Genomic DNA, 57,671 nt, shown 5'->3' with positions numbered 1-57,671 from the left:
CGGAGTGCAGCACGAACATTGTGTTCATCTCGGCGCCGCCGAATCCTTTGTACGCCTTGCACACACGCTCACCCGTGCCGCCTGTTGCCGGACACGCCGCGTGCTGCTGTGGGGCCACGGGATGGGCGGCTTTGTGGGCACAGCGCTGCTTGAAGCGCACGGCTCGCCCCACCTCTATCAGCACGACGATATCCGGTCCATCTCATGATTCCCGATCTCGGCATACCGCACATCGCCTTCCATCTTCCCCAACGCATCCACGACGTGCGGAGCTGGGGAAAGCGAACCCGCCAGAAGACCACCACCGTGGTGAACCTGAAGCGGGCCGGGATGCGTTACTACCGCAGTGCCGATGGGCAGAGCGCAATCGGACTCGCGGCCAGCGCGATCCAGCGTCTCCTGGTCGCATCCGGTATCTCACCTGGTGAAGTCGACTGCATCGTCTACGTGCATACGCTCCAGGGCAGCATTGCGCCGCCGCCGCAGTCGCTACCCGGCCTGCTCTGTGACCGGTTCGGTTTCATCAACGCCGAGGCCTTCTCGTTCGCGCAGCAGCATTGCGCATCCGCCCTTGGCGCACTGCGTGTGATTCGCGCGATGTTCATCGCCCGGCCCCATCTGAAACGGGTTCTGCTTGTCGGTGCCGACGTCATGTCGATTGAATCGGAAAGGATAATGAAAGATGAGGGAATTCTGAGTGACGGCGCATTCGCTGTCATCGTTGAGCGCGGCGCTGCCGTGAACCGCCTGCTTGCGGTCGCGACGCACGCCAGCGGCCTGGGCTGGCGAGGGGTGCTGGCGAATGACGAACCGCGCCTGGCAGCGCAGAACTTCTTCAGGGCGCGAAGCCTGATCAGGCAGACAGTCCAGCAGGCGCATTTCACACTGGACGACATCCAGCGCATCCTGCCTCACCATCTGGACCTGCCTGCGTGGCGCCGCCTGCTCGATTCGCTTCACATCCCGCAGGACCGACTGTTCGCGGAGAATTTTGCCCGCATCGGTCACGTCACCGTCAGCGATGCCTTCATCAATCTCGCCCAGTGTCAAGGCCTGGTGCCGGGCAGGCCGCTCCTGCTCTTTGCTCGGGGCGTCGGAGGGTTTTCAGCAGCAGCGTTGCTGGTCCGTTAGGCCGACTCGGCCCCCGCTTGGTCCGCTTGCCCCAACTGCACCATTGGTATGGTTGTAATCCCTTACATGAATCACCGGACAGCAATCTGCAGACTATAATAAATTTGAATGCACTCGGGCGGGTGCATAGTACGTGTCCAGTTACCGGTGCCGCGACCTGCGGCAATCGTAGGCGGGCCTGTGATTGGTCCCTCACTCCCGAAAACGTGTGTCGCATGAACCGCACCGCCGTTGAGCACGGGCTTCGTTCTCATGTGGCACTGGACTTCCAGACTCTGTGGCGCAGCGCCGGGGTAGCGAACATGAAACACGTCTCTCGACGCCGTTCGACCGAGCGCCAGCGCAGGCCGTCACTCACATCTGATCGTCTGCAAACTGACCTACCGGTCATGCGTCTTGCACGTGCTACTGACATTCCTTCCCTCGTCGAGTCTTTCGGCCATGCGGCTGGGAAACTCGGCTTCCCGCATTACGTGATCAGCCGCGTCACGCGGAGCCGTTCGAGCTACACCCGGCAAACAGCGCTCGAGATGATTGGCTCACACTATCCGCAAGAGTGGGTGCGGCACTACCAGAGTCGGGATTACGCGGCCACCGACCCCGTTCATCGGGCTGCGTTCCTCCAGTCGGCTCCCTACCGGTGGCATGACATCATCGGGTTGAACAAAGCCGAGCGTCGTCTACTCGACGAAGCAAGAGAGGCTGGACTACCCGCGGGAATCAGTATCCCGGCCCACCAGTCCGATGGCAGTATCCTGCTGTTCAACCTGTCCGGCTCTCCGCGTTCCGTCAACAATGCAAGCAACTCTCGGCTGGCATACCTGATCAGCGCGCAGTTTCACTTCGAACTGCATCGCCTCGCACTGATACCTTCAAGAAGAGCGGCACACCTGCTTACACCGCGTCAGCTCGAATGTCTGACCTGGGTCGCCCGGGGGAAAACCTCGGCCGAGATTGGCGAGATCCTTGGGTGCTCCCGCTATACCGTTGACTACCACATCGAAGCAGCAATGGAGGCTCTCAACATCCGCAGCAGGACGGCCGCTGCAGTCCACGCGACCGTACAGGGCATCATAAAACCCTAAATCTGTTTTCCTGCAATTCCACCGCACGTCCTACACGTCGCCGTATAAGCGGCGTGCATCACTGCACGCTCGCGGGTACTCGCCGACACCCTCCCAAAGCTCTGAGTTTCTGGAGCACAGACACGCTGATAGCGTCGTGTCAACGGCTAACACCAGGAGGAGCCCATGTCATACATCGTTGCCGGCAGGCTTGATGACCTGCCATCGGATATCCGTCACCATCTCGGGACCTTCCGCCACAAGGTCTTTATCCAGCGCCTGAACTGGGAAATACCCGGCGTGTCCCACGATGCGGCGAGCGAATGGGACAAATTCGACGGAGACGCTACGGTTCATCTGGTCGCACTGTCCGCAGACTACGAGGTGTGCGGATGTGCGCGGCTCATGCCCACCACAGGACCCTATCTGCTCCGTGACGTCTTTCCGAAACTTGCAGGCCCAGGTTCCCTGCCGTCATTACCTTCGATATGGGAGATGTCGCGATTCGCAGGATCTGGACTGCCGGACCATCGAGCCGGCTCAACGTCGGGCATGTCGTTGTTCCCTTACGCCATGGCGCTCGCCCTCTCGTTCGGCGCGACACGCGTGATCGGCGTGGTCTCGCACTCCGTTGCACGTCTGTACCGACGGTTCGGGCTCGATCTGCGCGATATCGGCGTTGGCACGACGCCGGGCTGCGCCAATATCGTTGCGTGCTCAATCGATCTGGACCCTGCCGCGTTCCACAAACTCCAGTGCGATCCTGTCACGCTGCTGAACTCGATCACCTGCTTCGGACAGCTCCCGCTCGCGGATCCTGGCACGCCGGGTCATTCGCATCCGACTGAAGCGAGCGCGCCCGCGGCGACGTGCCCCTCGCAGTTTGGGACAACAGAACGGTACACACGCAAGCGACAGTCTAGACGACCGGCGCCTGACATCAGCGCATGCCTGCAGGGCGGCAATGGTGCCGGTTGTCAGTCTCCTTCACCCAGTCCGGCCTGATAGCTGACGCATAGGCCTGCCCGCTGCGCGAAGCATCTCCATTCCGCTGTGAACTCAAGCCCAGGCGCTCGTCGATCGCGTGCGCGACGGTCGCAGACTTCGGAGGATGATCGCGATCGCACTCCGCCCAGAACGTACGCATCGCATCGAACAGGACGGACAGTATCAACGTCACGTAGGGCAGTTTCACGACGATGCCCTCCTCTGGCCGGTCGCTTGCGGACTTGCCCCGATGCTCCTGGAACTCGTTCACGGGCATCATGATCCGCAGGGAATCGAGTTCACGCTGCAGGCGATTTTCAAACGAGTAGTGAACAGTCGCCGAATGCGCAAGCGCCTTGCGCAGCTCGCAGAGCTGCCGGTCCTTCATCTCCATGCATCTGGTTAGCCGACGGACTTCGGCTTCGGCCCGCTGCAAACGCTGATCAGGAGCAGCGGTTGTCGATAGCATGAGTGGGGCGCTCTGCATGCCAGTGATTGTCCCTGCATTGAGTTCTTTCATGGTGTTCCCTGCCTCAAATGCGCATGCTTGTATCGTTCCGGCCGCGCCCGTTCCCGCTGTCCAGCGCGAACGGGAAGGCACCGGGAGTCTCCGTCGCAGGTCAGTCGTGACGGTTAGTCGTGACGGTTAATCGCGGCGGAATCATCGGACTTCAGCCACGTATCCTTTTTCGGTTTTCTCAGACGAAATAACAACTACGAAAAAAGACAGGGTGTGCCATATCGGAGTCAGCATGGACATGCAGGCGTATCGACAGTTTTGAAACGCAGGAAGGTCGCCCCCTCGTTGTTAATCTGGAGGCGAGAACGTGAAACCTTACACGGATATTTCAATTACTAACCGGATTGTTGCAAGGTACGCAACGGTCATCTGGATAATCGTACTTTTCTGATTACTCGGAATTTGGTAGGTGGTTTTACGCGATGGCTCGGCAGCGCCGTGGATCACAGCAACATCAATTTTTCAGCATAAAAAAAAACCGCCTGGTCCTGCCTCATGGCAAGACCGGCGGTCTTCAACATCTCGACAATCAGTCGCTAACCTTACTTCTTGAAGTTAGCCACGCCTTCCGTGATTTCCTTGTGGGCAGCTTCCACGCCCTGCCAGCCTTCAACCTTCACCCACTTGCCCTTCTCCAGCGCCTTGTAGTGCTCGAAGAAATGCTTGATCTGGTCCTTCAGATACTCGGGCACGTCGTCCACCGTCTTCATATGCGCCGTCATCGGGCAGATTTTGTCGTGAGCGACCGCCACCAGCTTCGCGTCGACACCCGATTCGTCCGTCATCTGCAACATGCCCAATGCACGTGCGCGCACCACCGAACCTGCCAGCAGCGGGAACGGCGTGATCACCAGCACGTCCACCGGATCGCCGTCGCCTGAAAGCGTCTGCGGAATGAACCCGTAGTTCGCCGGGTAGCGCATGCCCGTCCCAATGAAGCGGTCGACCACGAGCAGGCCCATGTCCTTGTCCGCTTCATACTTCACCGGATCGCTCTGCGCCGGGATCTCGATGATCACGTTGAAGTCTTGCGGAAGATCCTTGCCTGCGGGTACGTTGTTAAAGCTCATATGCACTCTCTTCAAAGTGGAAATTCGGTGTCGGAGATAAACGCATTCGGCACGCGCTCACGTTAGATTTTGCTGCATTGCGACAATAGACGTGAAGTGCGAATGTCCAGACTGCAACGCGGCGTCGAGGCGCGGCGTTCGCCCATGAAGCAGCGCAATTACGTCATTATAGCCAATCGAGGGGTACGCTCCGTTGTCAGCGCCGAGCCTGGAAAACGGCGCAAAATAGCTCTCGGCGTCACAACCGCAAGCACGAATGGAGACAAACGAAGGCAAATGAAGCGCCGCGCAATGAAGTCACGCGACGGCACCCCCTAACAACAGCCACGGAGACAGGAGTCAGGCATGGAAGAGGCAAGGCATTTCATCGGCAACCAGTGGGTAGCGACAGCAAGCCACGAGACCATTCCCGTCATCGATCCTTCCGACGGTCAGGTCTTCGCGCAACTCGGGCGCGGCAATGCAGCCGATATCGACCGCGCCGTCCAGGCCGCGCGCCGCGCTTACGAAGGTCCGTGGGGCCAGGCGAGCGCGGCCGATCGCGGGCGAGTGCTGTACCGCCTTTCGATGATCATCGCCGCCCATCAGGACGAACTGGCGCATCTCGAAGCACGCGACACCGGCAAACCCCTGAAGCAAGCTCATACGGACGCCGCTGGCATCGCCCGCTATTTCGAGTTCTACGCAGGCGCCGCCGACAAACTCCACGGCGAAACGCTGCCCTATCAAAACGGCTTCACCGTCCTCACCATCCGCGAACCGCATGGCGTGACCGGGCATGTCGTGCCGTGGAATTACCCGCTGCAAATCTTCGGGCGCAGCGTCGGCGCGGCGCTCGCCGCTGGCAACGCGTGCGTGGTCAAGCCGGCGGAGGACGCGTGCTTGTCGATACTGCGCATTGCCGAACTCGCCGCCGAAGCAGGCTTGCCGGAAGGCGCGCTGAATATAGTCACGGGGTATGGCTACGAAGCGGGCGCGGCGCTCGCGCGGCATCCCGGCATCGATCACATCTCGTTCACGGGATCCCCGGCAACGGGTGCGGCGGTGGTCAAGATGGCTGCCGACAACCACGTTCCCGTGACGCTCGAACTGGGCGGCAAGTCGCCGCAGATCGTTTTCGCCGATGCTGACTTCGACGCCGCCCTGCCCGTGCTCGTCTCGGCGATCGTGCAGAACGCGGGGCAGACCTGCTCGGCGGGCAGCCGCGTGCTGATTGAACGATCGGCGTATGAACCGTTGCTCGAGCGCCTGAGCGAGGCGTTCAGCGCGTTGAAAGTCGGTCCGAGCAAGCTCGATCTGGATTGCGGTCCGCTCATCAGCGCGAAGCAGCAGCAACGCGTGTGGGATTTTCTCTCCGATGCCCAACACGACGGCATCGCGATGGCGGCCCACGGTGAAGTGATTGCCGAAGCGCCCGAAGCGGGCTTTTACCAGGCACCGACACTCCTGCGCGACGTCCCGCCGGCGCATCGTCTTGCTCGCGAAGAAGTGTTCGGTCCGGTGCTCTGCGCGATGCCCTTCGATGACGAAGCCGACGCGCTGAAGCTTGCCAACGGCACGGACTTCGGGCTGGTTGCGGGCATCTGGACACGCGATGGCGGCCGGCAGATGCGCATTGCCCGCAAGGTGCGTTCGGGACAGGTGTTCATCAACAACTACGGGGCGGGTGGCGGCGTAGAGCTACCGTTTGGCGGCGTCAAACATTCGGGCCACGGCCGCGAAAAAGGCTTCGAAGCGCTGTATGGATTCACGGTGCTTAAAACCATCGCTATCAAGCATGGCTAAGCGCAAATACTTTGCATGGGACCAGAGTAAGCGCTGAAGCGCCAACTCTGGTCGACAAGGGAGACGACATGAGACTACAAGGCAAGACCGCGATTGTGACGGGCGGCGGATCGGGATTCGGGGAAGGGATCGCGAAGACATTTGCGCGCGAAGGCGCGAACGTCGTGGTGAACGATATCAACGGCGCGGCGGCCGAGCGCGTGGCAAGCGAGATTGCCGTGAGCGGCGGCAAGGCGATCGCGGTACCCGGGGATGTGACCAGGCAAGCCGACTGGCAAACGCTCTTCGATGCCACCATCGAAGACTTCGGCAGTGTGCAGGTCGTGGTGAACAACGCGGGCACGACGCATCGGAATAAGCCGGTAATGGAAGTCAGCGAAGCGGAATTCGACCGCGTTTATGCGGTGAATGTGAAGAGCCTGTACTTCAGCGTCACGCAATTCGTGCCGTACTTCCGCAAGGTCGGCGGCGGGTCGTTCATCAACGTGGCATCGACGGCAGGCGTGCGGCCGCGGCCCGGTCTGGTTTGGTACAACGGCAGCAAGGCAGCGGTGATTATCGCGAGCAAGGCATTGGCTGTTGAGCTCGGGCCGGACCGGATACGCGTCAATTGCATCAACCCGGTGATGGGCGAAACGGGTTTGCTATCGGAGTTCATGGGCATGGAAGACACGCCCGCAAACCGTCAGAAGTTCCTCGCGACGATCCCGCTGGGACGGCTTTCGACGCCGCAGGATATTGCGAACGCGGCGCTCTATCTTGCCTCCGATGACGCCGAATTCATCACCGGTGTCGCGCTGGAAGTGGACGGCGGACGCTGCGTCTGACGCGCTTGACAGAGGCGCATCCGGCGGATGCGCCTCTGTCGGTGTTTTCCCCAAATAGAACAAACGGTCGCCGGTTATAGCGAGCGGCTAGAATCCGACAGCACGTTTTTCCATCGATAAAAATAGTCAGGAGACAAAATGGCCAGTACAGCGGGTGACTTGCATCGACCGGGCGCGGGCGCGCCGCCCTCCGCGTTCGAAGCGGCGACGTATCGCAAGGTGGCGTGGCGGCTCTCGCCGTTGCTGCTGATCTGCTATGTGGTGGCGTATCTGGATCGTGTGAACGTGGGCTTCGCGAAGCTGCAGATGTCGACGGATCTTGGTTTGAGCGATGCGGTTTATGGCTTCGGCGCAGGCATCTTTTTCTTCGGTTATTTCATCTTCGAGATTCCCAGCAACGTCATCCTGCACAAGGTCGGCGCACGCGTATGGATCGCGCGGATCATGATCACGTGGGGCATCATTTCCGCCCTCACGATGTTCATCACCACGCCCACCATGTTCTACGTGATGCGCTTCATTCTCGGTGTGGCCGAAGCGGGATTTTTCCCCGGCATCATTCTCTATCTCACGTACTGGTTTCCGGCTGAACGGCGCGGGCGTATGACGACATTGTTCATGACCGCGATCGCGTTATCGGGGTTGATCGGCGGGCCCGTGTCGGGCTGGATCATGAAGAACTTCGATGGCGTCAACGGCTGGCACGCGTGGCAATGGCTGTTCTTGCTGGAAGGCGTTCCATCGATTGTGGTCGGGATCGTCGTGTTCATTTTCATGGACGACCGGATTGCCAAGGCCAAGTGGCTCACCGTTGAGGAGCGTGAGTTGCTGGAGAGGAATATTGCCAAGGACAACGTCGAGAAAGTCGATATGCCCGTGCGCGAGGTGCTGAAAAGCGGGCGAGTCTGGTTGATGAGCCTGACGTACTTCTCGTTCGTGATGGGGCTTTATGGCGTGAGCTTCTGGCTGCCGACCATTATCAAGGCGACCGGCGTGACGGATGCACTGACCATCGGCTTGTTGTCCGCGATTCCGTTTGGTGCAGCGGTGATTGGCATGCTGCTCGTTGCGCGCAGTGCCGATAAAAGAGGCGAACGGAGGTGGCATATCGCCATTCCTGCAGCTGTGGGGGCGTTGGGGCTGGTGGTGTCGGTTGTGTGGTCGACGAATACGACAATGGCAATGCTGGGCCTCACCTTGGCTACGATGGGCATTCTCACTACGCTGCCGCTGTTCTGGAGCTTGCCTACGGCGTTTCTCGCTGGAACGGGTGCCGCGGCAGGGATTGCAATGATCAACTCGCTTGGGAATCTGGCGGGGTTCTTGAGTCCGTATCTTGTGGGATGGTTGAAGCAAGTGACCGCGTCGAATGCCAGCGGCATGTATATGCTCGCCGCGTTCATGGTGCTGGGTGGGTTGCTCGCGCTGAGCGTGCCCAAGCGGGTGGTGAACCGGTAGGCTTGTTCCTGGCATGGTCAGGCACCGAACGCACTCGCGTTCGGCGCCCCTTGAGCGAGGACAGCGTGCGACGGATTAACTAGTCAAATTCAGCCTGTCTTTAGCTATCCAACTTGTACCGTTCTTTAAAAGCCGTCAGCCAAAACATTAAAAAATGAAACTTCCGTCACGAAACAAAATCGGGAATTCGTGACGAAATGCTGCTCGCCGCGACCCAAGACCCTACCAGAAGCGCCATCACGCTCCACCCTCACGCCTGACGCACCGCCACAAGGCGCGTCACACGTCCTCGCACCAAGGCAGTGCATCCGCATTAACCCCTACATTCCCCTTGGCGCCTTTTCCAGCGTCAAACCCGCTATCCATCAGCAGAAACAACCGATTGGCATACCCCTTGCAGTGTCCTGCCCACTGACTCTCCGTCAGCGATATAAAAAATCCACCAGACACCGCCTCAAACAAACATATCGGCAAGGGGAATTACATGAAACGACGCAGTCTCCTGAAGTTCGGCTCCATGTCGGGCGCGCTCGCGATTGCGGGCCAATTGCCCATTTCAAAAGCGCAAGCCGCCGATACGGGACCGATCAAAGTAGGCGTCCTGCATTCACTTTCCGGAACCATGGCGATTTCGGAAACATCGCTGAAAGACACTGCGCTGATGACCATCGCCCAAATCAATGCAAGCGGCGGTGTGCTCGGCCGTCAACTCGAACCGGTGGTGGTCGATCCGGCATCGAACTGGCCGCTCTTCGCCGAAAAAGCCCGCCAACTGATCTCGCAAGACAAAGTGGCAGTAACGTTCGGCTGCTGGACATCAGTGTCGCGCAAATCGGTGCTGCCGGTGTTCGAGGAACTCAACGGCCTGCTCTTCTACCCGGTGCAGTACGAAGGCGAAGAAATGTCGCGCAACGTGTTCTACACGGGCGCGGCTCCTAACCAGCAAGCCATTCCCGCCACCGAATACCTGATGAGCAAGGAAGGCGGCGGCGCCAAGCGCTTCTTCCTGCTCGGCACCGACTACGTGTATCCGCGCACGACGAACAAGATCCTGCGCGCATTCCTGCACTCCAAGGGCGTGAAGGACGACGACATTCAAGAGGTTTACACCCCGTTCGGCCACGCGGACTATCAAACCATCGTGGCAAACATCAAGACGTTCTCGCAAGGTGGCAAGACCTGCGTAATCTCGACGGTGAACGGCGACTCCAACGTGCCGTTCTATAAGGAACTCGGCAATCGAGGCCTGAAGGCCACCGATGTGCCTGTCGTCGCGTTCTCGGTGGGCGAAGAGGAACTGCGCGGTATCGATACAAAACCGCTGGTCGGCAACCTCGCCGCATGGAACTACTTCATGTCGCTGAAGAACCCGGAGAACACGAAGTTCAAGGCCATGTTCGCCGACTGGGTGAAGAAGAACAACCTGCCGGGCGGCGACAAGCGCGTGACGAACGACCCGATGGAAGCGACCTTCGTTGGCATCCACATGTGGAAGCAAGCAGCGGAAAAAGCGAAGAGCGTCGATGTCGATAAAGTGCGCGTGGCCATGGTCGGCCAGAAGTTTGCGGCGCCGTCGGGCTTTACGCTCGAGATGGACGGCAACCACCATCTGCACAAGCCGGTAATGATCGGTGAAGTACGTGCCGACGGCCAGTTCAACGTCGTGTGGCGCACCAAGACTGCTATTCGCGCGCAACCGTGGAGCCCGTACATTCCAGGCAACGAAAGCAAGCCGGACGTGGTCAGCTCGATTCCCGACTTTCTGCGCCGCCGTCGCGTAGCTTAAGTGCCGGTATTACGTCTCGGTAAGTACGAACGTTGAAACATCGAACCGCCGCGCTCGAAGCACAAGAACAAGAGCGGCGGTTCGTACGAGTCCAGCGCGGCATACGCAACACGCCGCCCCGCACTCCGCTCTACCTGACAGGCCCTTCATGACTGATTCGATTCTTCGCTTCGCTCGCCGTGGCCTCTGCGCAATCCTGATTGCCTGCATGCCGCTCGCCGCGTTTGCGGCCCTGACGGCGGACGATCTCGCACCGCTCGCGGCCGATGACTTCGATGCCAAGTCCGCCGCCATCGACAAACTCATCGCGAACGCCGATGCCCCTTCGATCGCCGTGCTGAACGCGCTCTCCGACGGCTCGCTTGTCGCCACCGATGCCGGCAAGGTATTAATCCAAACCGACGATGGCAACAAGGACCCGCTCACGAACAAGACCGTAGAGGCGCCCGATGCGCAACCGGTCACGCTGAACAATCTGCTGCGCTCAAAGGTATCGGGTGCGTTGTCGGGCTTGCAACTGGCGTCGCCGGATATTGCCGTGCGCCGGGCGGCTATCGACGAATTGTTGAAGAACGCCGATCCGTCGATCAAACCTCTCGTCGATAAAGCCCGCGCGAAGGAGACCGACCCGACGCTCAAGAAGCGTCTCGATACGCTCTGGGCCACAACGGCTCTTCACGATACCGACGCCAACAAGCGTCTCGAAGCCGTGCAGCTGGTCGCCGCCCGTCACGACCTGGATATGAACGAACTCTTGCGCCCGATCGTCGTGAAGAACGCGGACGGCACCTTCGCCGAGCCCGATGCGCGCGTACGTGCGGCGGCGCAAGCGGGTATTGAAGAACTGAATTCGATTCAGCGGCGCGGCGAGATTGTCGGCACGATCTTCGCGGGCCTTTCGCTCGGCAGCGTGCTATTGCTCGCCGCACTGGGCCTCGCGATCACGTACGGTTTGATCGGCGTGATCAACATGGCGCATGGCGAGTTCCTGATGATCGGCGCATACGCCACGTACGTGGTTCAGAACCTCGTCCAGCACTACGCACCCGGCGCGTTCAACTGGTATCCGCTGTTCGCAGTGCCGGTGTCGTTTGCTGCGGCGGCGGTGGTCGGTATCGTGCTTGAGCGGCTGGTCTTGAAACATCTCTACGGCCGTCCGCTCGAAACGCTCCTGACCACCTTCGGTATCAGCCTGATCCTGATCCAGGCAACCCGCACCATCTTCGGCGCGCAGAACGTGCAGGTGACGAACCCGTCGTGGATGAGCGGCGGCGTCTCCATCATGCAGAACCTGATCCTGCCGTACAACCGCCTGACTATTCTCGGCTTCTCGCTGGTCGTCGTGCTGCTCGCATGGGTCGTGCTCACCAAGACACGCCTCGGCCTGTTCGTGCGCGCCGTCACGCAAAACCGCCGGATGGCGGCATGCGTCGGCGTGAAGACAGCTCGTGTGGATTCCTATGCATTTGCATTCGGCGCAGGAATCGCGGGGCTCGGTGGTTGCGCGCTCTCGCAGATCGGCAATATCGGGCCGGATCTGGGGCAAAGCTACATCATCGATTCATTCATGACGGTCGTGCTCGGCGGGGTCGGACAACTGGCGGGAACGGTGATCGGCGGCTTTGGGCTCGGGCTTGTCAGCAAGACGATAGAACCCTTCTGGGGCGCAGTGCTCGCGAAGATCGCGGTGCTCGTACTGATCGTGTTGTTCATCCAGAAACGTCCTCAGGGCATGTTCGCCCTGAAGGGCCGCAGCGCAGAGGTTTGAGATGAATACACCAAACGTCTCCGCGAATCTCGACGTCTCGCCACAACCCGATGCACAGGCCAGGCGCGAAGGTTTTGCGCTAGGCCTGCCGCCGCGCGCCGCCCTGCTTCCCCGCGGTGGCTGGATTGCGCTGATCGCCTTCATCGTCGCGATGGGTATCTATGTGCCGGTCGCGGCGCTCGTGTTGCCGGAGTCGAGCACGTTGCACCTGAGCGCCTATTCCATGACGCTCGTCGGCAAGCTCATGTGCTATGCAATAGGCGCATTGGCGCTCGATCTCGTCTGGGGTTATTGCGGGATCCTGAGCCTCGGGCATGCGCTGTTCTTCGCGCTCGGCGGTTATGCGATGGGCATGTACCTCATGCGTTCCATCGGCCGTGAAGGCAACTATCAAAGCGACCTGCCCGACTTCATGGTGTTCCTCGACTGGCACAAGCTTCCCTGGTTCTGGCAAGGCACTGAGCACCTCTGGTATGCGCTGTTGCTGGTGATCCTGGTGCCGGGCGTGCTCGCCTGGGTGTTCGGCTTCTTCACGTTCCGCTCTCGCGTAAAAGGCGTGTACCTGTCGATCATCACGCAAGCCATGACCTTCGCCGCGATGCTGCTGTTCTATCGCAACGAAACCGGTTTCGGCGGCAACAACGGCTTTACGGATTTCAAGCGCATCGCGGGCTTTCCGATCACGCATCCCGGCACGCGCACCGTGCTGTTCCTGATCACACTGGGCGTGCTGATTCTGGCGTTTATCGCGGCACGGGCGATTGTGACGTCGAAGCTTGGGCGCGTGGTCACGGGCGTTCGCGATGGCGAAGCGCGGCTGATGTTTCTCGGCTATAGCCCGCTGTCGTACAAGCTCTTTATCTGGATCGTGTCGGCTGTTTTGTGCGGCATTGCCGGTGCGTTGTATGTGCCGCAAGTGGGGATCATCAACCCGAACGAGATGTCGCCGGGGAACTCCATCGAAATGGCAATCTGGGTCGCCGTGGGGGGGCGCGGAACCTTGATCGGGCCGATCATCGGCGCGTTCGCGGTGAACGGCGCGAAGAGCTTTTTTACGGCGAACTTCCCTGAATACTGGCTGTTCTTCCTGGGCCTGATCTTCACGCTCGTGCCCTTGCTGTTGCCCAACGGAATCATGGGCCTCATCGACGTGGCCCTGCGCAAGAAGAAGGCAGGAGGACATTCACATTGACTACCTTTTCGATGTCATTGGATAACGCGTACAACGCCTTGATCGTAGACCTGCCGCCGCTGCCTGAAATGAACGAGAAGAGCGAGCGCAATCAGAACGGCATCACCGGCTTGGGCCACGTATTGGAACCGGGCGAGATCGATGTCTCGCACGGCACGATCCTGTATCTCGAGGACGTGATGGTGAGCTTCGATGGTTTCCGCGCGCTGAACAAGCTGACGCTGTCCATTGATGTAGGGGAACTGCGCTGCGTGATCGGACCCAACGGCGCGGGCAAGACCACGATGATGGACGTCATCACCGGCAAGACGCGTCCGGATTCGGGCAAGGTTTTTCTCGGCCAGACGTTTGACCTGACGCGCATGTCGGAGCCGGTGATCGCGCGCACGGGTATTGGCCGGAAGTTCCAGAAGCCGACCGTGTTCGAGAACCATCCGGTGTGGGAAAACCTCGAACTCGCAATGAAAACCGACAAGGGCTGGCTCGCGTCGCTCAGGTCGAAACTGGATCGCGAGGCCCAGGCGCGCATTGAGGAAACGCTGGAGCTGATTCATCTGGAAGCCGATGCCACGCGTTACGCCGGCGAGTTGTCGCACGGGCAGAAGCAGCGCCTGGAGATTGGCATGTTGCTGATGCAGCAGCCCGCGCTCCTCTTACTCGACGAACCCGCCGCCGGCATGACGGATCACGAGACCATGCAGCTCGCGGAGTTGCTGAACAAGCTGCGCGGCACGTGCTCGATGATGGTCGTCGAGCACGACATGGAATTTGTCGCGGCGCTCTCCGGGGACACGGGACGCGTGACCGTGATGGCCGAAGGCAGCGTACTCGCGCACGGCACGCTCGACGAAGTGAAGCGCAACGAGAAAGTGATCGAGTCGTACCTCGGCCGCTGATTTGATCACCACGGAAGCCCCAAGAAAATGCTCGAAGTCGATTCCCTCAACCAGTTCTACGGTGGCAGCCACATCCTGCGCGATGTGAAGATGACCGTGCCCGATGGAAAACTGACGGTTTTACTCGGCCGCAACGGCGTGGGCAAGACCACGTTGCTGCGCTGTCTGATGGGCGTCGTGCCGACCAAAAGCGGCACGATCTCATGGCGCGGCGCGAAGATTTCGTCCATGCCTACATATAAGCGCGTATCGAGCGGCCTCGCCTACGTACCGCAAGGCCGCGACATCTTCGGCCGGCTCACCGTCGAAGAAAATTTGCTGGTGGGCGCGGCGAGCCGCAAGGCGCCATCGAAGGTACCGGACCGGATCTACGAACTCTTCCCCGTACTCAAGGAGATGAAAAGCCGGCGCGGCGGCGATCTGTCAGGCGGTCAGCAACAGCAGCTTGCAATAGGCCGTGCGCTGATGAGCGAACCGCAATTGCTCATTCTCGATGAACCCACCGAGGGCATTCAGCCCTCCATCATCCAGGATATCGGGCGCACATTGCGTCAACTGGTCGATGAAATGGGCATGACGGTATTGCTCGTCGAACAGTATTACGACTTCGCCCGCGAGCTTGCGGACCGGTACTGGGTAATGAGCCGCGGAGAGATCGTAGCGGGCGGCGAAGGCGCGGACATGGAAGCGCATGGCGTGCGGGAGTTGATCGCGGTCTGACGCTCGCCGTACTATTGGCGACTCGCTCCGATCCTGAAAGCCTCATGCATCACGAACCTATCGCCGCGCTGTTGCCATCGACTGCCCCCGACTCCGACGAGTGGCACGGCAAGCTCGAACTCGGCTTCACGCATCAGCCTTCCGGGCGGACGGCGCTCACGCACCGGAAACACATGGGGCCCTTGCGTATGCAACGCCCCCTGTACCCCGAGGGCGAGACCATCTGCCACGCTGTTATCGTGCATCCGCCAGGCGGCGTGGCGGGCGGTGACCGGCTGGCAATCGATATCGACCTGGCCGGGCAAACGCACGCCGTCATCACTACGCCCGGCGCGACCAAGTGGTACAAGGCGAACGGCAAGCTCGCCACGCAGCGAATCGATATCCGCGTCGGCGCGAACGCAAAGCTCGACTGGCTGCCGCAGAACAACATCGTGTTCGAGTCATCAAACGTGGCGCTGGATTTCACGCTGACGATGGACGAGACGGCGACGGCCATCGGCTGGGACGCGATGCAATTGGGCCGGCAGGCAGCGGGCGAACGATGGTCGGACGGCCGGCTGACCGCCACGGCGCGGATCAAGGACAGCAAGGGCCGTTTGCGCTGGTTCGAACGTGCGCTATTGAGCGCCAACGATCCCTTGCGCCTCGCGCCGCAGGGTCTTGCAGGCTTTCCCGCCTACGGCACGCTCTGGGCGATCGGCCCGGCCTGCGACGACGCGCTGGCGGAATCCCTGACAGCACGCCTCCCGTTCGATGACACCCTCCGCGCCGCCGCCTCCTGCGTCGCACCGGGCGTACTGATCGTCCGCGCCGCCAGCCATTCAATGGAGCCGCTTCAACTCGCAATGACTCAATGCTGGACGACGTTGCGCCCGTTGATTCATGGCGTCGATGCCCAACCGCTCAGGCTGTGGACCACGTAGCCAGGGTTATTCTCGCCAAAACCCGCACCACAAAAGAGCACAATTAAGCCCATATTTTGTGCATCGTGTCGGCGAGCGTCCCGCTCATGCCCGTCCAGCAAAGGCGCAAGAGCAATGGCACGACTCTCGCTTAACCCTCTTTCCGACGAGTGCGTCCATCAATGAGACGCACCGCGCCACATCGCGATCCAAGGAAAGAGAATCAAATGACCAACACGCTTCGCCGCCGCGCAGTTCGCACCGCAGTTTCCGCCCTTCTCGCCATCCCGGCTCTTGCTTTAGTCCCGCTCACCGCTCACGCCGACGCGCTCGACAACATCACGAAAGCCGGTGTCCTGAAAGTTGCCGTGCCGGAGGATTACCCGCCGTTCGGCGCCGTTGGCGCCGATATGAAGCCGCAGGGTTATGACATCGATACAGCCGCGCTGCTCGCCAAGTCACTCGGGGTCAAACTCGAACTCGTGCCGGTCAACAGCGCGAATCGCGTCCCGTACCTGACGACGAACAAAGTGGACCTGGTGATCTCGTCGCTGGGCAAGACGCCGGATCGCGAGAAGGTGATGGACTTCTCCGTAGCCTACGCGCCGTACTTCCAGGGCGTGTTCGGCCCCGCCGATATCAAGGTCACCGGCCCCGCCGATCTGACCGGCAAGACGGTCGGCGCAACGCGCGGCGCACTCGAAGAAATCGCGCTCACGCAAATGGCGCCGAACGCGACCATCAAGCGTTTCGAAGACAACAACGCCACCATCCAGGCGTTCCTTTCTGGCCAGGTTCAACTGATCGCAGCGGGCAATCTCGTCGCCGCAACGATCCTTGCGAACAATCCGCCGCGCCGTCCGGAACCGAAGTTCGTGATCAAGAACTCACCTTGTTTCATTGGCATGAACAAGAACGAACCACGCTTGCTGGCCAAGGTCGATGCCACCATCGACCAGGCGAAGAAGGACGGCTCACTCAACGCCATATCGAAGAAGTGGTTCAAGGCACCGCTGCCGGCCGATCTTTGATCCAGCTCGCGAATCGACACTATCCAGGCTTAAATAACAAGGCGCCGCTTTAATGGCTTATCAACTCCAGTTCGGCGATCTCGGACAGTACGCCGGCATGTTCGCGAGCGGCGCGGCAGTAACCCTTGGGCTGACTGCCGTGTCAACCGTGCTTGGCCTCGCGGTCGGCATACTTGGCGCAGCAGGCAAAGGCAGCAAGTTCCCCGCGGTGCGCTCGTTCGTTGGCGGTTACGTGGAGGCGATCCGCAATACGCCGTTCATCGTGCAATTGTTCTTCGTGTTTTTCGGGCTGCCCGCGCTCGGTATTCATATCGATGAATACGTGGCCGCAGTGCTCGCCATGACACTCAATCTCGGGGCGTATTCGGTGGAGATCATCCGCTCGGGTATCGCGGCCGTGCCGAAGGGGCATCTTGAAGCGGCGGCGTCGCTTGCGATGACACGCGGCGAGACTTTCAGGCACGTGGTCTTGCCGCAAGCTATCGCCAAGGTGTTCCCGGCGCTCACCAGCCAGATCGTGATCACCATGCTCGGTTCGGCGGTGGTGTCGCAAATATCCGTGGCCGACCTGACCTACGCCGCGAGCTACATCCAGTCGCGCAATTTCCGCGCGTTCGAAACGTATTTCCTGATCACGGCCGCTTATCTCGTGATGGCGATCCTCTTGCGCTTCTTGCTCAACGAAGCAGGCAGGCGCCTGTTCGCCCGCAATCTGCGAGGTGCCCGATGATTGAGTTCACGTTTGAGCAAATTCTCACCAACCTGCTGCTGGCGGCGCGCTGGACCATCGTGCTGTCGATTGTTTCGTTCGTGGCTGGCGGGATCGTCGGCTTCGTGCTGCTCATCATGCGCGTGTCCAGTTCGCGGGTGTTGCGCACTATCGTGAAGGCCTATATTGAGGTCTTCCAGGGGACGCCGCTGCTGATGCAACTGTTCCTGGTGTTCTTCGGTTTGCCGCTGCTCGGCGTAGAAGTTGAACCGTGGATTGCGGCAACGGTGGGCCTCACGCTATTCACCAGCGCTTATCTCGCCGAGATCTGGCGCGGCTGCGTTGAAGCCGTTCCGAAAGGCCAATGGGAAGCATCCTCCAGCCTCGCGATGAATTACTTCGAGCAATTGCGCCATGTGATTCTTCCGCAAGCCATGCGCATTGCCATCGGGCCGACGGTCGGCTTCGGCGTGCAGGCCGTGAAGGACACGGCGCTGGTCTCGATCATCGGCTTCACCGAACTCACCAAAGCCGGCACGATGATTTCGAACGCGACCTTCAGGCCGTTCGTGGTCTACGGCCTCGTCGCGGTGATCTATTTCGTGATTTGTTATCCGCTTACCCGCTACGCGCGCACGCTCGAAAGGAAATGGAATGCCGCTCGTTGAAACGCAAAACTTGAAGAAGCAGTTCGGCGCGAACCAGGTCCTGAAGGGCATCGATTTTTCGGTGGAATCGGGACAGGTGGTGGCAATCATTGGTCGCAGCGGCTCGGGTAAGAGCACCCTGCTGCGGACCTTGAACGGGCTGGAAAGCATCGACGAAGGGTCGATAGAAATCGACGGCGAACACATGGACGCGCGCCATGCCGATCTGCGCGCGTTGCGCCTCAAAGTCGGCATGGTGTTCCAGCAGTACAACCTGTTCCCGCATCTCACCGCCGGGCAGAACGTGATGCTCGCGCAGACCGTGGTGAAGAAGGTCCACAAGGCGAAGGCGCGCGCGACCGCTGAACAAGTGCTTGAACGCGTCGGCCTCGCCGATAAATTCAACGCCTATCCCGAACAACTGTCGGGTGGACAGCAGCAACGCGTGGCTATTGCCCGGGCGCTCGCGATGAAACCCACGGTCCTGCTCTGCGATGAAATCACCTCCGCGCTCGATCCTGAACTCGTGGGCGAAGTCTTGGCGGTGGTGGAAAGCCTCGCCGCCGACGGCATGACGCTCATCATGGTCACGCACGAGATGCGCTTTGCGCGGCGTGTGTCGAACAAGGTCGTGTTCATGCACCAGGGGCGCGTGTGGGAAAGCGGCACGCCGGAGGAGATCTTCGAGCGGCCTACGACGATCGAATTGCGCAAGTTCATCCAATAAGTCATCCAATGAAATCGTAGGGTTGCAATGCTAGGATTTCTTTTAACTTCGGCACTTCATACAGGACACGCTCCGAACCCATGAAGCTCACCCACCGCGAAAAAGACAAGCTGCTGATCTTCACCGCCGCCCTGCTCGCCGAACGCCGACGCGCGCGCGGGCTCAAGTTGAACTATCCGGAAGCTATCGCGTTCATCTCGGCGGCACTGATGGAAGCGGCGCGCGACGGCCGTACGGTCGCCGACGTGATGCACTACGGCACCACGCTGCTCACCCGCGAGGACGTGATGGACGGCGTGCCGGAAATGATCCCGGACATCCAGATAGAAGCCACCTTCCCCGATGGCACCAAGCTTGTGACCGTCCATCATCCGATTCCCTGAACTTGCAGCACTTCTACAAAAGGAGCCGCGCATGATTCCCGGCGAATATCTGATCGACGATGGTGAGCACGAGCTCAACGCGGGACGCGAAACGGTGTCCGTGACGGTATCGAATACGGGTGACCGGCCCGTGCAGGTCGGCTCGCATTTTCATTTCTATGAAGTCAACACGGCGCTCACCTTCGAGCGCGACAAGGCCAGGGGCTTTCGGCTGAACATTGCGTCAGGTACGGCCGTGCGCTTCGAGCCCGGCCAGGAGCGCACGGTTGAACTCGTGGCGCTCTCCGGCGATCGCAAGGTGTACGGCTTCAATGGCCTCGTCATGGGTCCGCTTTGATCTCAACCTCAGGAATATCGAAATGACGCTACGCATCGGACGCCGCGCCTACGCGGAGATGTTCGGCCCGACCACCGGCGACCGCGTGCGTCTCGCCGATACCGACCTCCTGATCGAAGTCGAACGCGACTTCACGACCTACGGCGAAGAAGTGAAATTCGGCGGCGGCAAGGTGATTCGCGACGGCATGGGCCAGTCGCAGCGCTCGCATGCCGACGTGGTGGACACGGTCGTGACGAACGCGCTGATCCTCGATCACTGGGGCATCGTGAAGGCGGATATCGGCATCAAGAACGGGCGCGTGTTTGCAATCGGCAAGGCGGGCAATCCGGATATCCAGCCGGGCGTGACCATTGCGATCGGCGCGGCGACCGAGGTGATTGCCGGTGAAGGGATGATCGTGACGGCGGGCGGTATTGACTCGCATATTCACTTCATCAGCCCGCAGCAGATTGACGAAGCACTGGCCTCCGGCGTCACGACCATGCTCGGCGGCGGCACCGGTCCCGCAACGGGCACGAATGCGACCACCTGCACGCCGGGGCCGTGGCATCTCGAACGCATGCTGCAAGCCGCCGATGGCTGGCCGGTGAACCTCGGCTTTCTCGGCAAAGGCAATGTGAGCTTGCCGGCGCCCGCGATTGAACAGATCAAGGCCGGCGCGATCGGGCTCAAGCTGCATGAAGACTGGGGCACGACGCCGGCGGCTATCGATAACTGCCTGTCGGTTGCCGACGATACCGACACGCAAGTCGCCATTCACACGGACACGCTGAACGAAGCGGGTTTTGTGGAGTCCACGGTGGCCGCGTTCAAGGGCCGCACGATCCACACGTATCACACCGAAGGCGCCGGCGGCGGCCACGCGCCGGACATCATCAAGGTCTGCGGCGAGTCGAACGTGCTGCCTTCATCGACGAATCCCACGCGGCCGTACACCATCAACACGCTCGACGAACACCTCGACATGCTGATGGTCTGCCATCACCTCGATCCCTCGATTGCTGAAGACATTGCGTTCGCCGAGTCGCGGATTCGACGTGAGACGATTGCTGCCGAAGACATCCTTCATGACTTGGGCGCGCTGTCCATGTTGTCTTCCGATTCGCAGGCGATGGGGCGTGTTGGCGAGGTTGTCATGCGCACCTGGCAGACCGCGCACAAGATGAAAACGCAGCGCGGCGCGTTGCCGGAAGACTCGTCGCGTAACGACAATTTCCGCGCGAAACGCTACGTCGCCAAGTACACGATCAACCCGGCCATCACGCATGGGATCGCGCATGAAGTCGGTTCCATCGAACCGGGCAAGTGGGCCGATCTCGTCTTCTGGGAACCGGCGTTCTTTGGCGTGAAACCTGCAATGATTTTGAAAGGCGGCATGATCGCGGTCGCGCAGATGGGGGACCCGAACGCATCGATTCCGACGCCGCAGCCGGTGCACTATCGCGAGATGTTCGCCACCCGCGGCGGCGCGTTGGGGAAGACTTCGCTGACGTTTGTCTCGCAGATGGCGCTGGACGACGGTATTGGCGAACGGTATGGCTTACGTAAGCAAGTGGTCGCGGTGAAGAACTGCCGGAACATATCGAAGGCCGACATGGTTCACAATGCGTACAGGCCGTCCATTACCGTCGATCCGGAAACGTATCAGGTTGTAGCCGACGGCCAGTTGCTCACCTGCGAGCCGGCCACTGTCCTGCCGATGGCGCAGCGCTACTTCCTGTTCTGATACTGATCCTGATCCCGAGACTTTCATGCGCACGATCGACAAACGTATTGAAGCGAAACTTGCCGCACCATTGATCAAGCGCGCGCCCACGCTTACCCTTGCCTTCGATGACCGTTGCAAGAGCCGTCTGGCCGCTACGCTGGATAACGGTGAGGAAGTGGCGCTGGTGCTGCCGCGCGGCACGGTGCTGCGCGACGGCGACATGCTGGTCGCCGACGACGGTGGCCTGGTGCGCGTGATTGCAGCAGAGCAGGATGTGCTGGTCGTGCATGCCCATGATCCCATTACGCTGACGCGCGCCGCGTACCACCTGGGCAACCGGCACACGCCGGTGGAAGTGGCCGCGGGGCAGTTGAAACTCGAAGCCGATCCGGTGCTGGAAGACATGCTCAAGCGTCTGGGCGCGCACGTGGATCACGCCACGGCGCCGTTCCAGCCGGAGACGGGCGCGTATGGCGGCGGTCACAAGCATGGGCATGACGAGACGTTTGTAGAGGACTATGCGCTCGCGCAAAAGGTCTTCGATGAACACCACGGGCACGATCATGGCGACCATTCGCAGTGCACACATGGGCATGCGGACCACGGCGCCCATGATCATGCTCATGACCACGCCCACGATCACGGGAAGGGCCACGACCACGGTGATCACTCGCAGTGCAGCCACGAAGGCCACGATCACGACCACGGTCATGCGCATCGCTGAGCTTACGGCGCTGCTTCACCTGGCGTCGCCGGCACTGCCTATTGGCGCGTTCAGTTATTCGCAGGGCCTCGAATCAGCGATAGAACATGGCTTGATCCACGATGGCGACAGCGCCCGCGAGTGGATCACCAGCGGCTTGACCAATGTGCTCGCACGCGGCGAGTTGCCGTTCCTTGCGCACCAGATGACCCGCTGGCGCGATCACGATGCAGCAGGACTCGCCACCGCCGATGAAGAATTCCTCGCTAGCCGCGAGTCGGCGGAATTGCGTCGTGAGACGCAGCAAATGGGTTGGTCGCTGGCCCAGTTGTGTACGCAGCTCGAATGGGGCGACGCCGCGCGCCTCGCGACGCTCAACGCCGTCAAACCGATATCGCAGCCAACCGCGTTCGCCTTTGCCGCCTTCGCCCACGACGCCGCGCCTGACGCCGCCCTCGCCGCGTATGCGTTCGCGTGGGTCGAAAACCAGGCCGCGGCGGCGTTGAAAGCTGTCCCGCTGGGGCAGATCGCGGGGCAGCGGATCATCGTTGCGCTGCGGGTTGCCATCGATACGGCTGTAGAAAAAGCGCTCGACACCTCGCCCGACCAGATCAACACCTTCGCGCCGCAGCTTGGCATTCTCTCGGCGCGCCACGAATCACAATATTCACGCTTGTTCCGCTCTTAAAAAACATGAACGCACCTGTCTATTCCGCCGCTGCCCGCCGCTCCAAGAAACTGCCGCCCTTGCGCGTGGGCGTGGGAGGCCCGGTCGGCTCGGGCAAGACCACGCTGCTCGAAATGCTTTGCAAGGCGATGCGCGAGAAATACGACCTCGTCGCGATCACCAACGACATCTACACCAAAGAGGATCAGCGCCTGCTGACGGTCGCGGGCGCATTGCCGGCCGAGCGCATCATGGGCGTGGAAACGGGCGGCTGCCCGCACACGGCGATCCGCGAAGACGCGTCCATCAACCTGGAAGCCGTCGACCAGATGATCGAGCGTTTCCCGGACGCGGATATCGTGTTCATTGAATCGGGTGGCGACAATCTCGCTGCCACGTTCAGCCCGGAATTGTCGGATTTGACCATTTACGTGATCGATGTCGCCGGCGGCGAAAAAATTCCGCGCAAGGGCGGTCCGGGCATCACAAAATCCGACCTGCTGGTCATCAACAAGATCGACCTTGCCCCTTATGTAGGCGCAAATCTCGACATCATGGCCTCCGATGCCCGGAAGATGCGCGGAGAACGGCCATTTGTCATGTGCAACCTGAAGGCGCTGGAAGGGCTCGCCGACGTGGTTCGCTTCATCGAAAAAAAGGGTCTGCTCGCGGTCTGAGGGCAGGTTCCGGTGTGTCGGAGAAACTGTTCGCGGCCGATCGAGTACGTTAACATGTCGCCTTGCCCTTTTTTACGGCCATAGGCCCGCTTTTCGGAGACCTCTGATCGACAGCCCCGATACGCTCCTCACTCGCGACGCCGCCGTGCGGCTGAAATCGTCGCCCGCAGCGTCCTCGACATCCATGGCGCAACCCTCGAAGCGCGTTGCCGTGCTGTTTCACATCGCAGATTTCAACGACGGCGGCATTGAATCGTCGTTGATGCAATGGCTGCGAATCTACGACCGCGCGCGCTTTTCGGTGACGCTGTCCGTGATGTTTTCGTCGCCCGCGTTCGAGCAGCGCTTCAGGCCGCAGGTTCCCGCGGATGTCGGCGTGGAGATCCTCACCGACAAACCCTGGCTCAACCTGTTCCAGACGCGTCGTTATGCGCATCAGTTGAGCAAGCTCGGGCGCGTCGGCCGCGACGTTTTCAACACGCTCGCCGTGCGCCCTTACGTGAAGGCCCGCGTGGCTGCGCTGGCGCAGCATCACGACATCATCATCGACTTCGACATGTCGCTGCGCCGTCTGGCAGGCCGCTTCGGCGTGGCGTGGCTCGGCGTGAACCATTTCAGTTTCGATGCACGGCTGGGCGGCCGGCGCAGGAAGATGAAACGGCTGCTCGCGCAATATGGGCGTTATGACGGCATTGCCGCGCTGAACTGCCAGATGGCCGATGAAGCGAGCGAGCTGTTCAATGGCCATCTGCGCAACGTGTTTGTGCTGCCGAATGCGATCGATATCGACCGGATTCGCGAGAACGGCGCACAGGTGGAACCGCCGCCGTGTGCCGGGCCGTATATCGTTTCAGTGGCGCGGCTCGACGAAATCCAGAAGGATCACCAGACCTTGCTGCGGGCTTACGCACAGCTTGTCGGGACGTTTGATGACGGCGCGTTGCAGGAAGACCTCGTGATTGTCGGCGACGGCGGTTTCCGCCGCGAGCTGGAAGCGCTGGCTGTGGAACTGGGCGTGGGCAAGCGCGTGCATTTCACGGGGTATCGGAACAATCCGCACGCGGTCGTGGCGCATGCGAGTGCGCTGGTGCTTAGTTCCCGTTACGAAGGCATGCCGATGGTGCTGCTCGAAGCGCTGGCGCTCGGCAAGCCGGTGATCTCGACCGATTGCCCGACGGGACCGCGAGAAATCCTGGACGATGGCCGGTTCGGGCTGCTGGTTCCTATAGGCGATGTGGACGCCATGGCCGGGGCGCTGTCGCGGTTGTTGTCGGACCATGCTCTGCGCGATGGCTTTACGCGTGAAGCGCTGGACCGGGCGCGGTCGTATGGCGTGGAGGCAAGCAATGAAAGGTTCGTCGCTTGCGTGACCAGGATTTTGGAGGAACGGGGTTAATCCAGCAGGGGTTATTCACCCGTACCGCCGCCGGGATTACTGCTCCTCTGCCTGCGTGCGCAACAACGCCCCCAACACCGCCACCGACCTCGCCGTCGCTCCGCGATGCTTCGCCGCGAACGCCGATGCCGCCGCGCTCATGGCGAGCCGGCGGGGTTTATCGTTGAAGAGTTCTCTCAGGCCGCGCGCCAACGCCGCCGGATCGCTCACTCGCAACGCCGCGCCTTCCGCGATCGCATCATTCGTCGCTTGAGTAAAGTTGAAGGTGTGCGGGCCAATCAGCACCGGCACGCCCGCCGCGCACGCCTCGATCAGGTTCTGCCCGCCCAGCGGCAACAAACTCCCACCGATAAACGCCAGATCCGACGCCGCGTAATACGCGCTCAGTTCGCCCATCGAATCGCCGAGCAGCACATTGACGTCCGGAGGCAAAACCGGCGCCGCATCGATTCCCGATCCCGCTGCCGCCGCCCGGCCTGCCCAGGCGGAACGCCGCACACAGGACAGCGCGGCGGCATTGATCAGCACGGCCACTTCGTCAAACCGCTGCGGATGGCGCGGCACGAGGATCAGCAACGCGTCGGGAATGCGGGTCCGCAAGGTCGTGAACGCCTGCAACACCAGCGCTTCCTCCCCTTCGCGCGTACTCGCCGCCACCCACACCGGCCGCTCCCCGATCGCCGCGCGCCACGCGTGGCCGCGCGCATAGAGTTCGGGTGGCGCGGCCATATCGAACTTCAGGTTGCCGAGCACTGTGACATTGCGCGCACCCAGCGCGCTCAGGCGGTCCGCATCGGACTGCGTCTGAGCCAGCACACGCGTAAAGCCACCGAAGACTTCGCGCGTTGCATTGCCGAACTTCGCCGCGCGCTTGAACGAGCGCGCCGACATCCGCGCGTTCGTCAGCACCAGCGGGATATCGGCGCGTTTGCATTCGTCGATGAGCGTTGGCCACACCTCCGTCTCCATCACGATGCCCAGCGACGGCCGCCACGCACGCAAGAACCGCCGCACAAGCGACGGCGAATCGTAGGGAAGATAGCTGCGCGAAATACGATCGCCGTATAGCTCCACGCCGGTCGCGCGGCCGCTCGGCGTCATGTGCGTCAACAGGATGCGGGCTTCGGGATGGGCTTGGCTCAATGCTTCAATCAGCGGCTGAGCGGCACGCGTCTCCCCCACCGACACGGCATGCACCCAGATCAGCGGCGCGAGGTCGTCGGCACGGCGGGCGGGCCCAAAACCAAACCGTTCGCCGATATGTTCGCGATACCCCCGTTCCCGCCGCGAGCGGATCAAGAGGCGCAACACCGCGAGCGGCGCGACGAGCCACCATAAGGCGCGATACACGAGCCTCAGCATCGGCCGCCCTCGCGGCAGGCAGGCAACGATCGTTTACCGTGCACATGAGAACCCGCGCTGAAGCCCGAAACCACGGCACACCCCCACCCGGCGGCGCTCAAACCAGCGCCCTGCCTTTCAGGCGCTGCAGAATGCCGAGCGGCGCGCAGTCGGGCTGGGCCATCGCGCCGACGGGAAGGAAGAAGGTTTGCTCGAGCATGTACTGGCCGGACATGACGGCGTGCGAGGTTTGATCGGAGAAACACACCCACACGCAACCGGGCGGGAACGGCATGTCCTGCTGTGGCGATTTCGCCTGATAGTCGAGATCGGCTTTCATCGCGTCGTGCAAATGGAGCATCAGGTGGTCGTATTCGCTGCGCGGCGTCTTGGTGATGTGCAACAGGTTCATGAGCCACGCCGAACCGGGAACCGGGGCCTTGATGGCGGGCAGGAAGCGTTTTGCCATGTCCTCGAATGGTTCGCCGACGCGCCATACACGCGGCGCGCCATCCGGATTGACGTTGGTGAACACGCGCAGGATGCGCTCGCCATAATTCGGCCGCGACGGGAAAGCGTCGACGTGAAGGCGGCTGTCGTCCTTGCGCCACGACGTCTCGCGCGTTTCCACGCGATGCAGCCGCAAGCTGGTCGGCGCGACCCGCAATTTGCCTTGATATTCAGGAAAGAGCCCGTCGACCAGGGAGCGCGCGTTCGCCTGATATCGGGCGATGAGCGCCCGGACGGCGGATTGCGTAACGGCGTCGCCGAGTACACCGACGAGCGGGCCGCCATTGGGTGCGAGGCTGATGTTCTTGCGCTGCGGATCGGCGACCTTCGGGTCGAGCAGCGCCCGTTCGCCGCCTTCTATGGCAAACGCCAGATGCGGGAAATAGAGGACCTTGCCGCGCTCGACGCCGGCCAGCAACGCCTCGCGCGGCACGGAAAGCTGCTGGCCCTGCCAGTCGGCGGACGCAACTTCAATAATTTGAGATTCGGTCATGTGCCTTCGATTTGTTTGGATGAGCGAGTGAGCGGGCCCGATTATCGTCAACTGGCTTCAATCGGCTGCAATCGACCTCGATTGGCTTCGATTGACGCATCGGGAAAACGCCGCGTCCGGCGAGCGAGGTGCATTTTCGCTCAAACCGATTGCAAAATCCGTTGCGTGAGAGGCTGAGAGTTGATGGGCCTCAACTGGACCTCAAACCGCCGGGCTTCATCTGGTTTCGCCAAGCGCGCCGCCGAATCGCTGCAAATCACTGTGAATCGCGGCGGCGATTGAGCAATCCCTGGAACCGAAGCCGCTTCCTCACCTTCACTCGCCACCCTACTGATACTGATACCGCTCCTGCTGCCGTCAATGCATCAAAGCAGCCCAAACCCTGCGAGCGTCGCTTTGACTTGCTGCAACGTCGGGTGCTGGCTTGCGCTGCCCAGATTCACCACGCGTGGGGACCAGTAACCGCCGGTGCGCCAGGCTGTCGAGAAATTGTACAACTCGATGGTCGGCCGCTTCAGGGCTGCCGCGATATGCACGAGTCCGGTGTCCACGCCGACTGTCGCGGCGGCGCCGTCGATCAAACCGACCACGGCCGGCAAAGAGAGTTTTGGCGGCACGACTGCTGCTGCGCCGAATTCTTTTGCCAGTTTCTCGCTGGTTTCGCGTTCGGTTTCGCTGCCCCATGGCAGCACGATTGATACTCCGCGCCGGATCAGGGTCTGGCCGAGTTCGATCCAGGCGGTGTCGGGCCATTGTTTATCGGCGCGGGACGTGGCGTGGACGAACACGACGTAAGGCACGGGCAGGTTCAGCCCCGTCTCCGATAACGCCAGCGCGGCGCGGCGGGTATCGATGCCGAACTCGATTGCGTCGGTGGGTTCCGGGCGCGGATCGCCTAGTGCTGCGGCGACCAGTTGCCGGGTGCGTTCGACCACGTGTGTGCGTGGTTCGATGGGCACGCGTTTGTTGTAGAAGAAGCGGACGGGCCATTCGTAGCCGGCGCCGTCGGTGCGGTTACCGAGGCCGACCAGTGTGCCGCGTGCCCAGCTTGCGACCCATGCGGTCTTGATGAGCCCTTGGCAGTCGATGACGAGGTCATATTTTTCTGCGGCCAGAGCGCGGCGAAAGCGTTGGATTTCGCGCCAGTTGTCGATGGAGAAGAGGCGTTTGCGCCAGCGCCGGAGCGAGAATGGGATGGTGCGGCGTATGCCGTCGACGAGTTCGACGAGATCCGTGAAGCTCTCTTCGACTAGCCAGTCGATCTGGGCATCGGGGTGGAGACGACGGATATCGGCGATGGCCGGCATGTTATGGACGACGTCGCCAAGCGACGACACCCGGACAATCAAGATCTTTTGCACGCTGGACACGGTGGGCGCCGTCGGATTGGACGGCGCGTGGACAATTTTTGAGATGTGGCGGAGTTTACCGCTGGCGCTTGGAATTGGGGGTGATTTTCGCTCGCGCTCGGGGGTTGGGTTTCGCTTGCACTCGGGGGTTGGTAGTGGTTCTGGGTCAGTGCCGGGTTGTAGGTTCCAGGGTTAGCGGTCGGGGTTGGTGTTGAGTCGCCAAGTCCGGGGTTAGCGGTCGGAGTCTATGCCGGGTTGCTGCTTTCGGCCTTAGCGGTCTGCGAGAGTCGGATTTTCTCTTTATCACTCATAGGTGCCCCAAAAGCACGGTGCTCGCCAGAGCGAAGGATGTGTGAACCCCTCCTTCTCCGAACACGGATACCCACACGCTTCGCCACCAGTGATTGAACCTGCCCAAGGGACACCCCGCGCTATCCGCGAACAACCTTCCACCGAATTTGTACGCGTGTCGAACCACGTCGCCCACCCACGGAGAAACAAGGTCTCAAAAACGCGTGAGGCCGTGCTGACCGTAGGATGCTGGTGCTTGCCCGAGAGCACTGGTGGCGAAGCGTGTTCATGTCAGGATTCGCGAGAAGGAGGGATTCAAACATCCGTCGCTCTGGCGAGCACCGTGCTTTTGGGGCACCTATGAATAGAAACTGCACGCTGTGGACACTTAGGGTAGAGCGGTTAAAGTGTTTTCTTTGCTTCATTTCTTTGTCGCTTTGCACAAAGAAATGACGCGCCGCCACGCGCAGTGGCTAATAGTGATAAAGAGAAAATCCGACTCTCGCAGACCACTAACGCCGAAAGCAGCAACCCGGCACTGACCCCAACCGCTCCCCCCGGAACCTGGCATCACCCCTGACCACCAGCCCCGAAACCCCCAAACCCCAACCCCAAGTGCGAACGAAACTCAGAATGGCAACTTGGCGTCGGCCTTCTCCGCCAAAATCACCCGGCGAAAATCTTCCTGAATCCGCTTCAGCGCTTCCTCGCTGTCAGCTTCAAACCGCATAACCACCACCGGCGTGGTATTCGACGACCGCGCGAGCCCAAAACCATCCGGATACTCCACCCGCAACCCGTCAATAGTCAGCACATCGTCCGCGCCCGTGAACTTCGCGTTTTTCTGCATCTTCGCGATCAACTCAAAATTCTCACCTTCATTGAGCTTCAGCTGCAATTCCGGCGTCGACAGCGAGTTCGGCAAATCGTTAAGGAGCTTGCTCGGATTAGCCACCCGCGACAGGATTTCAAGCATCCGCGCACCGGTATAAAGGCCATCGTCGAAACCGTACCAGCGATCCTTGAAAAACACGTGACCACTCATCTCACCCGCCAACGGCGCGCCGGTTTCCCGCAGCTTCGCCTTCACCAGCGAGTGACCCGTCTTCCACATCACCGGCTCACCACCCTCGTCACGAACCCATTTAGCAAGATTACGCGTGCACTTGACGTCGTAAATGATCTGCCCACCCTTGTTACGCGACAACACTTCCTGCGCAAACAACATCAACTGACGATCCGGATAAATGATCTGGCCGTCCTTCGTGACCACGCCAAGACGGTCGCCGTCGCCATCGAAAGCAAAACCGATCTCCGCATCCGTCTCCTTCAACGCCTTGATCACGTCCTGCAGGTTTTCCGGGTGCGCCGGATCGGGATGGTGATTCGGGAACGTCCCGTCAATATCAGTGAACAGTTCAACCAGCTCGCAGCCCAGCGCCTTGAACAAACGCGGCGCGAGATCGCCGGCCACGCCGTTGCCGGCATCGACCACGATCTTCATCGGGCGGGCAGGCTTGATGTCGCTGACAATCCGGTCAAGGTAGACCTGCTGGATATCGTATTCGGTGTATGTGCCCGCACCGCTCGTAAAGTCGTCATTGACAATGCGCTGATACAGCGCCTGGATCTGGTCGCCATAAATGGCAGCACCGCGCAGGACCATCTTGAAACCGTTGTAGTCGGGCGGATTGTGGCTCCCCGTCACGACAATGCACGAATCCACGCTTCGCTCGCCAGAAGGCAACGCGAGCGGCACGCTGGCGCCGAAATAACCGACGGGCGTAGGCACCATGCCAAGGTCGACCACGTCCACGCCGGCTTCACGCAAGCCGTCAGCAAGCGCGCCAACAAGCTCCGGACCCGACAGACGGCCGTCACGTGCCACGACGACCGAGTCGCCGCCCTGCTTTCTGATCTCGCTGCCGAACGCGCGGCCAATGTTGCGCGCGACGCCGGCATCGACGGTTTTGCCCACGATGCCGCGAATGTCGTAAGCCTTGAAAATGGACTGGGTAACTGATGCTTGCGGTGACTGGCTCATGGAATAGCTACCTGACTAATAATTGAAATGGTTCCGGGGCATCCCGAAGCGTCCCGGGTCACGGAGACCCCTTGATACAGACCTGCGGCCAACAATAAAAACTGACTCGACCAACCCGGTCACTACGCCGCTGCAACTCGCCGATATAAATCGCCGGACACACGCCGGACGCACGAACCGCCAGAAACGATACCGGACGAAACGCGAAAAAATAACGAAAGAAATTCGTCGCGCGCGGCCCCGATCCTCATGACGCTCCCTTCGGAGACCCCTCGGCGAGTATCCACCACGCGGTTGGGCGCACTGTTCGCACCTATAATCGCAGTCTTTCCGCGCGGACCTGCGCAAATATTCTAATCCAATGCCCGGACGCTTTTTCACCGCAAAGTACAAACGTCGCACCAAATGGCGGGAAACCGCTCGTAGGTTGACGGGTCCCGACAGGGTACCGGCAGGGATGACAAAAAGCCCGGGCGGCTCTTTTACCGCAAGCGCCATGCCTATGGCTACTAAAACATCAGGCGCCGCCCGCGGATGCTGAAACGGATCAAGAACCCCGACGTCACCAAGGCGCTGGCGAACATCGTCTGGCTGGGTCTCGAACGCCTGACACAGATCGCGGTGGCTATCGCCATCAGCGGACTGCTCGCGCGCTACTTCGGCCCCGACGTCTTCGGCAAATGGCAATACGCCAACACGCTGCTGCTCGTGCTCTCGCCCATCACCTGGGTCTGCGGCGCCGAAATCCTCGTGCCAACCATCGTGAATCGCCCACCCGGCCAGCTCGGCACGGTGCTCGGCAGCGCATTCGTGTTGCGCATGGGCGTATCCGCCGCGGCCCTGGTCGTCACCTGGACAGGCATTGCGGCGGGTTTCACCGACCCGCTTGTCGGCGCCATGCTTGCCGGCCTTGCCGTGACCATGCTGTTTCGCGAACCTTTCGTCGGCGTGATCAACGCATGGCTGCAAAGCATGACATACAGCAAACCGCAATTGCTGACCAGCATGCTCACGGCGGTCGCCAAAGCCGCGCTCGTGTACGTGCTCGTGCGCGCTGCGGCAAGCCCGGCGCGCTTCGGCTGGCTGTGGGCGTTGGAAGCGGCGGTTATCGGCGGCGTGTTGATGCTGTATTACATTCATCGACACGGCGGCAAGCTCGGCTGGCACATCGACCGCTCGCTGTTTCGCCATTTCGCGAGCGCCGGCACAGTGTTCTGGCTCGGCCTCATTTGTATGTATCTATTCCTGAAGCTCGACCGGCTCATGCTCGAACGTCACATTTCGTTCGCCGATCTCGGCCGGTATTCCGCCGCGCAGCAACTCAACGAAAACTGGATCACGCTCGCGCTGATGCTCGCGCAGACTATCGCCCCGGCGTTCGTGTACCGCGTGCACGACGCCGTGCAGCTCAAACGCAACCTCGGCCGCCTGATCGCGATGACGGCCGTGCTGATGATCGGCGGCGCGATCGTGCTCGACCTGCTCGCGGGGGTCATCATCTCGCGCGTGTTCGGGCCGGCTTACACCGAATCCATCAGCATTTTCCGCTGGGCGGTCTGGCTTTCAGTGCCGGCCGGCATAGAAGCAATCGGGAACCTCGTCGTGCTTAAATACCAGGCGAAATTCGTGTTGCTCGCGAAGTGGCTGCTGGCGCTGGCGGTCGCTTTCGGGGTGAACCTGATCGCGATTCCCCGCATGGGCAGCTACGGCGCGCTGATCGGGCTGGCGGCGGGGTATCTCGCGGCGGCATCGGTCAATTTCTACTACATCCGCTTCAGGCTGCGGGTATGACGGCTTCCTCACCTACGCCCACCACGCCCATGTCATCTGCGGCGCTCGACGACGTCACCGTGCTGATCCCCGTGTTCAACGCCCAGCACGACCTGGACCGCACGCTCGCCTCGTTCTGCGAGCGCGCGCCGGTGCGCGTGCTGATCGTCGATGACGGCAGCCTGCCGCCCATCGTCGCACCGGCTGTTACGAACCTCACGATCGACGTGCTGCGCATGCCGCGCAACGGCGGTATTGAGCTGGCGTTGCAGACCGGCGTGGCCACGTTGGCGCAACGGGGTGTCAAATACGCGGCGCGAATCGATGCGGGCGATCTGGCGACGCCGTATCGGCTGGAAAAGCAGCGCGCTTATATGGAAGCGCATCCGGAAACGGCGGCGCTCGGCATGTGGACGCACGTGGTGAGCATGGAGGGCGCGCCGCTGTTCGACCTTCGTCCGCCCGCCGAACCCGCAGCGATCCGCCGCGTCATGCTGCTGCGCGCCTGCTTTTCCCATCCGACGATGATGCTGCGCGTCGGCGCCGTGATGGACGCCGGCAACTATCGCGCGGAGTATCGCGCGGCCGAGGATCTCGATCTGTTCCTGCGCCTGATGCAAGACCACGACTGCGCGAACCTGCCGGAATTCGGCGTGTATTACGAACTCAACGAGCAAGGAATCAGCGCGACGAAACGCCGTACACAAACGCTTTCCACGCTGCGGCTGCAATTGAAATACATGCGTTTGACGAACCTGCCGGACTGGCTTGGCGTGGCGAAAAACATCGCGCATCTGGTGCTGCCGTACAGCGCCTTGCGTGCGTTGAAAACGCGCTTGTTTCGCGCGTGACGCAAGCCCCTGACTCAAGTCCTTTATTCAGCACCTGACATACCGTATTTGAAACCTATCGAATGAACGCAGAGAAATCCCGCCTTCGCATCACCCTCGTCTGCAACACGGCGTGGGCGATCTACACCTACCGGCGCGGCCTGCTGCGGATGCTGATCGAACGCGGCGTGGAAGTCTCGGTGATCGCGCCGCGCGACCGGACCTCCGCGCCGCTGGAAGAAATGGGCTGCCGATGCGTCGAGCTGCCCGTGGCATCGAAAGGCACCAATCCCCGCGATGACCTGAAGACCCTCGCCGCGCTGTATCGCGAGTACCGGGCAACCCGGCCGCACCTGGTGTTTCACTACACGATCAAACCGAACATCTACGGTTCGATCGCGGCGAAACTCGCGGGCGTACCGTCAATTGCGGTCACCACAGGCCTGGGTTACGTGTTCATCCAGAAGAGCCGGACGGCAAGTGTCGCGAAACGGCTTTACCGTTTCGCATTCCGGTTTCCGCGCGAAGTGTGGTTCCTGAACCAGGACGACCGGCAGGCGTTCATCGACCAGAACCTGCTGGTTCATCCGGACCGCGCGCGCCTGCTGCACGGCGAAGGCGTCGATCTCGACGATTACGCTTTCCAGCCGCTACCGCGTGCCAACCCGCAGACGGAAGGCTTTTTTTTCATTTTAATTGGCCGTCTGCTGTGGGATAAAGGCGTCGCGGAATACGTCGATGCAGCCCGCCGGCTGCGCCTGAAATATCCGTACGCGCGGTTCCAGTTACTCGGACCCGCAGGCGTCGACAACCCCAGCGCCATCACGCTCGACGAAGTGCAGGCGTGGCAGCGCGAAGGGGTCATCGATTATCTCGGCGAGGCGCACGACGTCCGCGCGTTTATCGGTAATGCGGATTGCGTGGTGCTGCCGTCGTATCGCGAAGGCGTGCCGCGGACCTTGATGGAAGCGTCTGCAATGGGACGCCCGATTGTCGCCACCGATGTCCCCGGCTGCCGCGAAGTCGTCGAAAACGGCGTGACGGGCCTGCTGTGCGAAGTAAAAAGCGTCGACAGCCTCGCGCAGCAGCTCGAACGCCTGCTTCTTTCGAGCCACATGGCACGCGCTGAAATGGGCGTGGCGGGCCGCGCCAAGGTGGCGCGCGAATTCGACGAAAACGCGGTCGTCGAGCGTTATAAAGGCACAATACGCGCGGTTACCGGCGTTTCACTCTAAATCACCCTCCGGGAGCGTTATTCATGACTGGTCACACAAGCGCGAAGGGCACGATCCTCGTCACGGGCGGCGCCGGTTTTATCGGCTCGCATACTTGCGTCGAATTGCTGAATGCCGGTTACGGCGTTGTCGTGATCGACAACCTCGTGAACAGCAACGCTCAGTCGCTCAAACGCGTGGAGCAGATCACCGGCAAGACGCTGGCTTTCTACGAAGCCGATGTCCGCGATGAAACCGCCCTCGCCCGCATTTTCGATGAGCACGCGATCACCGGCGCGATCCATTTCGCCGCGTTGAAGTCGGTGGGAGAATCGGTGGCGAAACCGATCGAGTATTACCGTAACAACATCGACAGCCTGCTCGTGCTGCTCGACACCATGCGCGCGCGCAACGTGAAGAAATTCGTCTTCAGTTCGTCGGCGACGGTGTATGGCGTGCCGAAGAGCGTGCCTATCGACGAGTCGTTTCCGCTGTCGGCAACAAACCCCTACGGGCAATCGAAGCTTATCGCCGAACAGGTTTTGCGCGACCTGGAACTCTCCGATGCCGCGTGGCGCATTGCAACGCTGCGTTACTTCAATCCGGTCGGCGCGCATGAAAGCGGCTTGATCGGCGAAGATCCGGCGGGCGTGCCGAACAACCTGATGCCGTATGTCGCGCAAGTGGCGGTGGGCAAACTGGAACGCCTGCGGATTTTCGGCAGCGATTACGCGACCCACGACGGCACCGGCGTGCGCGATTACATTCACGTGGTCGATCTGGCGCGTGGCCACATCAAGGCGCTCGATGCGCTGGAGTCGCTTGACAGCAGCTTTGTCGTGAACCTGGGTACCGGCACCGGCTATAGCGTGCTGGATGTGGTGAAGGCATTCGAAACGGCGTCGGGCCAGCCCGTGCCGTACGAACTTGTCGCCCGCCGTCCGGGCGATATCGCCGAATGTTTCGCCGATCCGGCCGCCGCCGCGAAGTTGCTCGGCTGGCAAGCGGAACACGGCATCGAACGGATGTGCGCCGATCACTGGCGCTGGCAGTCGCAGAACCCGAAGGGTTTTGCCTGACGTTCTGGTTCAGGCGCGGCCTGGTTCTGGTTCAGGTCCCGCCTGATGCGTTCTTTCTAGTGGTTATTTTTCATGCTCAGTTTTGCGCTCGGTTTTCTCGTTTCGCTATTCATCACGCTGTTGATCGTGCGATTTGCGCATTTGCACGAAGGCATTTCCGGCGATAGCGATTTTGCCGGCGTGCAGAAGTTTCACGCGCGGTCCGTGCCCCGCATCGGCGGGGTCGGCATCCTGGTTGGACTCACCGTCTCGGCCGTGCAGCTTCGATGGACTTATCCGGTCGTATCGAGCGGAATCCTCGCCATTGTTGCTTGCGGCATGCCGGCGTTTTTCTCGGGACTGGTCGAGGACCTGACCAAGCGGGTGACACCGGTTGTACGCCTGGTCTGCACGATGGCCGCGGCCGCGCTTGCGTATTTCCTGCTGGGGATCGCGGTCACGCGTATCAGCGTTCCGCCGCTCGACTTCCTGCTGACCTACGGGGTCATCTCGTGTCTCGTGACCGTGGTGGCGGTGGCGGCTTTGGCTAACGCGATCAATATCATCGACGGCTTCAACGGGCTCGCGTCCATGGTCGCATTCATGATGTTCGCGTCGCTCGCGTACGTCGCGTTCCAGGTTCACGACCCGGTGGTGTTGTCCGCCTCACTGATCATGATGGGCGCGGTGATGGGCTTTTTCATCTGGAACTTCCCGGCCGGGCTGATTTTTCTCGGCGATGGCGGCGCGTATTTCATCGGCTTCATGCTGGCCGAACTGTCCATCATGCTCGTGATGCGCAATCGCGATGTCTCGGCATGGTTCCCGGTGCTGCTGTTCATGTATCCGATCTTCGAGACCTGTTTCTCGATCTACCGGAAGAAGTTTATTCGCGGGATATCGCCCGGGATTCCCGATGGCGTGCATCTGCACATGCTGGTGTACAAGCGCCTCATGCGCTGGGCCGTCGGTGCGCAGAATGCCCGCGAAATCACGCGGCGCAACTCGCTCACCTCACCGTATCTGTGGCTGCTATGCCTGGTGGCCGTGATTCCCGCCACGCTCTTCTGGCGGCATACACTGCATCTGTTCTGCTTTGTCGTGGTGTTTGCGTTCACCTACGTGTGGCTTTACGTGAGCATCGTCCGGTTCAAGTCGCCGCGATGGATGGTGTTCCGGCGAACTCATCCAGTGAAGAAGTAGTGCTCTGCGCGCCGGCGGTTTCCCCGGCCGGCGCGCTCCCTCCTGCTAGCTCGACACAAACTCGAGCAAGTCCGCGTTCACCTTGTCAGCCTCGACCACGCACATGCCGTGCGCGCCACCCGGATACACCTTGAGCGTCGCATTCCTGACGATCTTCGCCGAGTGTCTTCCCGCTGCATCGATCGGCACGATCTGGTCGTCATCACCGTGCAGGATCAGGGTCGGTACATCAAACTTCTTCAGGTCTTCCGTGTAATCGACCTCTGAAAATTCCCTGATGCACGCATACTGCCCCAGTATCCCGCCCAACATTCCCTGCGCCCAGAACGTGTCGATCACGCCCTGCGATTTCTTGGCGTTATCTCGGTTGTAGCCGAAGAACGGCACCGCCAGATCCTTGTAGAACTGCGAGCGATCTCCCGCCACGCCTGCGCGGATTCCATCGAATACATCCTTCGGCAAGCCGCCCGGATTCGCTTGCGTCTTCAGCATCAACGGCGGCACGGCCCCGATCAACACGGCCTTCGAGAGCCGCCCGGTTCCATGACGCCCGATATAACGCGCGACCTCGCCACCGCCCGTTGAGTGACCCACCAGCATGGCGTCTTTCACATCCAGTGAATCGAGCACAGCGGCCAGGTCGTCCGCGTAGGTGTCCATGTCATTGCCCTGCGCGGGCTGGCCTGAACGCCCATGTCCCCGGCGGTCATGCGCAATGACCCGGTAGCCCTTCTGGACCAGGAACAACATCTGCGAATCCCACGCGTCCGCATCCAGCGGCCACCCGTGCGAGAACACCACCGTCTTGCCGGTACCCCAGTCCTTGTAGAAAATCTCCGTGCCGTCCTTCGTCCTGATCGTGCTCATGGAACGTGCTCCTTAAGGTGAGATAACGCGCTGCGTCCGTCGTCCACCGTCTTGGCGTGGGCGCAACGCGTGGGGTTTGGCGAAGGCCTGCCGCGCCTCCGCCGTGCAAATCCTGCGCTCTTCATGCGACGTCTTGATGTTTCCCCGGCCTTCGATTGGTCGTATGAAACGATGAGTGTGATAAGCGGAACCGGGTCTGAAACGCGGGTGTTCGTACAGGTTAGATGACAAGAGCCTTACCGCAAAGGCGCGTTGAAAATCGTCGGGCCAACGTCGCGCCACCTGCCATTTCTGCTCGCACCAACCCTCGCCGATTTAATGCATTTTCCATCGGCCGCGCGAACTTTCAGGCTCGCCGCCGCAATCAAAATTCTTCGGGAAAACGCCGATTAATCTGTCTCATTGATAAACCGCGTATATCGGGACGATAAGCCAATGTTATAGAAGTTATTACCCACGCTTACCTGAAAACTATTGAAGACTCCTGTTTTTACTGATTCAGTACAGCCAAAAATTGACTTATCAAGGTTTGCCTTATTGGTACAATCACTTATGTCTGACGATATCCTATTGCAACTAGACATGCCCTTTACTATCGTGAGAGGGAAGCACCTGTACGCGAACATTATGAATACAAACATCATATATCGATCACCACTACATTCCCCTCGTCGTGCAACCCGTTACTCGTCGATTGAGCCGCATTTCGGAAGCGCTGCCGAAATGCGGCTGAAGTTCGCGATAAAAAAAAGCAAACGATAAACAGCACAAATAAACCAGACTGGAGACCCAGAATGAGCTCTCATACAGGCAGCACAATTACCGGTTCGCCCGGATTTTTTTCCAAAGAAGCTTCTATTGCAAAACCGGGGTTTTCCCGCTGGATGGTCCCGCCCGCCGCCCTCGCCGTGCATTTGTGTATCGGGCAGGCTTACGCGTTTTCCGTTTTCAACGCGCCGCTCACACGTGTCATCGGGATCACGGAGTCGGCGCCGGACGACTGGTCGCTGACCACGCTGGGCTGGATCTTTTCGCTGGCTATCGTGTTCCTCGGACTGTCGGCCGCGTTCGCCGGCAAGTGGCTGGAGAAAGTCGGGCCGCGGCGCACCATGTTCACGGCGGCCGCCTGCTTCGGCGGCGGGTTCCTGGTGGCGGCGCTCGGGGTGCATCTGCATCAGATCGTGCTGGTCTACCTCGGCTACGGCGTAATTGGCGGAATCGGGCTCGGGCTCGGTTATGTCTCGCCGGTGTCCACGCTGATCCGCTGGTTTCCTGACCGGCGCGGCATGGCGACCGGCATGGCGATCATGGGCTTCGGCGGCGGTGCGATGATCGCGGCGCCCGCCTCGGTCGCGCTGATGAACCACTTCAAGAGCGCGACCAGCAACGGCGTGACCGAGACCTTCGTGGTGCTGGGTGTCATCTATTTCATCTCGATGTCGATCGGCGCGCTCGCCATCCGCGTCCCGCGTCCGAACTGGACGCCGGCGGGCTGGACGCCGCCGGTGACGAACGGCAACAAGATGATCACGCGCAATCACGTGCATATTGACCAGGCGCTGAAGACGCCGCAGTTCTACCTGATCTGGCTGGTGCTCTTCCTCAACGTGACGGCCGGGATCGGCGTGCTGGGCCAGGCCTCGGTGATGATCCAGGAGAGCTTCAAGGCATCGGTCACGGCGGGGGCTGCGGCCGGTTTCGTCGGCCTGCTTTCGCTCTTCAACATGGGCGGGCGTTTCGTGTGGGCATCGGCGTCGGACTGGATCGGGCGCAAGAACACCTACTTTGTCTTCTTCGTGCTCGGTGCGGTGCTGTATCTGCTGGTGCCGCAGTTCGCGCAGGCCGGCAATGTGGCGCTCTTCGTGCTCTCGTATTGCGTGATCCTGTCCATGTACGGCGGCGGTTTTGCGACCGTCCCGGCCTATCTCGCCGACATGTTCGGCACGAAATTCGTGGGCGGCATTCATGGACGCCTGCTGACCGCGTGGGCTGCGGCCGGTATCGCAGGTCCGGTGCTGGTGAATTACATCCGCGCGTATGAAGTGGAGCATGGCGTGGTCAAGGCGGAGGCCTACACCACGACCCTGCACATCATGGCCGGACTGCTGGTGATCGGGTTTATCTGCAACCTGCTGGTGAAGCGCGTGAACGAGAAACATCACATGAGCGCGTCCGCACTCGCGGCAGACTGAATCCCAGGACAACGATAAACCGGAGAACACGATGAACGCTCATACCGACCTGAACCCCAACGCAGATGCCGCGCCGTCCAGCAAGCTGCTGCTCGGCGTGTTCTGGATCTATGTGCTGGTCCCGCTTGCATGGGGCGTGATCAACACCTTGCTCCAGGCGACCAAGTTGTTTCATTGATCCACTGAAGAAGTTGAAGATTCGACGTCCATGGAAACAGGAATGCCGGCTTGCACAGCCGGCATTTTTTATGACGCTTGAATGCGGGCAACCCTGCGATCAGGCCGGCGCACCCGCCATGTACCCCGTGACCTGCCGGGCGACGGCCAGATAACGCTCGGCGGTATCGGCAAGCGTAAGGCCGCCCAGCGGCCGCGGCGCGCGCTTTTCTCCCAACGCGGTCACCAGCGCGCGTGCATATAGTGAGGTGTCCTCGGGATCCAGCAAATGCACAGCGGGAAAATCCGCCGCGAAGCTGAACGGCCGGATGTCGCTGGCGACAATCGGCACCCCCGACGCAAGCGCCTCCAGGAACGCGATGCTATGGCCTTCGGAGCGCGACGGCATGGCGAACACGCTCGCCTTGAAGAGAATGTCGGAGACGTCCGAACGCGGCCCTTCCACCGTGACCCGTTGCTCAAGCCCAAGCTTCACCACGAGATCCTTCACCGCCGTGAAATAGGCCGGATCCTCGACCACGCCGACCAGCAGCAACCGTGCGAGCGGCACCTGCCGCGCGACTTCCTTGAACGCATGCACCGTCTGCAACTGATTCTTCACCGACGTATAACGCCCGATCTGCACGATCTGCACATGGTCATTGGCAAGATCGGCGTCCAGGCCGTGCGAGAAGCGCGCCATGTCCACGCCGTTAGGAATGAGCTGCATTGACGGATGCCGGCCCACAGCAGCCACATAGTCGTCGATATTCGCCGGCGACACCCCGATCACCGCCCGCGCCCGCCGCGACAACACGCGTTCGATCCGCCGGAACAAACCGCGCTCGAAGTCGTTGGTGGCGGAATGCATCACGTACACCACGGGCGCCGATATGGGCAGCGCACGGGCGTAGAAAGCGGGAATGGTCGCGTGGGCAAACACCACGTCCGGACGATAGTGGTGCACCGCCTGGTACAAATGCCACAGCTTGCCGAGCGTGCCGTGGAATGCGAGGGGAAACATGCACTCCACGCCGTTCGCGTCGAGTTCCTCGCGCAGCGTGACGAAGTCGTCGTGTTGCGGCCGCAGTGACGTCATGCCGACCACTTCCCCGCTCCTCTGCTGATGAATCGCGAGGTCCTTGGCCAGCACTTCCGCCCCCGAAAGGCGCGGGGCAAGAACAAGATGAAGGATGCGCATCACGCCTCCCTGGCGATTCGGAACAGCATCCACCCGGCGGCTGCACCAAGACCGACCGTCATTGCCCACGCAATGCCGGTGACGCCCCACAAATGGGTGGCAACCGGTACCGTCACCAGGAGCACCACGGCCTGGATGATGGACGCGTGCGTGGCGACCTTCGGCAGGCCCACCGCACGCAAATACGATACCAGCACGGCGATCACCGCACCGATAGCCATGTTGACCACGAAGATCCGGAACAGTGGTACAGCCGGCAGCCACGCGGTTCCCAGCACGATCTGGAAGAGCGGTTCCGCGGCGAAGCGCAGGAAGATCACCAGCACCACGAGACCGCCTGCGATCAGTGCAAGATAACGGCGGAACAACCGCGCGGCAAAATCCGCATCCTTGCGATGATGCGCGGCGAACGTCGGAAACAGGTATTGCGACATGGCAATGGCGGCATCGGCAAGCAGCATCTGGGCGAGCTTCGAGGACATCTGGTAGGCGCCCAATTGCGCCGGCCCGAGCAGCTTGGCGACAATCACCTTGTCGAACTGGTTGAGCAGCAGGTTCACCACGCTGCCCGCCCAGATCCAGCGGCTGAAATTCACGTAGTGTCCAATGCCCTTCCACGACAAGCGCAGCGGCGGGCGCGGCGACATGGTGGTCCAGGTCAGGACCGTCTTGAGCGTCTCTCCCGCCACCATCCCGAGCAGGACCGAATAAGCGCCCGCGCCGCCGAGCGCGAAAGCCAGGCCAATCGCGCAATCGAGGAAGGCAGACGACATCTCCACGCCCGCGATGCGCATGAATCCACGCTCACGGGTCACGATGTAATACGCCGGCGACGCCACGCCGCGAATCAGCGGCAACAGCGCGGCGAGCTGCAACAGCAGCAGCGAGCCGCCCAGGTGGAACTGCTGGTCCATCAGCGGCGCGGCGCAGACAATCAGCAGCGCGATCAACGCTCCGCGCGAGGCCAGCGTGGTCCACACGGCGCCCAGTTCCGAACGGGTCGGTGTTTCGCGGCCCTGCACGACGGCTTGTGCAAGGCCCGTGTCGCTCAGCGCTTCGGCTATGGCGACCGCGAGCAACGCGACACTGACGCTGCCGATCGCGGCGGGTCCGAGAATCCGGCCGATCGCCAGGAACTTGACCGCGACGAATCCCCGCACCACGATTTGCTGCAGCAGCACCCAGATGGCGGCGTCCTGGTCAAAACGCACGCTCGCGGTTGAAAACGGTAAGCGAACTGCTCTCACAGACATTCCTCGCGTCGGATCGAATTTTTGTAGTTGGAGCGTGGCAAACGGGTTGCCCGCGCGACGTGACTTTGCATTAGCTATGTATAAACCCGAAGGTTTCCGCAAAGGTAACGTGACGCGCCCTGTGCCGTGCGCCATCTCGTAGTCGATATCGGCCCTCGTGTGCGCTGGCTCACTGTCTTTTTTCGCCAGAGGAATACCCTGACTTTGGCGGTTACGTAGCAGGCAGCAATGCTAGTGTTGACGTTATCGACTGATGTTTGGTGCGGCGCGCATGACGGCGTGCAGTCCGATCCGCTAGTTTCGAGTGGACGTTTTGCACTTCGCGTGCCCGACGCCACACTCTTTTTGTACGCTTCCAAAAAAACAACGACCATGGCCAATGACACGCTCGACACCGTCCTGATTGTCGAACCGAATTTCACCGGGCATCGCTGGCGTTACGCCGAGTGGGCAGCCGCGGCTTATATGGAAGCGGGGTACCGGTGCGTAATAGTGACCGACCCCGCCAACGCGGCGCATTCGCTCGCTGTGCGCATCACCCGCGAGAACCGGCCCGAATTGCAGATCCAGTTTGTCGAGCCGCTTGTCCATGGCCGCAGCGGCTTGGCGAAGGTCAGTTACGTGCGGTTCTTCCGCGATTTCAAACATGCATTCGACGCCGCCAGCCGCAACCGCAAGATCGCGCTGGTCGTGGTCCCTTACGTCGATTATTTCTTTTACTCGCTGCCATTCACGGGTTCGCCGTTTGGCGCAACACCGTGGGTGGGCATTACGATGCGGGCCAATTTTCATCACGCCAAGGTGGGCGTGAAGGCGCCGCGCGAACCGCTGGTCAACGCGATCAAGGCGCAGTTGTTTCAGCGCGCGATCCGCACGCCGGGGTTGAAGACCCTGCTGACCATCGACCCGACGCTGACCGAGTGGTGCACGCGCGCGGGTCATCAGGCGGCCCGTAGCGCGGCCGTCCAGTATCTCGCCGACCCATTCCCCGACGCGAAGGCCGCCGAGCCGCTGGCGGCCCGTCAGAGGCTCGGGCTTGGCACGGGCAAGCATGTGCTTGTGTATGGCGCAATCACCGAGCGCAAGGGGATTCAGGAGCTGGTCGCGGCGCTGGCGCAGCGCGCCGGTACCGATCAGCCAACGCTCGTGGTGGCCGGCGCACAGGACGACGAGACCCGGGCGTTTTTTGCATCGGCGGGCGCACTCTCGCCGCCGGCGGTTTTCATGGACCGGTTTATTACCGCCGAGGAAGAACTCGACCTGTTTTCCGCCTGCGATGTGGTCTGGCTTGGTTACAAAGGGCACTACGGCATGAGCGGCGTGCTAGTCCAGGCTTACCGGTTCGGCAAGCCCGTGGTCGCCACGGCCGACGGGCTGATCGGATGGTTCTGCCGGACCGGCGAACTGGGACCGGTGGTCGAGGATTTATCGGTTGCGTCGATCAATCGCGCTTTCGACAAGGTGTTCGGGGAGCACCCCTCCACAGCGCCGGCCGGGCCGCATTTGCTGGAACGCAATACGCTGAGCCACTTCAAGCAGACGCTGCGGCAGGCAATTGTTTAAAGCGAAGCTACCCGGCATCGAATGAGCGATCCCAAGAGCGCAGCCTGACCCGCGCTCAGCAAGCTGCGCCCCCTCCCTCCGGGAACGTCATGCGGCCCGATCATGCAGCGCCGTTGCCGGCCGCGCTGACGGCGCGAGGGTTGATAACCTCGCGCGGATCCGCCTTCGCATGGGTTCCTCGAAATACTGGAAGATCACGGCGCTCAGGCAGATCGAGAAAACCATGGCGATCCATCCGTTGGATTGCCTGAACCCCGCTATGAACGCCAGATGGGCCAACGGTACATGAATGAGGTAGAGCGAATAACTTGCCTCACCCAGGCGCACGAGCCAGCGTTGATTCAGGAGTCCGACGACCGGCCGTTCCAGCAAGACGAGGCCGAGTATGAGCGCGGCGAAGAACGGCGACTCCAGATAGTAGGCGGGCGAAACCGGGCGCCAGTATGCGAGCACCAGAATTGCAACAAGGGCTACTGAAATCAGTGCGACGCCGCGAGCGTGGAGCGAGGTGCCACGCGCGCGCAATTCATCAAACTTGATCGCGGTACACATGCCGATGACAAATTCGAACAGGTGCGTAACCGGGAATTCGGCGACGAGAAAGCCGTGGCGGCTGGCCGGAAGCGCATGCTGAAGAAACACGATCCACAGCCCCTGGAGTATCCAGAGTCCCGCACACAGAACGAACAACGTCTTCACTCGTATTGCTTCGAGCCTGCGCAGGAGCAGCGGAAAGAGCGCGTAGAAGAATGCTTCGCAGGAGATGCTCCACGAGGGCCCGTTCCACGGTTGATTGATCGCGGCGAACGGAAACCATGCGTTCAGAAGCAATAGCTGGCAGATCAGGCTGACGGCGAGCGAGATATAAATCGAATTCTTCAGCGCGTACCACTCGAGCATGAGCGATGCGTCGCCGCCGCTAAGCAGATAAGCGGTAACGAGCCCCGACAGAACGAGGGACAGAAGCACGACCGGATAGATTCGGGCGAAGCGGGCGACATAGAAACGCGCCGGGCCCTCGGTACCGATTGTTTTCCGGTACGTATAAGTCAGGATGAACCCGGAGAGCACGAAAAATAGTGACACGGCGGGCCGGCCGCCATCCACGAAATTAAAGAACCACTTGGGCAAGTTAAGCAAACCCAATTCGGTGAAATGCGATAACACCACCGTCAGGGCCGCAAAAAAGCGGATGCTGGTGAGCGCTGGCAGAACTCCGCCAGACTTACTTGTCGTAGTGCTCATGTCGACCCCTGTCGTTTGCTGGGAATGGTAGCAGTGCCAAGCTGCAAGGCAGTATCGGCATGGCGCAGTTCGGCTATTCTTTGGCGGCATTGCACTCGCAAAAGAAGCCGGCGAGCAGCGGTCCGGGCGGGCACCGCACAGTCGGGCGCCACACTGCGAATCCTGTCGACTTAAGTAATAAAGGAATGCGGTTTTTGAGAACGTCAGGTTCAACCGAAAACCGTCATCAAGCTCCTTCGGTGCCGTCAGCGGCTGCACCCCGCGCGGCCGGTACTCTGAGAGGAACCCTGACTAACCATTCCCGCGCCCACCGTGAACACGGCTCTTCAACTCGCCGCGCGGTAAACCGTGCACCCGCATACGCTGCGAGTGTTGCGACCACCATCGACACAGCAAAAACCAGCACGGCGTGATATTCGGCGAAATCATCGACTGCATCGATCTTGACCACGGCACGCACGCCAAGAATCGCGACGAAATGCCAGATATAAATGCCAAAGCTGTTACGTCCCAGGATCACCAGCGCAGGCCTGCGTAACGTCCGTGAAGAGACCCGCGTCAGCAACAGCATCAGCGCGGCAGTCGCCAGCGCCGCGAACGTCGGCGCAACGCCATGAGCCATCCCGCGTCCGGTACCGGCCAGGAACAACGCGGCGACCATGACTGCTCCGCCAGCCGCCAGCCATTTGCATGCGCGTAACGGCAACACCCTGTCGCCGGTCAAATAGTCTTTCGCCAGATGCCAGGTCCAGAAGCCGACGATAAAACACGGCAACTGCATAGGCGGCCAGAAATAGAAAAACTCGTTGTTCACTACGCGGCATGCCGGTCCGCCACCGCACGCGCCGAAATACCAGAACGACACCGAGAACAACGCGGTCAGCACGGAGACGGCCGTCAGCCCCCGCGTGGTCCGGCACAAGAACACCAGCGCCGGCGCGATCAGGTAGAAAAGCATCTCGACGCTGATCGACCAGCCGCCCGGAACAACACTGTCAGACGCCGACGGAACCCACCCATGAAGGAAGACGAGATTGAGGACGACATCGGAGAAACTGTGCGGCAACAGCATGTGGCCGTGCGCGCGAAGGGCCAGATGGTCGACAACCGCGTAACCACCAATCGCCAGGTAATAAAGCGGTGCGATCCGCGCAAAACGCTTTACATAGAAGTTGCGCAACACCTCGCGCGTTCCGCTCAAACGCTGCGCATCATGTTCGATTGAAGCGAAAATCGTGATCGCGCTGATCACGAAAAAACACTGCACGCCGTATTGGCCGAGATTGGCGAGCGTATCGAGCCACACAGGACTCTCCACCATCCAGGGTGCGAGGTGAACCGCAATCACACCGATCACGGCGAGCGTGCGGCCAACATCAAGCGCGGCGATGCGCGGTGCCTGTGTCATTGGCAAACCTCCGGGTCGTCCATGCACGACCTTCTATTGGGCATCGGATGCCAGGTATTCCCTGCCATGCATCCGAAGCAGCAGTAATGAAGTGCTTCCATGATCGTTCCGGACAAGGAGTTGGCACGGTCCGGGCAAGCGCCCGGACACTTCAGTCAATCAGGGGAGAGCCGCGCTTGATGCAAAGCGCGGTTTTAACAGACGCGCTCAGGACACGTGCGTGCTCACTACAGGCACTTCCATTTCGCCTTTGCGCTTGGCCGGGAACAGTGCATCACGAATCTTGAGGAACGGGAATTCGATAGCACGCGTAGTCACGTAGCCAATCACGATCGCGATGCAAAACTGCGCGCCCAATACCAGCGCCCAGGCAGCAAGCGAAGGAACATGCATGGCAGCCATCTTGCGGATCATGATGTCGGCAGGCGCGAGCGCCAGCGAATGCCACAGATAGATGCCGTACGAATACACACCGATCCACGCCACCACGCGATACGCAAGCGAATCTCGGATAGCCCCCGAGTATTCGACCGAGAGCACGATCGCGGCAGTAAAGCCGATCGCCTGGATCGTATAGCCAATACTTTCGTCAAGCGCATAGTGCGGTGTAGCCAGGACAAGCCACGCAATCAACACCGCCAACATGCTGAACAGCAGCCATTTCTGATTGGCGAATTTCTTGTAAACCTCGGGCTTCATCCAGTAGAAAGCGGCAAGGATCACGCCGAACAGCAAGCTGTCAATGCGGTACTGCGTCTGGAAGAACGCAGCATCCAGGTCGCCGTTCGACACCACCGCGCAACGCGCGAGCAGCACGATGCCGCAGATCCCGAGCAAGGTGCCGATGATCGCATTCGCCCCCACCTTGAAGCGCACGAACAGCAACAGCAGCGCGGGCAGAAAAAGATAGAAATGCTCTTCAACCGCGAGGCTCCAGGTCTGACTGATCGACGTGCCCAGGTAGTTCTGCATGTGCGTCAGGTTCTGGAACAGGAAGGTGTCCGTAGGATGGCGGCCGGCGAACACATGGAACAGGATCAGCACGTAATACGCGGGCCAGATCTTGAAGATGCGTCGGATGATGAAGCGCCGGGCATCAATCCGTCCCGCTTCCGAATATTGCTTCAGCAGCAGCCCGCCCACGAGAAAACCGCTCAACGTGAAGAACAGGTTGACACCCTCGCGGCCAAAACTTTTCAACGGATATTCAATCCAGCTGACAAACGCATAGCCGGTCTTGACCGAGTGAAAGTGAAAGCCCATTACGGCGATGATCGCAATGCCCCGGACGAAGTCGAGTTCGATCGATCGGTTCGATGTTTGTTGTGTACGTGGTTTGCCGAACAAGCCCATGGTGTTCCCCTTTTGCGGCGGCGCGTGTGCTCCGCGTTTCCGACCTGTCTTTCGGTATTTGTTCCCGACTCTCCTGGCGAAATCCGCCGCCGGCATGGAACGAGACCGCAGCCCAAACGCATGCAAACTGCGTTCAGACTGTCAGTCCCTGAATCTTCGTCTGAGCACTCCGGTTTCATCCGCCAACATCACGCCATTCACGGCCATGCACTGCGGGCTGTCGCACGCATGCGACGTCTTGTGCGGATTGCCTCGCGTTGCGCCACGGCAATCCGCAAGCAACAGGAAACCGTTGCAAAATCGCGCTCCGCCATGCGTTGCGTGCGGCGGCGCACATGTGCCAGCCCGTCGATTCAAGACGAAGACTAGTGCTTTACCGCCTCCCCGGATGCAGCCGATTCGGCCACTGCTATATTCCGAGCAACCAGCCAGCCGCCTCGGAAAAAGCGGGGGTGAACGACTATGGACGGCGCATCTGGCTCGCCGTGCGGCGAACGCGCGGAACGATTCATGCGGGTCGATTCATCCAGTTTCGACCCGCCGCTCCTTCACATCGGAAGTAAGCAGCCGTTTGAATCCGCCCCGGCCCGCCGACCCTGAGAATGGGTGCTGAAAAAGGGTACCGAACACGTTATGCGATGCATGCAACGGAAGGAATGCTTTCCGCAAGGCATGCTCAGGAAAACAGTCAGGCAGATATTGCCGGCATCCGGGCCAGGTCCCACGCGCCGCCGAACGTCGAAGTGTCCGCAGCGAAACCTCAAAACTGAGAGTTGAGAAGAGAGACAAGCCATGCGCAATAAATTCACGACTTTATGGATCTGGCTGCTGATATGCCCTCTCGCTTTCGACTACAAGGCGGGACTGGACGACGGCAGCCACGCAATGCAGATCATCATGACCCTGCCGGTGCTCGGCGCCGGGCTCATCCTGTGGCTGATCGCGCCAAGCTTCACGCAGCGCTCGCGCTTCCGTTCGATCATTACGGCCGGAACCGTCGCGACCGTGGCCGGCAGCATCGTGGCCCAGCTCATGCAAGACAATGACTTCGGCAACTACCTGCGCACCCTGCTGCCTTTCGGGCTGTTCCTGCTTGGCTACCTGGCCGCATGCCGGCCGTGGCGAGGCGACCGGCTCGAGCAGTTCGAGAAGGCGTTGTTCTGGTCGATGGCCCTCTCGCTCGTCTTCAGCTTCGCCTACGGCATGGCGACCAGCGGCGGCCCGCTCGACGACGTGCGCTACCGGATCATATCGGCGACCTTCCTCGGCTTGCAGGGCGTCCTCCTGCATCAGTTCGTGATCGCCAAACGCTTCACCATGATCAACCTCGCCCTCTTCCTCGGCACGATCCTGATCGAGCTGCTGAGCGTGACCCGAAGCCTGCTGGTGGGCACCGTCCTGCTGTTTGTCTTCGCTACGTGGCTCTCGGCGCCGTCGGCGCGGCACCTGGCCAAGGCGGGCATGCGTGCCGTCTTGACCGGCTTGCTGCTCGCCGCGATGACGGCCGGCGCGGCCATGTTTTTCCCCGATGTCGCCGATCACTGGGCGCAACGGATCTACGCGTCGAAAGAGACGACTTCAGGCATGGACCCGACCACCATCACGCGTCTTGCGGAGATGAAGGATCAGTACGATCAGGTCACGTCCACGCCGTCAGCGCTGATCGCCGGCAAGGGCTATGGCGCGGTCTATCACTATTCGCCCGACTATCTGCCCGACCTCGCCGGCCAGATTTCCAAGAAGGACTTCTACGCAATCCGCGAATTTGCCGCAGGCCACAACTTCTGGGTGTACCAGTTCTTCGCCGGCGGCCTGCTGTTCGGTCTCTGGATGCCGCTTGCGATACTGCTTGCACTGGGCCTTGGCGGGATCGCGTATCGCGTGTGGCGGCGGCGCGCGCCGGACCTGCTATACCTGCCCGTGATGGGACGTTCGCTGCTGCTGCTCGCAGGCTTGCCGGCGATGTCGATCGGCGGCAATCCGCTCGGTCCGCGTTACTCCGGTCTCGTGTTCGGCGTCGCGCTCGGTCTGCTGGTCGCCACTTATACGCGCCTCTCGTATGCCATGCAAGAACGAGACGCCAAGCGCCGCGCGCAACAAGGAGTCCCGAAGAAACGCCGGCCCGGGACACCCGCGCCGGCTCCCAGCGTCACACCCGTTACCCCTGTCACGCCTGTCACTCCCGTCGCCATGCCGACGCCCGTCTCGGCGCATGCACCCGCGCTGAACGAAGGCCGCGACCCCACGGGCACGATGTCGAGGTTTACATCGGCATGAAGATCGAGCCGGCCCGGGTGGCCGGCTAACGATCCATATCGATCCATATTGACCCGCATCGATCCACCGATCAATCACCGAAGCGACGCCCCGCAATGAAGATCCTGCATTTGTTATCGACCATCGACCCGCGTGCGGGCGGTCCGACCGAAGGCGTCCGGCAAAGCGGCGTCGACATGACGGCGCTCGGCCATGAAGTGGAAGTCGTCACGCTCGACGACCCCGCCGCGCCCTGGCTCGCCGCGTTCCCGCTGAGCGTGCATGCGCTCGGTCCGTCGCGTGGCAACTATGGCCTGACGCCGCATCTCGTGCCCTGGCTCAAAAGCCACGCCGCGCGGTTCGATGCCGTGATCATCAATGGCCTGTGGCAATACCACAGCTATGGTGCGTGGAAGGCCCTGCGCGAGCTGGACGTGCCTTACTACGTGTTCCCGCATGGCATGCTCGATCCGTGGTTCAAGCGGACCTATCCGCTTAAGCACCTGAAGAAATCCCTGTACTGGCCGTGGGCGGAATATCGCGTGCTGCGTGATGCGAGGCGCGTGTTGTTCACCGCCGAAGAAGAGCGCGTGCTCGCTCGGCAATCGTTCCGGCTGTATCGGGCAAACGAGGAAGTCGTGGCCTTCGGCACCACCCCGCCACCGGCATTTTCCGCACCAGTGCGCGATGCCTTTCTCGCGGCGTATCCTGAACTCGCGGGCAAGCGCCTGCTGCTGTTTCTCGGCCGCCTTCACGAAAAGAAAGGCTGCGATCTGCTGGTCAAGGCATTCGCCGAGGTCCGGAATATCGATCCTTCCGCGCATCTGGTGATGGCCGGTCCCGACAGTGGCGAATGGACACCCGCGCTGCAAAAGCTCGCCGCCGAACTGGGTATTGCCGATCGCATCACGTGGACCGGCATGCTGCTCGGCGATATGAAGTGGGGAGCGTTCCAGGCAAGCGATGCATTCATCCTGCCGTCGCATCAGGAGAACTTCGGCATTGCAGTGGCTGAAGCACTGGGCTGCGGACTGCCGGCGCTGATCTCGGACAAGGTGAATATCTGGCGCGAAGTGGAAGCGGACGGCGCGGGTTTTGTGGCATCGGATACGGTCGCCGGGACGGTATCGAGCCTCAGGCACTGGCTTGAACTGGAGCCGTCGCTCGCGGCTGCCATGCGCACCCAGGCGATGCAGACTTTCCATCGGCGCTTCACGGTCGAAGCCATGTCGAAAGATCTGCTGCGGGTGTTGCAGGCCGGCGCCAGAGACAGCGGCGGCGCGGTGGGGAAGCGCCCATTGACCGTGTAAAGCGCGTTTCCTCTTAGCGTTCGGCAAAAAAGAAACCCGCCCGTGGAGTCATCCACCGGCGGGTCTTTTATCGGCTATGAATATCGGGCAGCCAACCAGATCTGCCCGATACCCGAACCGCCCTACTTCTTCGCCATGAAGGCCAGATCCGAAGGCGAGCGCAACGTCGATGCGGCGAACGGCATGCTGGAGTCTTCGGACGCCCGGCGCTCCGCGCCCGCGCCAATCGACGTCACTGACGCAAGTGGCGAAATCTCGCCCCGCAGCGCCTTCAGCACATGCTCGGAAAGCCGCAACGTCATTGCCGCGATCGTGATGGTCGGAAAATTCGCACCGACCGTCGGAAATACAGAGCTGCCAGCCACATACAGATTGCTCATGCCGTGCACTTGGCAATTGCGATCGACCACGCCTTGCTTGGCCGAATCGTGCATGCGGGTCGTGCCCATGTGATGCCACGTGCCCTCCAGCTGCGCCGGCCACGGCTTGCCTTCAAGCGGCTCGTCGAGTTGCACGTCGGCCACGCCAGTTCGCTGCATTTCTTCCGCCAGCAGGGTGACGGTGCGATCGAAGGTGCGCTTGGCCAGCTCGGTCAGTTGCCAGTCCACCTTCACGCGGTTCATGCCGAGCGCATCTTTTTGCAACGACAGCGTCACGCGGCTGTCGCGATTAGGCTCCGCTTCCACGATGGTCTGGAACTTGACGTCGGTGATCAGCGGACGCGGTTGCAACAGGCGCGCGAGACCGAAGCAGGCCGTGTCCACGGGATGCCTCGCCATGGTCAGCAGGTCCTGCGAGAAGTTCCAGTCCGGCTGATCCTTCTGCAGCACTGCCTGCTTGCAGCGCACCAGCGCTTCGGCGCCTTCCGTGTTTTCACCGCGAAACACCGAATAGAACCACACGCGGGCATTGAGCAGGCGCTCGCGTTCGAGCACCTTCTGCGTCAGCGCGAATTGCGACGAGATGAACTGCCCGTGCGCGGAGACCGATGCATTCTGATAGTGATACTTGATGTCGTAGAGCTTGTTGCGCGCCCACGGCTTCTTGAACTTGATGCTGCCCTGCATGGTGCGCGGGTGGTCCATGAAATAGCGGCCCACCAGGTCGTTGCCATTGCCCAGGCCCTCGGCCTGCACCTTGTTCGATGCAAGCAGCAACCGTGCGTTTTCAATGCCGCCGGTCGCCAGCACGAAGATCTTCGCCGCCACGGTGAAACGCCGGCCGCTCAGCGTGCCGACCTCGATACGCGTGACATGCCGCGCTTCGGTGTCGGTATCAATGTTCATGGCGTTGGCGTTGAGAAGCACGCGCACATGCGACGAGCGCTCGAGCACGGCCTTGTACACCTTGCCGAAACGCACCGGCGGGCTGAACTGCGAAATCGTGTCGCGGACGGTGCCGCTTGGCAGCGGATGACGCCTGACGTCATCGCGGCCAATGGCGGCTTCCCAGTAGGCCGGATCGAAATTGTTTTCGCCGAGCTTGAGCAAGCCATGCGTGCGGGCATAGTAGGGACGCAATTCGTCGAGCCCGAAAGGCCAGCCGCTATCGTTCACCCAGTCGCGCTTTTCGAAGTCCCATGAATCGAGCGGACGGCACCAGCCGCCCCAGCAATTGCTGCTGCCGCCCAGGAAACGGCTGCGGCTGCCATCCGCGTATGTGTAAGGAATCCCGACGTTCTCGCCGCGATACAGATCGCGCGTGGCATCGTCCGGCTTGTAGCCACCGCTCTCCAGCAGAACAGTGTCTATGCCGTGCTTATCCATTTCGAGCGCCAGTGTGATCCCGGCAACCCCGGCCCCGATGATGCAGACTGTGGTCTCAATTACCGCGCGCTGCTCAACATTCCGGCTGTCAATGAACATTCCCCGTGCTCCCTCTCGTGTGCAGCGGTTCGCACACTTGTTGTGTTCGTTCTCCGCTGTCGTCACCCGTTGTTGAAACGCTTCGCTGCCGGTGCTGTTCCGCGCGGCCATCATGCCGCCGGCATCCGACAGGTGTCGGTCCCCAATTCATCCACGAAGCACTACGAGTCTCGGTCGAAATTACTTGCAGCCAGGAAGCCTTGCCAAGCCTTACCTGCGTGTAATAATCGTCGGACTCTTGCTTCGTCACCCGCCAAGATAAAGGCACAGACAGCCAAAAGCGCGCTGGTCGACGCGCCTCGCATACAGTGCAAATTTATTTCCCGGCGGCGCCCTTTTCTGGTGCTATACGTTGAACCGCTTTCTGATAAATCGCACCGGATTCCCGCCATATACACCTTCTGCATCCAGCGACCGATGCACCACCGACAGCGGCGTCACCACTGTCGAGCGGCCGATGGTCACGCCCATTTGTACGACACACCTCGATGTAATCCACACGCCGTCCTCTATCACAATGGGCGCGACGCGCAAATCCATGTTGCTTTCCAGATCGTGTGAGCCGGTGGTGAGGAATGCTTCCTGCGAGATGCATACGTTCGAGCCGATCCGGATCAGCGCCTGGTTGTAGATCCACGCGTTTACACCGAACCAACAGTTGTCGCCCACCTCGAGATTCCACGGCGCCTTCACGCGAATCGGATGAGGCATCCGGCAACCTGAACCAATACGCGCGCCAAAGCGGCGCAACAGCCAGACGCGTACAGCCGATACCGGTATGAACTTGTTATTGATGACCGCGGCTTCGAGAAAGAACCACACGATCTCCGTCAGCACGCCACGCCGGGCCACGTAGTTGCCCTTGCCCGCCATACTGAGGTCGATGACCTTGCCGCTGGCCGTGCTTGCGCCATTGAAGCGCGCTGTGCCTTCGGTCGACGCCTGGCCAGCGTGATGTTCGCGTTGATTGGGGGTGGTCTTGTCTTTAGCCACCTGGTCCTCAACGCAAGGTTCGTCGATTGTATTGAGCATGATTACCGGCCCCCGAGCCCATAGCGGCGCATTGCACGTATTGCTAAACCAAACTGGATCACAGCGCCGCATGAAAGGATTATCTGCGATACGTCTTACCGCTCTCGTGCGGCAACCCACTAATGGCCGCAAGGGAAAGACTTTTGGCGGTATCTGCATGAGCGTGCGCGCAAAGATTTGCTACCTTGAAACAAGGGGTGGCAACCGCTCGACACCGCGCCGTCTTTGGGATAACAATCAATCTTCATACTCGCCGATTCTTCGGAGCGCATCATGAAATCAATCAATCGCAAACCTTCGCTTCATCGCGTACTCGCCCTGCTGCTTGCGAGCGCCGCGTGCTCGGCATTGCCTGCCGCCCATGCAGCGGGAGCCGCCGACGCAGGCACGCGCGACTTCACGTCCGAAGAGAAGCTGCTGGGCGGCCCTGACACCTATGGAGCCGGCTATGCCGATCCCTATGGCCAGGCACCCGGCGCCAACGGGGCTAACGGCGCCAACCGCGCAAAGGCCGGCGGGGCCGCCACGTCCGCTGAAAAGATGATGACCAACAACGCGGACCCGACCCAGACCAACGCGTCGTTCGTCACGCCCGGCTCGGTAGCCATGAAGCGTGGTGCGCGCGTACAAGTAAAGGACGCAACCGGCACGCCCGAAGACGCGGCACGGTCCGTGTACGGCACGACCGGCCTCAAGCCGGCTGGCAAAAAAACAACGGAGATCTATCGATCTCCGTATTGAGTGTTGTCGTGTTTGGGCCTGCTTCGAATAACGCCTGTCACATGCGCAGTGAAACAGGCAGTGAAGCAGGCAACCCGGCCAGCTTCACCGGCTTGAGCGCGCCGTACCGGACGTCGCCGCCGGTTGCCGCAAGTCAATAATCAATCGATCTTCTCGATCTCCACCAGCGTCACTGCGGAAGTTGCCGTGGACGGAGCGCTTGCCGTGCTCGCGGCCTTCGCTTCCTTGCGTTCGTTCAGGCGTGCCGCGGCACCTTCGCCCCTTAATACACGCAGCTTTTCATCCAGCCGCCCGAGCACCCAGACCGGCGATAAATTCAGCTCCGCAAATGCACGGCCTTCAGCGCCGAGAATCGCACGCCGCTCCGGATCCGCCACGAGCGTCTCGATAGCATCGGATAAAGCCTGCACATTTTCTGGCGGCACGACCACACCGCGCGGCGTCACGACGTTATAAAGCTCCGTCCCGGGACGCGCCATTGCCACCACCACGCGACCGCTCGCGAACATGCCCGTGAGCTTGGACGGCATCACGAGATCGGACGCATCGCCGCGTTGCGGGAGCACGTGGATATCGGCGAGATTGAGCAATTCGTTCAGGCGTTCGACCGGTTGCAGCGCCATGAACCGGCAATTGGACAAATGCTCGCAGCACTTCTCCAGCTCCGCCTTGGTCGCGCCATTGCCGCAGAACACGAACACGATGTCCTGGCGTGCAGCCAGCGCAGCAGCCGCACCCGCCAGCACCTCAATGCCCTGCTTCGCCCCCATGTTGCCGGAGTAAAGCACGACCTTCGCGTTCTCGGCTATGTTCAGTTCATCGCGAAACTTGTTCACCCGATCGAGCGGATAGATGGTGCTGATATCCACCCAGTTCGGCAGGCGGAACACGCTGGAAGGGGCAACGCCCTTCGCAATCGCGCGCTCGACCATCTTGTCGGAAATCGTGGAGACAACGTTGAACCGGCGCAGAAGTGCGCTCTCGACCGCACGCGCAAAGCGTCCTGCACGCGCACTCTTGAGCAAGCCGAGGTCGAACGCCGCATCTACTTCGAAATCCTGAATATGCAGCCACGAATTAGCGCCCATCAAACGCGCCAGCACGAGCGCGGCCGGCGCGTTCAGCATGGTCGGCGCAATCGACATCACGACGTCGGGCCGCCACCACGCCTGCATGATCAGCGCAGGCAGCGAGGCCACCGCGAATGAAGCGAGATGGACCATGCGTTTGAGACCGCTCGGACGGGCCGGAACCCACAGCGGCGAACGCCAGACGCGCACCTGGTTGCGTGTTTCGCGCGAACCGCGCGAGCCCGAATAACCTTTCGCGATCTTCCATTCCGGATAATACGGAGGCGCGCACACGACATGAACGTCGTGCCCCTGCTGCTGCAAAGCCTCCGCCATCTCGGCGGTGTATTTGCCTGTCCCAGTTAACTCGGGCGCGTAGTTGAGCCCGTAGATAAGGATTCTCATCGTGCCTCCGCTTCCGCCGGACGAATATGCGCCGCCGGAAAGGACTTTTGCGAAACATCAGCCGCGGGAGCACGCCCGCGCAATCGCGCTTCGGTGATCATGCGTGCCTCTCTGGGTTCTGTAATTAATCGGCCGTCGCAAGGATCCACGGTCAGTCGCTGAGCATCATCGCGCAGCCCCGCGCAATGTTCGCTGCGGCAGACGGCGGATCGAATCGCTGGATCACGTCCATGCATTGCTTCGCCGCGCCTGCCGTGTCGGCGAAAGCCTCGATCGACTTGAGCATCGTACGTTGCATGGCCGGCACGTCGCCCGCCGGAAACGCATAACCCGACACCCCGTCGATCACCAGTTCCGGTACGCAGCCGCAACTCTCGCTCACCACCGAAGGACAGCCGTGGCTAAGCGCCTCGTTGACCACCAGTCCCCAAGGTTCGCTCATGCTCGGCAACACCATGCAGGTAGCGCTGAAGTATTCGACCGACAACGGTTCGTCCTGCAGGCTGCCCAGGAACGTAATGGAACCGGACAGGCCCATTGAAGCCACCTTCGCC

51 protein-coding genes (2 of these 51 running past the window's edge) are annotated in these 57,671 nt (G+C 61.0%); 35 read left to right on the top strand and 16 right to left on the bottom strand.

What is annotated here, in order from left to right; genetic code table 11:
* The 4 genes from ABH944_RS20795 to ABH944_RS20780 all read left to right on the top strand — a co-directional run.
* Positions 1–208, top strand: partial view of a beta-ketoacyl-[acyl-carrier-protein] synthase family protein gene (locus tag ABH944_RS20795; protein WP_404609482.1) — the 3' portion only. It extends 734 nt beyond the left edge of the window; only the last 208 of its 942 coding nucleotides appear in the window; its start codon lies off the left edge, out of view; the stop codon is at positions 206–208.
* Positions 205–1,131, top strand: a complete 927-nt coding sequence (locus ABH944_RS20790) for a 3-oxoacyl-[acyl-carrier-protein] synthase III C-terminal domain-containing protein (RefSeq protein ID WP_404609483.1) — start codon at positions 205–207, stop codon at positions 1,129–1,131. Before ABH944_RS20795 ends, ABH944_RS20790 begins: the two co-directional genes overlap by 4 nt.
* 215 nt (positions 1,132–1,346) lie before the next feature.
* Positions 1,347–2,216, top strand: coding sequence for a LuxR family transcriptional regulator (locus tag ABH944_RS20785; protein WP_404609484.1), 870 nt, complete (start codon positions 1,347–1,349; stop codon positions 2,214–2,216).
* 165 nt (positions 2,217–2,381) lie between these two features.
* Positions 2,382–3,200, top strand: a complete 819-nt coding sequence (locus tag ABH944_RS20780; protein WP_404609485.1) for an acyl-homoserine-lactone synthase — start codon at positions 2,382–2,384, stop codon at positions 3,198–3,200.
* On the opposite strand, the gene ABH944_RS20775 is transcribed toward ABH944_RS20780, so the two are convergent.
* Together ABH944_RS20775 and ppa are read right to left on the bottom strand one after the other, a co-directional pair.
* The gene (locus tag ABH944_RS20775; protein ID WP_404609486.1) at positions 3,136–3,702 is read right to left on the bottom strand and encodes a hypothetical protein; all 567 of its coding nucleotides are present in this window, start codon (positions 3,700–3,702) and stop codon (positions 3,136–3,138) included. The genes ABH944_RS20780 and ABH944_RS20775 overlap by 65 nt on opposite strands.
* Before the next feature lie 542 nt (positions 3,703–4,244).
* Positions 4,245–4,772, bottom strand: a complete 528-nt coding sequence (ppa, locus tag ABH944_RS20770; RefSeq protein WP_047844889.1) for an inorganic diphosphatase — start codon at positions 4,770–4,772, stop codon at positions 4,245–4,247.
* Between the two features lie 345 nt (positions 4,773–5,117).
* Between ppa and ABH944_RS20765 the strand changes: the two genes are divergently transcribed.
* From ABH944_RS20765 to ABH944_RS20670, 20 genes are all read left to right on the top strand, one after another.
* Positions 5,118–6,557, top strand: a complete 1,440-nt coding sequence (locus ABH944_RS20765) for an aldehyde dehydrogenase family protein (RefSeq protein WP_404609487.1) — start codon at positions 5,118–5,120, stop codon at positions 6,555–6,557.
* A gap of 68 nt (positions 6,558–6,625) precedes the next feature.
* Positions 6,626–7,384 (top strand): SDR family oxidoreductase, encoded by a 759-nt coding sequence (locus ABH944_RS20760; RefSeq protein WP_404609488.1) that lies wholly within the window; start codon positions 6,626–6,628, stop codon positions 7,382–7,384.
* Between the two features lie 138 nt (positions 7,385–7,522).
* Positions 7,523–8,842, top strand: a complete 1,320-nt coding sequence (locus ABH944_RS20755) for an MFS transporter (protein WP_404609489.1) — start codon at positions 7,523–7,525, stop codon at positions 8,840–8,842.
* Positions 8,843–9,326: 484 nt separating this feature from the next.
* A complete protein-coding gene (gene urtA / locus ABH944_RS20750; RefSeq protein WP_404609490.1) occupies positions 9,327–10,628 on the top strand; it encodes an urea ABC transporter substrate-binding protein in 1,302 nt (433 codons plus the stop codon).
* Between the two features lie 148 nt (positions 10,629–10,776).
* Positions 10,777–12,396 carry an urea ABC transporter permease subunit UrtB gene (gene urtB / locus ABH944_RS20745; protein WP_404609491.1) on the top strand — a complete coding sequence of 540 codons (1,620 nt, stop codon included), beginning with the start codon at positions 10,777–10,779 and terminating at the stop codon, positions 12,394–12,396.
* Between the two features lies 1 nt (position 12,397).
* Positions 12,398–13,588, top strand: a complete 1,191-nt coding sequence (gene urtC, locus ABH944_RS20740) for an urea ABC transporter permease subunit UrtC (RefSeq protein ID WP_404609492.1) — start codon at positions 12,398–12,400, stop codon at positions 13,586–13,588.
* A gap of 68 nt (positions 13,589–13,656) precedes the next feature.
* Positions 13,657–14,484, top strand: coding sequence for an urea ABC transporter ATP-binding protein UrtD (gene urtD / locus ABH944_RS20735; RefSeq protein WP_404609641.1), 828 nt, complete (start codon positions 13,657–13,659; stop codon positions 14,482–14,484).
* Positions 14,485–14,511: 27 nt separating this feature from the next.
* A complete protein-coding gene (gene urtE / locus ABH944_RS20730) occupies positions 14,512–15,204 on the top strand; it encodes an urea ABC transporter ATP-binding subunit UrtE (RefSeq protein ID WP_097264650.1) in 693 nt (230 codons plus the stop codon).
* A 44-nt stretch (positions 15,205–15,248) separates the two neighbouring features.
* On the top strand, positions 15,249–16,130 hold the full coding sequence (locus tag ABH944_RS20725) for an urease accessory protein UreD (protein ID WP_404609493.1): 882 nt from the start codon (positions 15,249–15,251) through the stop codon (positions 16,128–16,130).
* Between the two features lie 206 nt (positions 16,131–16,336).
* Positions 16,337–17,140, top strand: coding sequence for a transporter substrate-binding domain-containing protein (locus ABH944_RS20720; protein ID WP_404609494.1), 804 nt, complete (start codon positions 16,337–16,339; stop codon positions 17,138–17,140).
* Between the two features lie 52 nt (positions 17,141–17,192).
* Entirely contained in the window at positions 17,193–17,870 is a 678-nt protein-coding gene (locus tag ABH944_RS20715) for an amino acid ABC transporter permease (protein ID WP_404609495.1), read from the top strand.
* Positions 17,867–18,517 (top strand): amino acid ABC transporter permease, encoded by a 651-nt coding sequence (locus ABH944_RS20710; RefSeq protein ID WP_404609496.1) that lies wholly within the window; start codon positions 17,867–17,869, stop codon positions 18,515–18,517. The genes ABH944_RS20715 and ABH944_RS20710 overlap by 4 nt, the downstream gene beginning before the upstream one ends.
* Complete coding sequence (locus ABH944_RS20705; protein ID WP_047844901.1) at positions 18,504–19,223, top strand: amino acid ABC transporter ATP-binding protein; 720 nt, start codon at positions 18,504–18,506, stop codon at positions 19,221–19,223. Before ABH944_RS20710 ends, ABH944_RS20705 begins: the two co-directional genes overlap by 14 nt.
* 80 nt (positions 19,224–19,303) lie before the next feature.
* Complete coding sequence (locus ABH944_RS20700; RefSeq protein WP_404609497.1) at positions 19,304–19,606, top strand: urease subunit gamma; 303 nt, start codon at positions 19,304–19,306, stop codon at positions 19,604–19,606.
* A gap of 31 nt (positions 19,607–19,637) precedes the next feature.
* The gene (locus ABH944_RS20695) at positions 19,638–19,943 is read left to right on the top strand and encodes an urease subunit beta (RefSeq protein WP_404609498.1); all 306 of its coding nucleotides are present in this window, start codon (positions 19,638–19,640) and stop codon (positions 19,941–19,943) included.
* 22 nt (positions 19,944–19,965) lie between these two features.
* The gene (ureC, locus tag ABH944_RS20690; RefSeq protein WP_404609499.1) at positions 19,966–21,672 is read left to right on the top strand and encodes an urease subunit alpha; all 1,707 of its coding nucleotides are present in this window, start codon (positions 19,966–19,968) and stop codon (positions 21,670–21,672) included.
* Between the two features lie 25 nt (positions 21,673–21,697).
* On the top strand, positions 21,698–22,378 hold the full coding sequence (ureE, locus tag ABH944_RS20685) for an urease accessory protein UreE (protein ID WP_404609500.1): 681 nt from the start codon (positions 21,698–21,700) through the stop codon (positions 22,376–22,378).
* Complete coding sequence (locus tag ABH944_RS20680) at positions 22,365–23,045, top strand: urease accessory protein UreF (protein WP_404609642.1); 681 nt, start codon at positions 22,365–22,367, stop codon at positions 23,043–23,045. The genes ureE and ABH944_RS20680 overlap by 14 nt, the downstream gene beginning before the upstream one ends.
* 5 nt (positions 23,046–23,050) lie before the next feature.
* Positions 23,051–23,701, top strand: coding sequence for an urease accessory protein UreG (gene ureG, locus ABH944_RS20675; protein WP_404609501.1), 651 nt, complete (start codon positions 23,051–23,053; stop codon positions 23,699–23,701).
* 184 nt (positions 23,702–23,885) lie between these two features.
* Positions 23,886–25,097, top strand: coding sequence for a glycosyltransferase (locus ABH944_RS20670; protein ID WP_404609502.1), 1,212 nt, complete (start codon positions 23,886–23,888; stop codon positions 25,095–25,097).
* A 36-nt stretch (positions 25,098–25,133) separates the two neighbouring features.
* Here the strand turns inward: ABH944_RS20670 and waaA are convergent, their stop codons facing one another.
* The 4 genes from waaA to ABH944_RS20650 all read right to left on the bottom strand — a co-directional run bounded on the left by waaA (position 25,134) and on the right by ABH944_RS20650 (position 31,125).
* Positions 25,134–26,459: a lipid IV(A) 3-deoxy-D-manno-octulosonic acid transferase gene (waaA, locus tag ABH944_RS20665; protein ID WP_404609503.1), complete on the bottom strand. Its 1,326-nt coding sequence runs from the start codon at positions 26,457–26,459 to the stop codon at positions 25,134–25,136.
* Between the two features lie 97 nt (positions 26,460–26,556).
* A complete protein-coding gene (locus tag ABH944_RS20660; protein ID WP_404609504.1) occupies positions 26,557–27,441 on the bottom strand; it encodes a Kdo hydroxylase KdoO in 885 nt (294 codons plus the stop codon).
* A gap of 365 nt (positions 27,442–27,806) precedes the next feature.
* Positions 27,807–28,811 carry a lipopolysaccharide heptosyltransferase I gene (gene waaC, locus ABH944_RS20655; RefSeq protein WP_404609505.1) on the bottom strand — a complete coding sequence of 335 codons (1,005 nt, stop codon included), beginning with the start codon at positions 28,809–28,811 and terminating at the stop codon, positions 27,807–27,809.
* Positions 28,812–29,709: 898 nt separating this feature from the next.
* Positions 29,710–31,125: a phosphomannomutase/phosphoglucomutase gene (locus ABH944_RS20650; RefSeq protein WP_404609506.1), complete on the bottom strand. Its 1,416-nt coding sequence runs from the start codon at positions 31,123–31,125 to the stop codon at positions 29,710–29,712.
* Positions 31,126–31,659: 534 nt separating this feature from the next.
* On the opposite strand from ABH944_RS20650, the gene ABH944_RS20645 reads away from it, so the two are divergent.
* The 5 genes from ABH944_RS20645 (at position 31,660) to ABH944_RS20625 (ending at position 37,200) form a co-directional block, all read left to right on the top strand.
* Positions 31,660–32,916, top strand: coding sequence for an oligosaccharide flippase family protein (locus tag ABH944_RS20645; RefSeq protein ID WP_062091807.1), 1,257 nt, complete (start codon positions 31,660–31,662; stop codon positions 32,914–32,916).
* Complete coding sequence (locus ABH944_RS20640; RefSeq protein WP_404609507.1) at positions 32,913–33,746, top strand: glycosyltransferase; 834 nt, start codon at positions 32,913–32,915, stop codon at positions 33,744–33,746. The genes ABH944_RS20645 and ABH944_RS20640 overlap by 4 nt, the downstream gene beginning before the upstream one ends.
* A gap of 62 nt (positions 33,747–33,808) precedes the next feature.
* Positions 33,809–34,960 carry a glycosyltransferase family 4 protein gene (locus ABH944_RS20635; protein WP_404609508.1) on the top strand — a complete coding sequence of 384 codons (1,152 nt, stop codon included), beginning with the start codon at positions 33,809–33,811 and terminating at the stop codon, positions 34,958–34,960.
* A gap of 23 nt (positions 34,961–34,983) precedes the next feature.
* Positions 34,984–36,018 (top strand): UDP-glucose 4-epimerase GalE, encoded by a 1,035-nt coding sequence (gene galE / locus ABH944_RS20630; protein ID WP_404609509.1) that lies wholly within the window; start codon positions 34,984–34,986, stop codon positions 36,016–36,018.
* 72 nt (positions 36,019–36,090) lie between these two features.
* Entirely contained in the window at positions 36,091–37,200 is a 1,110-nt protein-coding gene (locus tag ABH944_RS20625) for an MraY family glycosyltransferase (RefSeq protein WP_404609510.1), read from the top strand.
* Between the two features lie 45 nt (positions 37,201–37,245).
* Here ABH944_RS20625 and ABH944_RS20620 read toward each other — a convergent pair whose 3' ends face one another.
* Positions 37,246–38,067 (bottom strand): alpha/beta fold hydrolase, encoded by an 822-nt coding sequence (locus ABH944_RS20620; RefSeq protein WP_404609511.1) that lies wholly within the window; start codon positions 38,065–38,067, stop codon positions 37,246–37,248.
* A 794-nt stretch (positions 38,068–38,861) separates the two neighbouring features.
* Between ABH944_RS20620 and ABH944_RS20615 the strand changes: the two genes are divergently transcribed.
* Positions 38,862–40,259, top strand: a complete 1,398-nt coding sequence (locus ABH944_RS20615; RefSeq protein WP_404609512.1) for an L-lactate MFS transporter — start codon at positions 38,862–38,864, stop codon at positions 40,257–40,259.
* A 31-nt stretch (positions 40,260–40,290) separates the two neighbouring features.
* The gene (locus ABH944_RS20610; protein ID WP_404609513.1) at positions 40,291–40,437 is read left to right on the top strand and encodes an MFS transporter small subunit; all 147 of its coding nucleotides are present in this window, start codon (positions 40,291–40,293) and stop codon (positions 40,435–40,437) included.
* Between the two features lie 99 nt (positions 40,438–40,536).
* Here ABH944_RS20610 and ABH944_RS20605 read toward each other — a convergent pair whose 3' ends face one another.
* Together ABH944_RS20605 and ABH944_RS20600 are read right to left on the bottom strand one after the other, a co-directional pair.
* Positions 40,537–41,616: a glycosyltransferase family 4 protein gene (locus ABH944_RS20605; RefSeq protein ID WP_404609514.1), complete on the bottom strand. Its 1,080-nt coding sequence runs from the start codon at positions 41,614–41,616 to the stop codon at positions 40,537–40,539.
* Positions 41,616–42,863, bottom strand: coding sequence for an oligosaccharide flippase family protein (locus ABH944_RS20600; RefSeq protein WP_404609515.1), 1,248 nt, complete (start codon positions 42,861–42,863; stop codon positions 41,616–41,618). Before ABH944_RS20600 ends, ABH944_RS20605 begins: the two co-directional genes overlap by 1 nt.
* Before the next feature lie 378 nt (positions 42,864–43,241).
* Here ABH944_RS20600 and ABH944_RS20595 point away from each other — a divergent pair, with 378 nt between their 5' ends.
* Entirely contained in the window at positions 43,242–44,432 is a 1,191-nt protein-coding gene (locus tag ABH944_RS20595) for a glycosyltransferase (protein ID WP_404609516.1), read from the top strand.
* Positions 44,433–44,519: 87 nt separating this feature from the next.
* On the opposite strand, the gene ABH944_RS20590 is transcribed toward ABH944_RS20595, so the two are convergent.
* The 3 genes from ABH944_RS20590 to ABH944_RS20580 form a co-directional block, all read right to left on the bottom strand.
* A complete protein-coding gene (locus ABH944_RS20590) occupies positions 44,520–45,677 on the bottom strand; it encodes an acyltransferase family protein (protein WP_404609517.1) in 1,158 nt (385 codons plus the stop codon).
* 226 nt (positions 45,678–45,903) lie between these two features.
* Entirely contained in the window at positions 45,904–47,085 is a 1,182-nt protein-coding gene (locus tag ABH944_RS20585; RefSeq protein WP_404609518.1) for an acyltransferase family protein, read from the bottom strand.
* A gap of 207 nt (positions 47,086–47,292) precedes the next feature.
* Positions 47,293–48,438, bottom strand: a complete 1,146-nt coding sequence (locus tag ABH944_RS20580) for an acyltransferase family protein (RefSeq protein WP_404609519.1) — start codon at positions 48,436–48,438, stop codon at positions 47,293–47,295.
* 792 nt (positions 48,439–49,230) lie between these two features.
* Here ABH944_RS20580 and ABH944_RS20575 point away from each other — a divergent pair.
* Positions 49,231–50,715, top strand: coding sequence for a hypothetical protein (locus ABH944_RS20575; protein WP_404609520.1), 1,485 nt, complete (start codon positions 49,231–49,233; stop codon positions 50,713–50,715).
* 95 nt (positions 50,716–50,810) lie between these two features.
* Positions 50,811–52,004 carry a glycosyltransferase gene (locus ABH944_RS20570; RefSeq protein WP_404609521.1) on the top strand — a complete coding sequence of 398 codons (1,194 nt, stop codon included), beginning with the start codon at positions 50,811–50,813 and terminating at the stop codon, positions 52,002–52,004.
* Between the two features lie 122 nt (positions 52,005–52,126).
* Here ABH944_RS20570 and ABH944_RS20565 read toward each other — a convergent pair whose 3' ends face one another.
* Together ABH944_RS20565 and ABH944_RS20560 are read right to left on the bottom strand one after the other, a co-directional pair.
* Complete coding sequence (locus ABH944_RS20565) at positions 52,127–53,869, bottom strand: GMC oxidoreductase (RefSeq protein WP_404609522.1); 1,743 nt, start codon at positions 53,867–53,869, stop codon at positions 52,127–52,129.
* A gap of 345 nt (positions 53,870–54,214) precedes the next feature.
* Positions 54,215–54,901 carry an LbetaH domain-containing protein gene (locus ABH944_RS20560; protein ID WP_404609523.1) on the bottom strand — a complete coding sequence of 229 codons (687 nt, stop codon included), beginning with the start codon at positions 54,899–54,901 and terminating at the stop codon, positions 54,215–54,217.
* Between the two features lie 273 nt (positions 54,902–55,174).
* Between ABH944_RS20560 and ABH944_RS20555 the strand changes: the two genes are divergently transcribed.
* A complete protein-coding gene (locus tag ABH944_RS20555) occupies positions 55,175–55,642 on the top strand; it encodes a hypothetical protein (protein ID WP_404609524.1) in 468 nt (155 codons plus the stop codon).
* Between the two features lie 140 nt (positions 55,643–55,782).
* Here ABH944_RS20555 and ABH944_RS20550 read toward each other — a convergent pair whose 3' ends face one another.
* Complete coding sequence (locus ABH944_RS20550; RefSeq protein ID WP_404609525.1) at positions 55,783–57,117, bottom strand: glycosyltransferase WbuB; 1,335 nt, start codon at positions 57,115–57,117, stop codon at positions 55,783–55,785.
* Between the two features lie 151 nt (positions 57,118–57,268).
* Positions 57,269–57,671, bottom strand: the 3' end of a protein-coding gene (locus ABH944_RS20545) for a glycosyltransferase family 4 protein (protein ID WP_123677602.1). 740 nt of this gene lie beyond the right edge of the window; only the last 403 of its 1,143 coding nucleotides appear in the window; its start codon lies beyond the right edge, outside the window; it ends in the stop codon at positions 57,269–57,271.

Origin of the sequence: Caballeronia udeis, from assembly GCF_044909315.1 — a bacterium.
Lineage (GTDB): Bacteria > Pseudomonadota > Gammaproteobacteria > Burkholderiales > Burkholderiaceae > Caballeronia > Caballeronia udeis_A.
Note: the sequence above shows the minus strand (reverse complement) of the source record. Positions and strands in the feature narration are given on the sequence as shown.

What these genes read in the sequence shown, in the direction of transcription:
- ABH944_RS20620 (WP_404609511.1), bottom strand. Translation starts at nt 38,067, where the DNA reads ATGAGCACGATCAGGACGAAGGACGGCACGGAGATTTTCTACAAGGAC.
- ureE (WP_404609500.1), top strand. Translation starts at nt 21,698, where the DNA reads ATGCGCACGATCGACAAACGTATTGAAGCGAAACTTGCCGCACCATTG.
- galE (WP_404609509.1), top strand. Translation starts at nt 34,984, where the DNA reads ATGACTGGTCACACAAGCGCGAAGGGCACGATCCTCGTCACGGGCGGC.
- ABH944_RS20585 (WP_404609518.1), bottom strand. Translation starts at nt 47,085, where the DNA reads ATGACACAGGCACCGCGCATCGCCGCGCTTGATGTTGGCCGCACGCTC.
- ABH944_RS20595 (WP_404609516.1), top strand. Translation starts at nt 43,242, where the DNA reads ATGGCCAATGACACGCTCGACACCGTCCTGATTGTCGAACCGAATTTC.
- ABH944_RS20610 (WP_404609513.1), top strand. Translation starts at nt 40,291, where the DNA reads ATGAACGCTCATACCGACCTGAACCCCAACGCAGATGCCGCGCCGTCC.
- urtA (WP_404609490.1), top strand. Translation starts at nt 9,327, where the DNA reads ATGAAACGACGCAGTCTCCTGAAGTTCGGCTCCATGTCGGGCGCGCTC.
- urtE (WP_097264650.1), top strand. Translation starts at nt 14,512, where the DNA reads ATGCTCGAAGTCGATTCCCTCAACCAGTTCTACGGTGGCAGCCACATC.
- ABH944_RS20725 (WP_404609493.1), top strand. Translation starts at nt 15,249, where the DNA reads ATGCATCACGAACCTATCGCCGCGCTGTTGCCATCGACTGCCCCCGAC.
- ABH944_RS20715 (WP_404609495.1), top strand. Translation starts at nt 17,193, where the DNA reads ATGGCTTATCAACTCCAGTTCGGCGATCTCGGACAGTACGCCGGCATG.
- ABH944_RS20705 (WP_047844901.1), top strand. Translation starts at nt 18,504, where the DNA reads ATGCCGCTCGTTGAAACGCAAAACTTGAAGAAGCAGTTCGGCGCGAAC.
- waaA (WP_404609503.1), bottom strand. Translation starts at nt 26,459, where the DNA reads ATGCTGAGGCTCGTGTATCGCGCCTTATGGTGGCTCGTCGCGCCGCTC.
- ABH944_RS20550 (WP_404609525.1), bottom strand. Translation starts at nt 57,117, where the DNA reads ATGAGAATCCTTATCTACGGGCTCAACTACGCGCCCGAGTTAACTGGG.
- ABH944_RS20775 (WP_404609486.1), bottom strand. Translation starts at nt 3,702, where the DNA reads ATGAAAGAACTCAATGCAGGGACAATCACTGGCATGCAGAGCGCCCCA.
- ABH944_RS20640 (WP_404609507.1), top strand. Translation starts at nt 32,913, where the DNA reads ATGACGGCTTCCTCACCTACGCCCACCACGCCCATGTCATCTGCGGCG.
- ABH944_RS20650 (WP_404609506.1), bottom strand. Translation starts at nt 31,125, where the DNA reads ATGAGCCAGTCACCGCAAGCATCAGTTACCCAGTCCATTTTCAAGGCT.
- ureG (WP_404609501.1), top strand. Translation starts at nt 23,051, where the DNA reads ATGAACGCACCTGTCTATTCCGCCGCTGCCCGCCGCTCCAAGAAACTG.
- ABH944_RS20765 (WP_404609487.1), top strand. Translation starts at nt 5,118, where the DNA reads ATGGAAGAGGCAAGGCATTTCATCGGCAACCAGTGGGTAGCGACAGCA.
- ABH944_RS20760 (WP_404609488.1), top strand. Translation starts at nt 6,626, where the DNA reads ATGAGACTACAAGGCAAGACCGCGATTGTGACGGGCGGCGGATCGGGA.
- urtB (WP_404609491.1), top strand. Translation starts at nt 10,777, where the DNA reads ATGACTGATTCGATTCTTCGCTTCGCTCGCCGTGGCCTCTGCGCAATC.
- ABH944_RS20755 (WP_404609489.1), top strand. Translation starts at nt 7,523, where the DNA reads ATGGCCAGTACAGCGGGTGACTTGCATCGACCGGGCGCGGGCGCGCCG.
- ABH944_RS20790 (WP_404609483.1), top strand. Translation starts at nt 205, where the DNA reads ATGATTCCCGATCTCGGCATACCGCACATCGCCTTCCATCTTCCCCAA.
- ABH944_RS20570 (WP_404609521.1), top strand. Translation starts at nt 50,811, where the DNA reads ATGAAGATCCTGCATTTGTTATCGACCATCGACCCGCGTGCGGGCGGT.
- ABH944_RS20565 (WP_404609522.1), bottom strand. Translation starts at nt 53,869, where the DNA reads ATGTTCATTGACAGCCGGAATGTTGAGCAGCGCGCGGTAATTGAGACC.
- ABH944_RS20680 (WP_404609642.1), top strand. Translation starts at nt 22,365, where the DNA reads ATGCGCATCGCTGAGCTTACGGCGCTGCTTCACCTGGCGTCGCCGGCA.
- ABH944_RS20785 (WP_404609484.1), top strand. Translation starts at nt 1,347, where the DNA reads ATGAACCGCACCGCCGTTGAGCACGGGCTTCGTTCTCATGTGGCACTG.
- ABH944_RS20720 (WP_404609494.1), top strand. Translation starts at nt 16,337, where the DNA reads ATGACCAACACGCTTCGCCGCCGCGCAGTTCGCACCGCAGTTTCCGCC.
- ABH944_RS20710 (WP_404609496.1), top strand. Translation starts at nt 17,867, where the DNA reads ATGATTGAGTTCACGTTTGAGCAAATTCTCACCAACCTGCTGCTGGCG.
- ureC (WP_404609499.1), top strand. Translation starts at nt 19,966, where the DNA reads ATGACGCTACGCATCGGACGCCGCGCCTACGCGGAGATGTTCGGCCCG.
- ABH944_RS20605 (WP_404609514.1), bottom strand. Translation starts at nt 41,616, where the DNA reads ATGCGCATCCTTCATCTTGTTCTTGCCCCGCGCCTTTCGGGGGCGGAA.
- ABH944_RS20645 (WP_062091807.1), top strand. Translation starts at nt 31,660, where the DNA reads ATGCTGAAACGGATCAAGAACCCCGACGTCACCAAGGCGCTGGCGAAC.
- ABH944_RS20635 (WP_404609508.1), top strand. Translation starts at nt 33,809, where the DNA reads ATGAACGCAGAGAAATCCCGCCTTCGCATCACCCTCGTCTGCAACACG.
- ABH944_RS20560 (WP_404609523.1), bottom strand. Translation starts at nt 54,901, where the DNA reads ATGCTCAATACAATCGACGAACCTTGCGTTGAGGACCAGGTGGCTAAA.
- ABH944_RS20660 (WP_404609504.1), bottom strand. Translation starts at nt 27,441, where the DNA reads ATGACCGAATCTCAAATTATTGAAGTTGCGTCCGCCGACTGGCAGGGC.
- ABH944_RS20555 (WP_404609524.1), top strand. Translation starts at nt 55,175, where the DNA reads ATGAAATCAATCAATCGCAAACCTTCGCTTCATCGCGTACTCGCCCTG.
- ABH944_RS20780 (WP_404609485.1), top strand. Translation starts at nt 2,382, where the DNA reads ATGTCATACATCGTTGCCGGCAGGCTTGATGACCTGCCATCGGATATC.
- urtC (WP_404609492.1), top strand. Translation starts at nt 12,398, where the DNA reads ATGAATACACCAAACGTCTCCGCGAATCTCGACGTCTCGCCACAACCC.
- ABH944_RS20695 (WP_404609498.1), top strand. Translation starts at nt 19,638, where the DNA reads ATGATTCCCGGCGAATATCTGATCGACGATGGTGAGCACGAGCTCAAC.
- ABH944_RS20625 (WP_404609510.1), top strand. Translation starts at nt 36,091, where the DNA reads ATGCTCAGTTTTGCGCTCGGTTTTCTCGTTTCGCTATTCATCACGCTG.
- ABH944_RS20615 (WP_404609512.1), top strand. Translation starts at nt 38,862, where the DNA reads ATGAGCTCTCATACAGGCAGCACAATTACCGGTTCGCCCGGATTTTTT.
- ABH944_RS20670 (WP_404609502.1), top strand. Translation starts at nt 23,886, where the DNA reads ATGGCGCAACCCTCGAAGCGCGTTGCCGTGCTGTTTCACATCGCAGAT.
- ABH944_RS20580 (WP_404609519.1), bottom strand. Translation starts at nt 48,438, where the DNA reads ATGGGCTTGTTCGGCAAACCACGTACACAACAAACATCGAACCGATCG.
- urtD (WP_404609641.1), top strand. Translation starts at nt 13,657, where the DNA reads ATGAACGAGAAGAGCGAGCGCAATCAGAACGGCATCACCGGCTTGGGC.
- ABH944_RS20590 (WP_404609517.1), bottom strand. Translation starts at nt 45,677, where the DNA reads ATGAGCACTACGACAAGTAAGTCTGGCGGAGTTCTGCCAGCGCTCACC.
- ppa (WP_047844889.1), bottom strand. Translation starts at nt 4,772, where the DNA reads ATGAGCTTTAACAACGTACCCGCAGGCAAGGATCTTCCGCAAGACTTC.
- ABH944_RS20700 (WP_404609497.1), top strand. Translation starts at nt 19,304, where the DNA reads ATGAAGCTCACCCACCGCGAAAAAGACAAGCTGCTGATCTTCACCGCC.
- ABH944_RS20575 (WP_404609520.1), top strand. Translation starts at nt 49,231, where the DNA reads ATGCGCAATAAATTCACGACTTTATGGATCTGGCTGCTGATATGCCCT.